Origin of the sequence: Blautia schinkii (assembly GCF_013304825.1) — a bacterium.
GTDB classification, from domain to species: Bacteria; Bacillota; Clostridia; order Lachnospirales; family Lachnospiraceae; genus Blautia_A; species Blautia_A schinkii_B.
Genome location: NZ_JAAWUO010000002.1, coordinates 1 through 57,671, shown reverse-complemented (window position 1 = coordinate 57,671; position 57,671 = coordinate 1). Strand labels below are relative to the sequence as shown.

Below are 57,671 nucleotides of genomic sequence, written 5' to 3'. Positions count from 1 at the left end.
AACTTCTTCGATGGATTCCGTACATCCCACGAGATCCAGAAGATCGAGACATGGGACTATGAAGATCTGAAAGATATGGCAGATATGGACGCTATCGCAGAGTTCCGTAACCGTGCTCTGAACCCGAACCATCCATGTCAGAGAGGTTCCGCTCAGAACCCAGATATCTTCTTCCAGGCAAGAGAGGCATGTAACCCATATTATGACGCTCTTCCGGCAGTTGTTCAGGAATACATGGACAAAGTTAACGAGAAGATCGGAACAGACTATAAACTGTTCAACTACTACGGAGCTGAGGACGCTGAGCACATCATCGTAGCTATGGGTTCCGTAAACGACACAATCGAGGAGACAATCGATTATCTTATGGCAGCCGGCAAGAAGGTTGGTGTTGTTAAAGTTCGTCTTTACAGACCATTCTGCGCTCAGGCTCTTATCGATGCAATCCCGGATACAGTTAAGCAGATTTCTGTTCTTGACAGAACAAAAGAGCCGGGAGCACTTGGCGAGCCTCTGTATCTTGATGTTGTTGCAGCTCTTCGCGACAGCAAGTTCAGTGATGTTAAGATCTTTACAGGACGTTACGGACTTGGTTCCAAAGATACAACACCTGCACAGATCGTAGCAGTATATGAGAACACTGAGAAAGAGAAATTCACCATCGGTATCGTTGATGATGTTACAAACCTTTCTCTTGAGACAGGCGCACCACTTGTTACAACACCAGAGGGAACAACAAACTGCAAGTTCTGGGGACTTGGAGCTGATGGTACTGTAGGTGCTAACAAGAACTCCATCAAGATCATCGGTGATAACACAGACATGTACGCTCAGGCTTACTTCGATTATGACTCCAAGAAGTCCGGCGGTGTTACAATGTCTCACCTTCGTTTCGGTAAGAAACCGATCAAATCCACATACCTGATCCACAAGGCAAACTTCGTTGCATGTCATAATCCGTCCTATGTTAATAAATATAACATGGTACAGGAGCTTGTTGACGGAGGTACATTCCTTCTGAACTGTGCCTGGGATATGGAAGGACTTGAGAAACATCTTCCAGGACAGGTTAAAGCTTTCATCGCTAACCACAATATCAAATTCTACACCATCGATGGTGTTAAGATTGGTATTGAGACTGGCATGGGACCAACACGTATCAACACAATCCTTCAGTCCGCATTCTTCAAACTTACAGGAATCATTCCTGAGGAGCAGGCTATCGAGCTTATGAAAGCTGCTGCTAAAGCTACTTACGGACGTAAAGGTGATGACGTTGTTAAGAAGAACTGGGCAGCTATCGATGCTGGTGCTAAACAGATCGTAGAGGTTCAGGTTCCGGAGAGCTGGAAGAACGCTGAGGACGAGGGACTCTTCATGTCTCACGCATCCCACGGTGCTCAGGAAGCTCAGGACTTCGTAAACAACATCCAGTGCAAGATCAATGCTCAGGAAGGTAACAGCCTCCCAGTATCTGCATTCAAGGATTATGTAGATGGTACAACACCATCCGGAACAGCTGCATATGAGAAACGTGGTATCGCAGTTAACGTTCCTGTATGGGTTCCGGACAACTGTATCCAGTGTAACCGCTGTGCATACGTCTGCCCACATGCTGCAATCCGTCCGGTTGCTATGACAGCAGATGAGACAGCTAACGCTCCAGAGGGAATCAAGACACTTCCACTTACAGGAATGAAAGACTATACATTCACAATGACTGTATCAGCTCTTGACTGTACAGGATGCGGTTCCTGTGCTAATGTCTGCCCAGGAAAGAAAGGCAACAAAGCTCTTGAGATGGCTCCGCTTGAAGCTAACACAGAAGAGCAGAAATTCTTTGATTACGGTGTAACACTTCCTCAGAAGGAAGACGTTATCGCTAAATATAAAGAGACAACTGTAAAAGGCAGCCAGTTCAAACAGCCGCTCCTCGAGTTCTCAGGTGCTTGTGCAGGTTGTGGTGAGACACCATACGCTAAGCTGATCACACAGCTCTTTGGTGACAGAATGTACATTGCAAATGCTACAGGATGTTCCTCTATCTGGGGTAACTCTTCACCATCTACACCATACACAACAAACGCTAAGGGACAGGGTCCTGCATGGTCCAACTCTCTGTTCGAGGATAACGCAGAGTTTGGTTATGGTATGCTTCTTGCACAGCGTGCGATCCGTGGCGGTCTGAAAGAGAAGATCGAAGACCTTGTAGCTAACGGAACAAACGAGGATGTTAAGGCAGCTGGTCAGGAATGGCTGGATACTTACGCTGTAGGCGCAACAAACGGTGCAGCTACAGAGAAACTCGTTGCAGCTCTTGAGGCTTGCGGATGTGACAAGGCTAATGAGATCCTTGCACAGAAAGACTTCCTCTCCAAGAAATCCCAGTGGATCTTCGGTGGTGACGGATGGGCTTACGATATCGGATTCGGTGGTGTTGACCATGTTCTCGCAAGCGGACGCGACATCAACGTTATGGTATTCGATACAGAGGTTTACTCCAACACAGGCGGACAGTCTTCCAAGTCTACACCGACAGGTGCGATCGCTCAGTTCGCAGCAGGCGGAAAAGAGACTAAGAAGAAAGATATGGCATCTATCGCAATGAGCTATGGCTATGTATACGTAGCACAGATCTCCATGGGTGCTGACTTCAACCAGACTGTAAAAGCAATTGCAGAGGCAGAGGCATATCCGGGACCATCCCTGATCATCGCTTATGCTCCATGTATCAACCATGGTATCAAGAAAGGTATGAGCAAAGCTCAGACAGAGGAAGAGCTGGCAGTTAAGTGCGGATACTGGCACAACTTCAGATTCAACCCGGCTGCTGACAATAAGTTCAGCCTCGATTCCAAGACACCGGATATGGAGAACTATATGGACTTCCTGAACGGTGAGGTTCGTTACAATTCTCTGCAGCGTCAGAATCCTGAGAAAGCTGCAAGACTGTTCGCTAAGAACGAGTCTGAGGCTCAGGCTAGATATGAGTATCTGCAGAAACTTATCACTCTTTACGGAGCAGATAAGAAAGAAGACTAATTACTGATCAATAGTTACTGTTTACACAGTGTGCTTGCTGATTAAGCATTAGGTGAAAGGCCTGCGGTGTTTAGCGCACCGCGGGTCTTTTTTCATATACGGGAGAAGACATACATGAAAAAAAGAAAAGCAGATTTTTACATTCTGTATACCATTGTCTTTGCAGCGATCTCGCTGTTTATTTACTGCTGTTTTTACTTAAATGGAAAATCACTGATCTGGAGTCACGATGGCGTTCCGCAGCATATCAATGCACTCGCCTACTATGGCAAATATCTGCGAAATGTGCTGAAGACCCTGGTGATCGATCATAAATTGTCCTTCCCTATGTGGGATGTGCATATCGGATATGGTTCCGATATCCTTACTACACTTCACTATTATGTGATTGGTGATCCTCTGACTTTACTCTCTGTTTTTGTACCGGAAAAAAATACAGAAGTTTTATACGAGTGCCTGATTTTTCTCAGGATTTATCTTGCGGGGATCACGTTCAGTATTTACTGTTTTTATCGCAAAAATCCGAAACAGGCGACTTTTATTGGAAGTCTTGTATACATTTTTGCGGGATGGACTATCTATGCGTCCATGAAACATCCTTATTTTTCCAATCCGATGATCTATCTGCCGCTGGTACTCATGGGCATTGAGAAAGTTTACAAAAAAGAAAAACCGTACCTTTTTATATGGTCTGTGGCAATAGCGGCAATGTCAAATTTTTATTTCTTTTATATGATCAGTGTCTTTATGGTACTGTATGCAGCTTTCCGGTATTTTGGAATATTCCGGAAACGTTCTGTGAAAGATGTATTTCGATGGTTCCTGAAATTTACTGGTTTCTATCTGGTATCCCTGATGATCGCGGCGTTGATCTTTTTCCCGGTGGTTATGACTTTGTTTGGAACCGAACGTTTTCAGGCGCAGAACTATGTGCCATTGCTGTATGATCATATTTACTATGAAAAATATCTCGGCTGTCTGATCGGCGAGAATATGATCCAGTGGGGTGTTGCTGGATATTCTGCAGTTGCCATGGCAGGCGTGTTTGTAATATTTTCCAAAAAGAAAAAATATACAGGTCTGAAACTGGGATTCCTGCTTCTGAATCTGTTTCTTCTGATCCCGTTTGCAGGACATGTGCTGAATGGATTTTCCTATGTGTCAAACAGATGGATCTGGGCTTATGGAATGTTGATCGCCTATATCCTGGTGCAGGCATATCCTGAGCTTTTTACTTTGCAGATCAGGGAAAAAAGAAAGATCTTTATTATGCTGCTTGTGTACTGTGTGCTCGCATTATTTTCAGATGCTGCCCGGACAGAACGAAATATCATGGCTATAATGATGCTGGTTCTGGCTGTGTTTACAGTAGTTTCCTATGGGAATATTTTTGTCCAGGGGAAATATCTCTGCGAAATGATCGTTACAGTACTGATAGTCAGTATCCTTCTCAACGTGTTCTATCAGTATTCATATGAGAAAGATTATCTTTCTGAATTTGAGAACAGGAACCAGGCACTGGAAGCACTGGAATCAGGACCGGATAAAGAAATAAAGGATCTGGAGGATTCTTCCAGCAGCAGATATGATCAGTACAAAACAGGCTCATATGTGAATTCAGCCATGTATATGGGAACCAACAGCACATCCTATTATTTCAGTGTTGCCAATGGGAGCATCAGCCGCTTTTTTGATGAGATGTATCTGAATACTCCATGGGATTACCATTACAGTAGTCTTGATGGAAGGACCATTCTGGACCGCCTTGCATCTGTGAAGTACTTTGCCATCAGGAAAAACGGTTATGGATATATTCCCTATGGTTACGATACTGAAACTGTTTTTTCCGGAAAATACAGGATCTATGAGAATGAGAATGCTCTTCCTCTGGGTTATACTTATAATTCCTGGATCTCCAGGGAAAAATATGAAAAGCTTTCTGTGACACAGAAACAGCAGGCACTTCTGCAGGGGGCAGTCGTGGAAGAAAGCAGTCTCCCGGAAACAGAGCTTTCATTTGATGATAAGAAAGCGGATTTTACACTGGAGGCAGGGAAAGGCTGTAAGATCAAAGATGGAAAAATCATTGTTACAAAGAAAAATGCAACAGTTTCCATCGGATATCAGGGTGAACCTGCATCTGAGGTCTATCTTGTAGCAGAAAATCTGGATTTTGATGCTTATTCTCCAAGGGAGCAGGTTAGTGATAAAAAATGGAATTCCCTTACAGAATATGAAAAGAACACTATTCTCTATGAGGATGACAACTGGCGTTACTGGAAAGAGAGCAAAGAAGCAGCTGTAGAAGTTTCACTGGGTTCTGTTGATAAAACGATTCGGATCTTTACGGATAAATACAATGGCTACAGCGGCCGTCACAATTTCCTTCTTAATATGGGATATAAAAATTACAGTGCAGGAACGATGAAGCTTACTTTTTCCACACCTGGAGAGTATACTTTTGATAATCTGTATCTGGTGTGTCAGCCCATGGATTCTGTGGAACAGGAGACAGAGAAGCTTGGAAATGAAAGCCTTCAGAATGTGAAAGTCGGAACAAACAGGATAACAGGAGAGATAGAAGTATCCTCAGATAAATTTCTGGTATTTTCTATTCCGTACAGTGCCGGTTTTACGGCTTATGTAGATGGTAAGGAAACGGAACTGGTTCAGGCCAACAGCATGTACATGGGAGTTGAGCTGAAAAAAGGAAAACACAGCATCGTACTTACTTACTGCACACCATATCTTGTTCCAGGAATCATACTGACTGTGGCAGGGCTGGCAGCTTTTCTTCTGATCGTGATATATAACAGATATCCCGGAAAGAAGAAAGAAAGGGGTAAACAGAAGAAATGAGCAGATTATCAGTAGTTCTGCCGGCATATAATGAAGAACTGATGATTGTAAAAGCCTGCCGGACGCTGAAAAAGTTCCTGGATCAGGAGAGGATTCCGTATGAACTTGTCCTGGTGGATGATGGATCGACAGATGAAACCTGGAATCAGATAGAGGAGATATCCACGCAGGATCCTAATGTGACAGGAGTGCATTTTTCCAGGAATTTCGGAAAAGAAGCTGCAATTGTAGCAGGACTTGCACAGGCAGGTGGTGATGCAGTGGCTGTGATGGACTGCGACCTGCAGCATCCGCCGGAAAAACTGATAGAGATGTTCCGTCTCTGGGAACAGGGATATGAAGTGATCGAAGGTGTGAAGACCAGCAGGGGAAAAGAAAACATGCTTCACAGAAAAAGTGCCGGATTTTTTTACAGGATCATGTCCAGGACAACCGGATTCGATATGCAGAATGCATCGGATTTCAAGCTCCTTGACAGAAAAGCTGTACAGAGTGTCCTTTCTATGCCGGAGAGGAGCATGTTTTTCCGTGCCACTTCATCCTGGGTAGGATATAGAAGTACCTCTGTGTTCTTCGAAGTGAAAGAGAGGGAGGCAGGAGAATCCAAGTGGTCAACAAGAGCACTGATCAGCTATGCATTTCGGAACATTGTAGCATTTACCACACTTCCGCTGCAGTTTGTGACAGCCGGGGCAGTCGGGTGCTTTATCTGTTCGCTGATCCTTCTTGTGTATTCGCTGGTGAGATATTTTACCGGGCATGCAGTGGAAGGATATACCACACTTCTGATCGTTTTGCTGTTTATCGGAAGTGCAGTGATGATGAGCCTGGGTATTATCGGCTATTACATTGCACGGATCTATGAGGAGGTTAAGAGACGTCCGAGATATATTGTGTCAAAGATCATACACGGAGGAGAGAAAGATTGAAAAAACTGATTTTGAAAATTTACGGGAATGATGTGATCCGATATGTTTTCTGGGGTGGTTGTACAACCCTTGTAAATCTCGTAAGCTTTTATATTATGAGACTGGCAAAAATTCCGCTTATGACTGCAAATGTGATTTCCATTATCCTGGCGATTCTGTTTGCATATATTGTGAATTCCAGATTTGTATTTCACGATAACTGTGAAACTCTGAAAGACCATATCCGGCCTTTTGTGAAATTTATAAGTGCCCGCCTTGCAACCATGGTGATCGAGGTTGGTGGTGTGTGGCTTCTGGCTGTTGCCATGGGGCTTAACGACATGATCGCGAAATTCTGTACCCAGTTCATTGTGCTGGTGCTGAATTATATATTTAGTAAATTTTTAATTTTTACTACAGGTAAAAAACGGGAGGTAGCAAATGATGACATTAAATGAGGCAGTGAAGAAGATTCGTCCGCTGGATGAGAAAGCAATCGAAGGAGCTAAAAAGAGATGGGACAGTATTGCGAAGCCGTTACATTCTCTTGGAGAGCTTGAAAATATGCTGATACAGATCGCAGGCATCACAGGAACACCGGATGTCCGTGTAGAAAAAAAAGCAGTTGTTGCCATGTGTGCAGATAATGGTGTTGTGGAAGAGGGTGTAACACAGACAGGGCAGGAGGTAACTGCCATTGTTGCTGAGAATTTTCTGAATGGAGCTACTACATGCTGCGTAATGTGCCGCCAGTGCGGTGCAGAGCTTTTCCCTGTTGATGTGGGAATGGTCGTTGATACAAAAGTCCGCACAGATCTGAAAGTTGCCTATGGAACAAAGAATATGACAAAAGAGCCGGCTATGACAAGAGAGCAGGCGATCAAAGGCATAGAGGCAGGTATTGCCATGGCTCAGGAGCTGAAAGAAAAAGGTTATCAGGTTCTTGCTACCGGTGAGATGGGAATCGGAAACACGACAACCAGCAGTGCAGTGGCCTCTGTACTTCTCGGAAAGCCGGTTGAGGATATGACAGGACGCGGAGCAGGTCTTTCCGGTGAGGGACTTGTGAGAAAGATTAACGCTATCAAAAAAGCCATTGCCCTAAACAATCCGGATCGTTCTGATGCCATTGATGTTCTGGCCAAAGTCGGAGGATATGATATTGCAGGAATGGCTGGTGTATATATCGGTGGCGCTGCTCTTGGAATGCCGGTTGTCATGGATGGCTTTATTTCCTGTGTGGCTGCGCTGGTAGCTGTAAAGATCTGCCCGCAGATCAGCGATTATATCATCGCATCTCACGTGTCCAAAGAGCCGGCTGCACATATGATCCTGAAAGAGCTGGATAAAGAAGCGGTCATTCATGCAGGAATGTGCCTTGGTGAAGGAACCGGAGCAGTAACACTGTTTCCGCTGATCGATCTTTCCTGTGCTGTATATAATTCAATGAGCACTTTTGGGGATATCAATGTAGAACAGTATGAGGAGTTGAAATAAATGCTGGTTGTAGTAACAGGGGGCAGCGGAAGCGGTAAATCAGCTTTTGCTGAAGAAACAGTTTTATCCTTCGGGGAAGCCCGGCGGACTTATATTGCTACCATGCAGGCATTTGACGAAGAGAGCCACAGGCGTATCCGCAGGCACAGGCGGATGCGCGCCGGAAAAGGCTTCGAGACAGTGGAACGTTATACAGCCCTGGATGAGCTGGTTCTTCCCAAAGGCAGCGTGGTTCTTCTGGAATGTATGTCCAATCTGGTAGCGAACGAAATGTTCCGGGAAGACGGTTTCCATCCGGAGGTTTCGGAGGAAATCACAGGTGGTGTGAAACACCTTCTTTCTCAGGCAGAACATGTGGTAATTGTAACCAATGAGATTTTTTCAGATGGTATTCTTTATGAAGGAGAATCAGAAAAATATAAAGAACAGCTTGGTCAGATCAACTGTAATCTGGCTGAGATGGCAGACGATGTTGTGGAAGTTGTTTATGGAATTCCTGTCTGGCACAAAGGAGGAGGTGTGAAAGCATGAAAAGTGTGTGGAACAGCTGCAAGGCTGCATTTGCCATGTTTTCCAAGATCCCTGCTCCGATGGTAGACTGGAATAAAGAGAACATGAAATATATGATGTGCTTCTTTCCTTTTGTGGGAGCTGTGATCGGTGTACTGACCTGGCTGACTGGCTGTGTACTTGGAAATTATGTAAAGCTGGAGCCGTTTTTTCTCACAGTGATCCTTACGGTGATTCCGGTGGTGGTTACAGGTGGAATCCATGTTGACGGTCTTTTGGATACTTCTGACGCCTTAAGTTCCTGGCAGGAGCGTACAAGACGGCTGGAGATTCTGAAAGATTCCCATGCAGGAGCATTCGCTGTGATCACAGCCTGTGTTTATTTTATCCTGTGGCTTGGGGTCTGGAGCCAGCTTCAGAATAACCCGAAGGGAATCTGCATTATGAGCATGGGATATATGATGTCCAGATGTCTTTCCGGAATCGGCGTGATTACGTTTCCGAAGGCAAAATCAGATGGAACAGTAGCGGAGTTTTCCAGAAATGCATCTGAGATTACAGCCCGCAATATTCTGATGGTAATGTTTGTGATACTGGTGGCACTGATGCTCTGGATAAGCCCGGTTATGGGAGTACTCGCAGTGTTAAGTGCACTTCTTGTATTCTGGTGGTACCATCACATGGCAATGAAATATTTCGGCGGAACAACAGGGGATCTGTCGGGATTTTTTCTCTGCATCTGTGAGGTTGTAATGGCACTTGTGCTGGCTCTTGCCGGTGCAGTGATCCTGTAGTAAGAGATTCGAATGAGGTAAATAATATGGAAATGATAATCGGTGGTGCATACCAGGGAAAAGAAAACTATGCCAGAAGGAATTTTCCTGATATCACATGGAAAAAAGGTTCAGAGCTTACAGATGAAGAACTTTATCAGGCAGATGGTGTTCTGGGATTTCACGAATACATAAGAAAATCCCTGAAAGAAGGAAGAGATCTCACAGATCTGGCAAGGGAGCTTTTGGAAAAAAATCCAGATGTGATCCTGGTCAGTGAGGAGGTTGGCTACGGAATCGTTCCTGCAGATGCCTTTGAACGGCAGTACAGAGAAGCTGTGGGACGTATTTGCACTGCACTGGCAGCAGGGAGCAGCAAGGTGACAAGAGTTGTGTGCGGAATCGGGACGGTGTTAAAAGATGCTTAAAATATATCTGATCCGTCATGGCCAGACTCCCGGAAATAAGCTTAAGCGTTACGTTGGGACAACTGATGAACATTTAACCCAGGAAGGCTGTGAATTTTTAAAGGAGTTAAGTTACCCAATACCGGAAACACTTTATGCAAGCCCGCTTCTCAGATGTGTGGAGACAGCCGGGATCCTTTTTCCGGAAAAAGAACTCCACATTATAGATGAACTTTCAGAATGTGATTTCGGGGAATTTGAGAATAAGAATTACAAGGAGCTTTCCGGAAATGAGAATTATCAGAAGTGGATCGACAGCAACGGAATGCTTCCTTTTCCCGGAGGAGAGAGCAGGGAAGAATTTAAGCACAGAAGCCTGATGGGATTTCAGAAGGCAGTTACAGGGTGTATCCGGGAGAATGTGCACAGAGCGGCACTGGTGATCCATGGCGGAACCATTATGAACATTATGGAAGAGTATGCAGACAGACAGCGGCCATTTTATGAATGGCATGTAAAAAACGGTGGCGGGTATCTGATAGAGCTGGATCCTGTGTCATGGCAAAAGGGTAAATATGAATTCCGGATCTGCGAAGCATATATGGAGGGATGAAAATGAACGGACAAAAAATCAGCTGGACACGCAGTGACCTGAAGTGGCGGGCAAAAGAAGCTTTCCGAAAGAATTATTGGGCAGCAGTTCTGGTAAGCTTTATCCTGGCGATCGTAGTTGCTTCCGGCGGAAAAGGAGCAGCACAGAGCGGTGCGGGAAATGCTGTACATTCTGAGTATAATTATTCTGTCAGTACTTTTGATACAGATGGCGTGAGTTCATATGTGGGACATATGTTCAGCGGAGCACGCTCCCCGTGGATGCTGATCTTTGCCCTTGTGGGAGCCGGTGCAGTTGTGACAGTTGCACTGATCGGCATAATTCTGCATCTTCTGGTGGGAAATGTGCTGGAAGTAGGTGCACGCAGCTTTTATATTGATAACCTGTTCTCAGTACCAGGACCCGGAAAGATATTAAGTGCATTCCGTTCCGGAAATTATGGAAATGTGGTGAAAGTTATGTTCTGTCGTGATCTCTTTACGTTTTTATGGTCACTGCTTTTTGTGATTCCGGGAATTGTGAAATCTTATGAATATAAGATGGTTCCGTATCTTCTGGCAGAATATCCGGGAATGGACAGAAATGAAGCTTTTGCCAGAAGCCGTGAGATGATGTACGGACAGAAATGGAATACTTTTGTTCTGGATCTTTCATTTATTCCGTGGAATATTCTTTCTTCCATCACATTCGGACTTGTGGGACTGTTCTATGTATTTCCGTATCAGGATGCAACTTATGCAGAGCTTTATGATACTTTGGCAGCAGGAATGCCAGGAAATGGACAGCAGGTATATGAGAATGGAACTTACTAAGAATAAAATGATTCTGGTGCGGGGCGGCGGTGATCTGGCAACGGGAGTGATTCATAAACTTCATCAATGCGGATACCATGTTTTGATTCTGGAATGCGACCGCCCAAGCGCCATTCGCCGCCACGTGGCTTTCTGCGAGGCTGTATATGATGGAACTTCTGCAGTGGAAGGTGTTGTGTGCAAGCACATTACAGAAAACAATATTCTTGCACAGTGCGAAAGATGCTGGGAAGAGGGAGAAATTCCTCTTCTCACAGATACTGAAGGGAAACATATCCACGAGCTCGCACCGGCGGCAGTTGTGGATGCGATTCTTGCGAAAAAAAATCTGGGAACGGATCGCACGATGGCTCCTCTTACAGTAGGACTAGGACCTGGATTTACTGCAGGGGAAGATGTGGATTATGTGATCGAGACCATGCGTGGACACAATCTGGGACGTATTATCCGGGAGGGCAGTGCACTTCCCAATACGGGAGTACCAGGCGTGATCGCAGGAATTGGAAAAGAACGGGTGATCCATTCTCCTGCAGCTGGTGTTATGAAAAATATCAGCCACATTGCAGATATTGTGAAGAAAGATCAGGTGATTGCCATGATTGGGGAAACTCCTGTGAAGGCAGCGATTTCCGGTGTGATCCGCGGACTGATCCGGGATGGATATCCTGTTTTTCAGGGAATGAAGATTGCAGATATTGACCCAAGGGCAGAGCAGAAAAAGAACTGTTTTACTATTTCTGATAAGGCAAGATGTATTGCCGGTGGTGTTCTGGAAGTGCTTCTTTCACAGGGAATCAGACCATGATCGCGGCATTTACAGGTGGTGGCGGAAAGACCACCCTGATCTATTATCTGGCAGAGAAATTCGCCGGAGAAGGAAAAAAGGTAATCGTCACTACTACAACACATATGGCCTGGGAACCGGGGCGTCCTTTTGCTGATGCAGGGGATGCTGCCGGAGTCAGGCAGCTTCTTGCTCAATATGGTTATGTAACAGCGGCTTATCATAAGGCCGGACAGCCGAAGATTTCCGGTCCTGACAGGGAAATCCTTGAAAAGCTGTCCGGCCTTTGTGATGCTCTTCTTGTGGAAGCTGACGGCTCGAAGCGGCTTCCCCTGAAAGTTCCTGCACAGTGGGAGCCAGTGATACCGGAAATCGCAGATATTGTAGTTGGTGTGATCGGCCTGGACTGTCTTGGAAAAAAAATCGCAGACACTGCCCACAGACCGGAAGATGTGGCCGGATTCCTCGGGGAAAATGTGGAGGATATTGTGACCTGGGAAAATGTGGCTAAGATCGCTGTAGCAAAGACAGGATTGCAAAAAGGTGTCGGTAAGAGGAGATTTCTGGTTTATCTGAATAAGGCAGATGTTCTGGAATCGCTGGATCCTGCGGAGAAGATTGTGGAAAGATGCAGGATAAAAGGAGTTGAAGCTGTTTGCGGGAGCCTGCGTAAGGATTGATCACTTTGTAAAGTAGTGGAAAAGATATGGTGAGGTAAAAGAAAATGAAACTGGGGCTGGTTATGCTTGCTGCCGGAAACAGCAGAAGATTTGGAAGTAATAAATTGTTGTATACAGTGGATGGAGTACCGATGTACAGGCATATTCTTTCAGAACTTGAGAAAGTACGAAAAGAACTGGAATTACAAGGTACACAGTGTTCTATCACTGTTGTCACCCAGTATGATGAGATTGCAGAAGATGTCAGAAAAAGAGGAATCTCCGTGTTCTATAATTTACATCCTGATGAAGGAATTTCTTCTTCGTTGAGAATTGGTCTGAGAGGCAGCTGGGATACAGATGCCTGTTTATTCACCGTATCAGATCAGCCCTGGCTTCGATGTGAGACGCTTCTGGAATTGATAGAAAAATTCCGGAAAGAAAAAAAAGGAATTGCCTGCGTGCAGCACAATGGAAAAACAGGAAATCCCTGTATTTTTTCCGGAAAGTATTTTGATGAACTGATGGAGCTTGAAGGAGATGTCGGAGGAAAAAGAGTGATCAGGAAGCACCGGGAGGATACAGCGGTGTTGGATGTGCCGGATGAGAGAGAGTTGCTGGATGTGGATAGTAGAGAGGTGCTCTGACCAACAGCAGGGAATCTTCACGGGTTTCAGGATGACGAAGCCCGGGAAGATTCCCTGTTTATGTTTGTTACAATTATCAAATATTTTACATAAAATGATTCCTGGCAGCCTCTTCCTCCGCCAGGCGAACAGTCTCCTCGGAAGGATTAGAAATTACTGCAGAAGCCACGATCTCACAAGGAGGATTTCCCTTGACACTCTCAACAGCAGCAGTTACGGCAGACACATCACCAGTCAGGAAAACAGTAGCATGGCCACCACATTTTGTCTGCCATGTAAGAAAAGAAACATCAGAGGTCTTCAGCATCTGATCGATCACAAGGATCGCATTGCTGCTTCCAACAACCTCAACTAAACCAAAAGCACCATAATTCATAATCAAACCCTCGCTTCCTACTTGTTGATCGTCATCTTCAGTGCGATCTCTGTATCCTCAGAAGGAGAAGCGATCACAGTATGAGAAACGACTTTGCCAAGAGGTTTAGCTGCTTCAAGCGCAACCTCCATTGCTGCATTGACATCAGAAACAGAACCGCGCATCTTCACACAGGCACCGCTCTTAAGACGGTTACGCTCAACGCTTTGAATCTTCACATTTGCTGCCTTGGAAGCAGCATCAAGAGCAACAAAACAGGCTACCAGGTTGTCCAGCTCAAAGACACCTACAGCCATGCCGCTGTAATTGTTATCCATAAACTATACCTCCATCCGGGGCTGATTCCCTGCGATGTGGTTTTTTGACCGGTTGCACGTGGAATCATTACCGTTCTTATGGGTTTATTATAAACGATTACAGCGAAAAACACAAGAAATAAATAAAAAGTAACATATCCTTTTTCTTATCTGGATATGATCTTTGCTGCAGAGGAAATCCCTGATTTTCTTAACATTTTTTTACAGGAGGCATATCTGGTTTTGGGTACATAGATTTTTGCATTCTTTTTTATTCCGGAAAATGCATTTTTTTCAATCTTTGTAAGAAGACTGGTCTGAATCGTTATTTTACCGAGATTTTTACATCTGCTGAAAGCCTGACTGCCGACAGTTTTGATATTTTTGCTGATAACAGCTTCTTTCAGGCGAGTATTTCCGCAGAAAGCCTTCGCGCTGATTGCGGTTACTTTGTAAGTATAACCGCTGATGGTGACACTAGATGGAATATTTGCCTTCTGTAAAGTTTTTGATGTGGATTTCAGGAGTGTAACTGTTCTGGTAGTCTTACTGGAGGCTGTGATTTTGTACTGATACTGTCCTGAAGTGCAGATTTTTCCTTTTTTCGGAAGTGCAGGTTTTATTTTTGGAACAGTTTTTCCCTGTTCTGCCATGTAGCCACAGGTGCTGCATATTTTGTCACCGGTGTAGCCTGTCTGCTTTACTGTAGCTTTTCTGGCATTCTTTGTGACAAGCTGGTGATTTTTTTTACTGATCACGGAACCACAGGCACATTTTTTCCAATGCTGTTTTTTGTCGTATTTCCAGCTGCTGTATTTATGTGGGGAACTGATACCGGCAGCACTGCATTCACAGGTTTTCCAGTGATTTTTTTCATCCCACTTCCAGTTTACATAACTGTGCCTGTGAACAGGTTCCCATTTTGCATACAGGTGCATATCATAGCTGTAATAACTGAACGGAGCTCCCAGTGCTTTGTCACTGCTGTCAAATACACCATCGCCGTTCATATCATATGTTCTGTCGTCATTTATTCCATAATATGGACGTGTATATTTATCATCCATATACCAGCCTTTAAAAACATATCCATTCTTTGTGATACGTAGACCGGATAAATCCGGTTCTATATACCTGCCGTCTTTATAGTCAACTTCATAGATCCAGGAATCCAGACCATTGATCATTCCGCCTGCGCCATGAAATGTAACAGTTTCTCCGGAAGTGTAAGTTGCTTTAAGAGAAGTATCACGATATGCACAGGTAGACGCATCCCATTCCATTGCCAGATGATCCTGTCCGCTTTTTTTCAGGTTTTCATCAGGATACAGACAGGAACCGTTTCCCCACAGAGTATTGCCTTCCCATCTGTAGAAATGCTGTCCTTCTTTTACGGGACATGCAATATGCAGTGTAAATGGTTCATTGGACAGCTGATATCTGTCAGGCAGTTGTTCGTTCTGCAGGTTTCCACCCTGAAGATCATAGTTTATAAGATATTCCGGTTCATAGGCATAAACAGTAATTCCTCTCTGACGGTATGTATGGCCACGGTTTGGAATAGAAGCTCCGGGGTTGGAGTAAACATTATAAGCTGCCAGAGGTCCTTCACTCCAAGAAATGATCTTCAGTGCCTTGCCTGTATTGTTGTTAAAAGCAACTGCACCGTTGACTGCTTTTACATCTGTCAGATCTGTTTCTTCTTTTCCGGAATCCATAAAATAAGCATCATTTCGAAAAGCTTTCATTTCCAGATTGTCGATGCTGATATCGCCACTTTTCAGTTTATCTGTATTATATGCGTCAATACTGAAGGCAGACTTGGATAAGATATAATTCACCCATGTACCATATAATAACTCAGAATAGCTGGAGCTTTCGCCTTTAAATTCCACACGGTCACCTGGCATCACATAACGGTCAGTGATTGAATAGCCATGTTCGGAATATTCGGAATCTTTCTGCAATAGCCATGTTTTCTGTTCACCGGTTCCGGTATTTTCATTTTTTTCTGCAGCAAATACAGATTTCAATCCTGCACAGCCAGCTGCTGTTCCACCTGCAGGCATTGCCGTTACACTTGTCGATGCTGCCAGAAAAACAGCCAGCAATTTCTGGATCTTTCTTTTTTTCATAGTCCCACTCCTTCTTTTTTTATTTTATTATACAGGATAAAAGTAACAGAAAGTCGTAATTTCCGAACTGTCAATGACAATTCGGAAATTATCTCCCTTTATCAGCTGGGTACTGTATGTTAAAATAAACCAGTATACATCTGGTAAAAATCAGCAGAGACTTATGACATTGGTTACAGGGGGGATTAGTGTGGATTTTAAAGATATATTGAATAGTTATATTGATCTGATCGGCTGCACAGCCAGAGAACTCAGTGAAGCATCAGGTGTTTCTACGGCTACGATCAGCCGATATCGGTCCGGGGAACGAATTCCTGCTCCTGACTCCGGCCATTTTGACAAACTGGTTTCAGGAATTATCCAGCTGGCTGCGTCACAGCCGGAACTTACTTTTACGGAAGAAACTGTCCGGGAGCTCTTTAGGGAATCTGTTTCTGATGTTTTTACTGATATGGATAAACTATGTCATAATTTCAACACTTTGCTTATGATATTTTCCGTTAGTATCTCTGAGCTATCCAGAACTTTGAATTATGATCCTTCTTATCTTTCCAGGATACGTTCCGGAAAACGTCAGCCTGCAGATCCAGGAGATTTCAGCAGAAAAATTTCAGGTTATTTTGTGCACCGGTTTTCAACAGATAATGATATACATCTTATTTCTGAACTTACCGGCGTAAATATATCTGCCCTTTCAACAGAAGCAGATAGAAATGCAATATTGATCCGCTGGCTTCTGAACGGAAATTCACAGATAACTGATCCGCTTACGGATTTTCTGAAAAGACTGAATGAATTTAATCTGAATGAATATATAAAAACAATCCGTTTTGATGAACTGAAAGTACCTTCCATACCGTTTCAGTTACCTGGTTCCAGAACTTATCATGGCCTTCAGGAGATAATGGACAGCGAACTGGATTTTCTGAAAGCTACAGTCCTTTCTAAATCTGAGGAATCTGTTATCATGTACAGTGACATGCCTATGGAAGAAATGGCGAAAGATCCGGAATTTCCCAGAAAATGGATGTTTGGAATGGCACTGATGCTGAAGAAAGGGCTGCATCTATATCAGATACATAATCTGAACAGAACTTTTCCGGAAATGATGCTCGGGCTGGAAGGCTGGATTCCGATGTATATGACAGGACAGATTTCTCCGTATTATTTAAAAGATAATCAGAACCGTTTTTTTTCCCATCTTCTGAAAGTGTCCGGTGCTGCTGCTCTTTCCGGTGAAGCAATCGTGGGGCATCACGAAAACGGAATATATTATCTTACCAAAAATAAAAAGGAACTGGCTATCTACCGAAAACAGGCAGAGGATCTTCTTTCAAGGGCAACTCCGCTTATGGAGATTTTTCTCAAGGATTCCAAACAGGCGTATGAGGCTTTCCTTCTTTCCGATTCAAAAACATCAGGAAAACGCCGTGCAATTCTTTCAGTCCTGCCATTATATACGATTTCCGATGAACTGCTTGAAAATATTCTTGAATATAATAATATTCCTGAGAATGAGCAGAATACCATTATCGACTATGTACGTAAACAGAAAAAAAGAATTTCTGATATTTTGTCCCATGATGAAATATCTGATGAAATATCCGCTTTTTCTGAAAGAGAATTTCGGAAATTTACACCGGCATTGTCATTATCCGGCCTGTTTTTCGAGAAGGATATATTTTACTCGTGGGATACTTATCAGGAGCATCTGATCCTGACAAAACAATTTGCAGAAAAAAACAATAATTATAATGCCTCAATCCTCCAGATATCTGCTTACCGTAATATTCAGATTCTGCTCCACGAGGGCAAATGGGTTATTGTTTCAAAAAACAGGACACCGGTAATCCATTTTCTTATACGTCATCCTCAGATGCAGAGAGCCTTCGAAAATATGACTATTCCGATCATTGAGGAATAAACAGATTTACATTGATTTTCATCTATAGTATTATTTAATACAAAGAAAACTTTCTGCATGCTCAGCAGAAGGAAGGTGTAATGGAAATGAGAACACATCAGACAAATTTTTCCACAGGAAATGTCTATCGGAATATTATGGAGGTTGCTGTGCCTATGATCATCGCACAGATTCTGAACCTCCTTTACAATATCGTGGACCGGATCTACATCGGAAGGATCCCGGAGATCGGAGCTACCGCACTGACGGGTGTGGGATTATGTTTTCCCATTATTACATTGATCACTGCTTTTACCTATCTGTTTGGAAACGGCGGAGCACCGCTTTGTTCCATGGAACGTGGAAGGGGAAACGAAAAAGAAGCAGAAATGCTTATGGGAAACACATTTGTGATGCTGATCGGAACAGGAGTGATCCTGACAGTAACAGGACTTTTGTTTTATCGGCCGATTCTCTATGCATTTGGAGCCAGTGACGTGACTTTTCCCTATGCGTCCGGTTACATAAAGATCTATCTTCTGGGAACACTGTCTGTAATGGTCACACTGGGAATGAATCCCTTTATCAACAGCCAGGGATTTGGAAATATGGGAATGCTCACCATTCTTATCGGAGCAGTGCTGAACATTGTACTTGATCCGCTGTTTATATTTGTATTTCATATGGGAGTACGAGGTGCGGCAGCAGCAACCATTATTTCCCAGTTCTGTTCTGCAGTGTGGGTGTTACGCTTCCTTTGTGGAAAAAAAGCGGTTCTGACGTTAAAAAAGAGCGCAATGATCATCTCAGGGAAAAGAGTGAAAGATATCATAAGTCTTGGTATGTCAGGATTTTTTATGGCATTTACCAACAGCCTGGTTCAGATTGTATGCAATGCCACGCTTCAGACATGGGGTGGAGATATCTATGTGGGAGTTATGACAGTCCTTAATTCTGTAAGAGATATTTTTACCATGCCGGTACAGGGTCTGACTAATGGAGCTTCCCCTGTGATGAGTTTTAATTATGGTGAAAAAGCGTATGACAGGATTAAAAAAGCAATCAAATTTATTACCATTGTTTGCGTAGTTTATACATTTACGGGATGGGGAATCCTGAAACTGGCACCTGAATTTTTTATCCGTATTTTCAATAATGATCCGGAGCTTCTCCGAAAAGGAGTTCCGGCTCTCCATATTTACTTTTTCGGATTCTGTTTTATGGCATTGCAGTTTACAGGACAGAGCGTGTTTGTAGCACTTGGAAAAGCAAAAAGAGCTACATTTTTTTCTCTGCTTCGAAAGGCGTTTATTGTAGTTCCGCTGACTATTTTACTGCCATATGTAAACGGACTGGGAACTGACGGTGTGTTCTGGGCTGAACCGATATCCAATCTGGCAGGTGGCTGTGCCTGCTTTTTTACCATGCTGGCTACAGTGCTGCCGGAGCTGAATGGAAAAACAAAGCCGGAGAAAAAATGATCATGACACCTGATTTTCAGAAGTATTAAAATACAGGATATCATCTACAAATACAGAAAGGGAGACATCAGTTATGTGTACAGCAGCAACCTATAAAACAAAAGATTTCTATTTTGGAAGAACATTGGATTATGAATTTTCCTATGGTGATGAGATTACCATTACACCTCGTAACTATGTATTTAACTTTCGACATATGGGAACCCTTTCCGGTCATTATGCCATTATCGGTATGGCACATGTGGCAGGGGATTACCCGCTTTATTATGATGGGATCAATGAAAAAGGTCTTGGAATGGCAGGTCTGAATTTCGTGGGAAATGCAGTATATAATGAAGTGGAAGAAGGAAAAGAAAACATAGCTCAGTTTGAATTTATCCCCTGGATCCTTGGGAAATGTGCAACAGTAAAAGAGACCAGAGCACTTCTTGCCAACATCAATCTGGTAAAAACTCCGTTCAGTGAAATGCTGCCCTGTGCACAGCTCCACTGGATCATTGCAGATAAAAATGAAGCCATCACAGTAGAAGCCATGGCAGACGGACTTCATATCTGGGACAATCCGGCAGGGGTTCTTACAAATAATCCGCCTTTTAACCAGCAGATGTTTATGCTGAACAATTACATGCATCTTTCAGCGAAGCAGCCGGAAAATCATTTTTCAGACCAGCTTGAACTGAAAGCATACAGCCGAGGAATGGGTGCTTTGGGATTGCCGGGAGATCTTTCTTCTGCATCCAGATTTGCCAGAGTGGCATTTGTTCGGGATCATTCTGTTTCCGGGGATACAGAAGCAGAGAGTGTCAGCCAGTTTTTCCACATTCTGGGATCTGTGGACCAGCAGAGAGGCTGCTGTGAGGTAGAGCCCGAGAAATATGAGATCACCCTTTATACTTCCTGCTGCAACGGAGATAAGGGAATCTATTATTATACGACATATGAGAACCACCAGATATCAGCAGTAGATATGAACCATGAAGATCTGGACGAAAATACACTTGTAAGATACCCGGTACTTCAAGGTGAGAAGATTCACATGCAAAACTAAGCTTGCGAAGCAAGCGATACTTCTTGCGCTGCGCACAAGAAGGCAGAAGTAGAAATTTGCATAAAGTGGATTTGCGAAGCAGACGATACTTTCTGTGTGCAGTGCAAAAAGTCAACAATGGAAATCAATACAGAAACCGATATGCGAAGTTTCCACATTGCAGTGGAAATATCTATGTGCTAAAATAGTCAGGATGGCTCTGGCGGACAGGAAACGCAGAGCAGTGACAGAACACGAAGGGATGAGAAGATTTCCAGGAGTGAAAATACAAGCAGAAAATGAGAGGAGAAACATCATGGCTTTATTTCAGGCATTTCGGGCAGTGAGACCTGCGCCGGAGAGGGCAGCACAGGTGGCGGCACTTCCCTACGATGTAGTGAGCAGGGAGGAGGCCAGAGAGATCGGAGAGAAAAATCCCGAATCTTTTCTCCACGTGGACAGAGCAGAGATGGATCTTGATCCGGCTGCAGACCTTTATGATCCGAAGGTTTATGAGAAGGCAAAAGAGAACCTGGACAGATTTCAGGATGAGGGAATTTTAATCCAGGATAAGAAGCCGAACTATTATTTATATGAGCTGATCCGTAAGGGGAAATCCCAGACAGGTATCGTGGGAGTCAGTTCCATTGATGATTATATAAGCGGCGTGATCAAGAAACATGAGCTTACAAGAGAGGAAAAAGAGCAGGACAGAATCCACCATGTGGATGTATGCGATGCAAACACAGGCCCTATTTTTCTTGCATGCAGATATCCGGAGGAGCTTCTTGCACTGATGGAAAACTGGAAAACAGAACATGCACCTGTATATGATTTTACATCTGAGGATGAGATCACACACAGGGTATGGGTGGTAGATGAGGAAGCAAAACTTCAGAAGATCCGGGAATTATTTGGAGAAATCCCATCCATTTATATCGCAGACGGCCACCACAGAGCAGCATCTGCCGTAAAAGTAGGCCTGAAAAGACGTGCAGAGCATCCGGATTACACGGGAAAAGAAGAATTCAACTTTTTCCTCTCTGTAGTATTTCCCTTTGACCAGCTGACGATCCTTCCGTATCACAGAATCGTGAAGGATCTGAAAGGAATGACACCGAAAGCTTTTATTGGAAGCATGAAGTTCAACTTTGAATTAATGGCCATGCCTGGCTTTCCGTGCAAACCTGTTGAGAAACATTGCTTTGGCCTGTATGTAGACGGAGAGTGGTTTCATCTTAAAGCATATCCGGATATTTATGCTGAAAAAGATAACGTAGGCCAGCTGGATGTATCCATTCTTCAGGACAAGGTTCTTGGACCGGTTCTTGGAATCCGGGATCCACGTACAGATGAACGCATCCGCTTTATGGGAGGCAACCATCGGCTGAAAGATCTGGCAGCAGCTGCAGATGAGACAGGTGGAGCTGCTTTTGCCATGTATCCTACTTCCATGGAGGAGCTGATGTCTATTGCTGATGAGGGAAAGCTGATGCCGCCGAAGAGCACCTGGTTTGAGCCGAAGCTGCGAAGCGGACTTTTTATTCATAAGCTTTCCTAATAGGATTTATAAAAATTTCATAAATCAGTCAGGAAAATCTTAGAAATTTACTACAGAATGCTCACATTTGTTTTGTAAAATAAAGACCATGGTGAGCAAATGAGAAAGAGGGGTTTTCATGACAAACGAACAATATTATGATTGTATCCAGCCATACCAGAACGCCTGTCAGATCATGCGGGCCAAGCTTGAAGTACTGAACGGAAGCCTGTATCAGAAGTCTTCTGTATCTCCGATCCACAATATCCAGGAGAGGATCAAGGCTAAGAAGAGTATTGAGAAGAAACTGGAGAAGCTGGGACATTCGGACAGTGTACAGAACGCCAAGGACTATCTCCGGGATATCGCCGGGATTCGTGTGATCTGTTATTTCATAGATGATATTTATAACCTTGTAAATGCACTGAAAAGACAGAGTGAGCTGATCTTTATCCGGGAGAAGGATTACATAAAGAATCCCAAGCCCAACGGGTACCGGAGCTTTCATGTGATCATTGCTGTTCCGGTATATTATCTGGACACGATGGAATATTTTCCGGTGGAGATCCAGCTTCGTACCATGACCATGGATCTGTGGGCGAGTATGGAGCACAGAGTTTGTTATAAGAAGCTTCCGGAACACAGGGAAGAGCTGGCAGAGGCTTTTTGTCAGTATGCAGATATTCTTGGCAGGATCGAGAAGCAGTTTGAGGCCTATAACGAAACAGGAATGCTGGAGGAAATCACACCTTCTGAGGTAGCAGAGGCTCCGGCGGAGGAACGGAAATGGAAATAGAAGAGGAATTTATCTCCGGTTTTTGCCGTACCATGAATAACGGTGAGACCGTATGCTGCGAATATACAATTCAGGATGATGGGAACAGAGAGCTTACATTTATGGACTGTGCACATGAGCGGTGTGTAAACACAGGAGCGTGTGAGATATTCAGGCAGGCACATGCCCTGGAGAAATAATAAACATAAATCGCAGGACAGTTAAGCTGCGTAATAACAGAAGAACAGAATATACAAAATATTCAGGATAAAGGAGAAAGCCATGAAACATACAGTAGATGCAATGGGAAAACAGTGTCCGATTCCAGTAGTTATGACAAAGAAAGTACTGGATCATGCAGAACAGGATGATGAGATCCAGATCCTTGTAGATAATGAGACAGCAGTGAACAACTTAAGCAGACTTGCAGGAAGCACAGGATGCAGTTTTGTATCAAAGAAAACAGCGGATGGCTATGAAATCCGCATGGTAGTAAAATCTGACAAACAGGGAAGAAGTGAAGCAGAGCCGGAGATCGTCTGCGCACCGGCAGTACCGCAGGGAGATTATACTGTAAGTATTACCTCTGATAAGATGGGAGACGGAGATCCGGAGCTTGGCGGTATTCTGATCAAAGGCTTTGTCTATGCACTGACACAGCTTGAAACACCGCCGGCAGTGATGCTGTTCTACAATGGCGGAGCCAGGCTTACAGCGAAGGATTCTCCATGTATTGAAGACCTTCGTACACTGCAGGAGCAGGGAACAGAAATCCTTACCTGCGGAACCTGTGTGAACTTCTATGGTCTGGGAGAACCGGCAGTAGGAACTGTTACCAACATGTATACTATTGCTGAGAAGCTTACTAAGGCATCCAGGGTAATATGTCCGTAAATAAAGTGCATTCCCACAGGGAGTTCTGTAAATGTATAAAGAAAGCCTGTGAAGTCATCTGACCAAAGTAATAAATCCCCGCTCAGCTGTTATTATTGCCAAAAGCAATAAGCAGTAGGCGGGGACTTATATTATGCTCTGATTTTACAGATCAATATCAATATTCTGCTCTTTAATATGATGACGTTTGGCATAGCCTGTAAGCATCAGAGTCAGCGCACCGTCACCTGTAACATTGCATGCAGTTCCGAAGCTGTCCTGCAGAGCAAAGATAGTAAGCATCAGAGCTGTACCGGAACTGTCAAATTTCAGCACACCTGTGATAATACCAAGGGAAGCCATAACTGTTCCGCCCGGAACACCAGGAGCACCGATCGCAAAAACTCCAAGAAGCAGGCAGAAGATAACCATAGTTCCCATGGCAGGAACAGAACCGTACAGGATCTTTGAAACAGCCATACAGAAGAAAACTTCTGTCAGCACGGAACCGCAGAGATGGATATTTGCAAAAAGCGGAATTCCGAAATTTACCAGATCTTTTCTGAGCGGTTTTGCCCTGGAAGCACACTGGAGAGCTACAGGCAGAGTAGCTGCGGAGGACATGGTTCCAACAGCCGTAAGATAAGCCGGTGCATAATGCCTGAGAACTTCCAGAGGATTTTCACGGGAATAAACTCCTGCAAGAATGTACAGAAATGCCATCCAGATAAAATGCCCTGCCAGAACCAGAAAAATGATCTTTAGGAAAACAGGAAGCTGTCTGGTAATGGTTCCTTCGTAAGCCAGTCCACAGAATGTTGAGCCGATAAACAGAGGAAGCACAGGAATGATGATCCTTGATACCAGGGACAGGACGATCTTCTGAAATTCATCTAGGATACCGGTGATCAGTCTGGCCTTTGTCCAGGCGGCTGCAAGTCCGATCATTACAGAAAAAACAAGTGCACTCATAACAGACATGATCTGCGGAATCTCCAGCTCAAAGATCACTTCCGGCAGCTGCTTCAGGCCAGCTGTGTAGGAGTGGATAGAAAGATGGGGAATGAGCAAAAATCCTGATGCAGTGGAAAAAAGTGCTGCTCCGACGGAAGAACCATAAGCCAGGACAACAGCAACTCCAAGCATGACAGAAGCATTTTTCCCAAGCTTGGTGATGGACGGGGCGATAAAACCAAGGATGATCAGAGGTACGCAAAAGGTGATGATCTGTCCCAGGATATATTTGACAGTGACGACAATATTGAGAACTGCCATGGAAATTCCGTTTGTGCTGTACTGATTCAGGATCAGACCGGCGATAATACCAAGGAATACAGCAACCAGTAGTTTAAATGGCAGGCTTTTGAAAAAAGATGATTTTTTCATTGGAAAACCTCCTCTGATGGTATAAAATAACAGTAATTGTTCAATATTTTTGTGAATAATTACACAAAACATTATATGATTTTTTTACAAAAAGCACAAGGAGATTTGAGATGATTTATCTGGATAATGCATCCACAAGCTTTCATAAACCAGACTGTGTGTTTACAGCTGTAATGGAGGCCATGCACCAGGCAGGAAACAGCGGAAGAGGAAGCAGCGGAGAAGCGATGGAAGCATCGCACCTTATTTTTGATACAAGATGCAGGATAGCAGAAATGTTTGAGGCAGACGGGCCGGAATGTGTGGCTTTTACCAGTAATGCCACAGAAGCGTTGAACACAGCATTGTTCGGAGTTCTGCATCCAGGGGATGGTCCGGTCCATGCTATTGCAACAGAGATGGATCATAACAGTGTACTTCGCCCTCTTTATGCCCTGGAAAAAAAAGGTCTGGAGCTGACAGTTCTTCCGGCTGACAGAAAGGGCAGGATATCCCTTACAGATATGGAAGCTGCAATCCGGCCGGAGACAAAGGTGATCGTATGTACACATGCATCCAATCTTACAGGAAACAGAAATGATATTCATGCAATCGGTGAGATCGCGAAGAAACATGATATTCTATTTATTGCAGATGCTGCACAGACAGCAGGAGTTTTTCCGATTTCCATGAAAAAAGACCAGATTGATATCTTATGTTTTTCGGGACATAAAGGGTTGATGGGACCGCAGGGAACAGGAGTAATCTGTGTACGTCCTGGAGTGAAGGTAGAACCTCTGAAAGTCGGCGGAAGCGGGATACTTACCTTTCAGAAGGAACATCCGTCAGATATGCCGGAAGCACTGGAGGCAGGAACTTTGAACAGCCATGGTATTGCAGGACTTCGTGCAGCACTTGGATGGATACAGGAAACCGGAATTGACAGGATCAGACAGCGGGAACAGGATCTGATGATGAGATTCTATGAACAGGTAAAAACAATTTCAGGGGTGACTGTGTACGGGGATTTTTCCCAGAAGGACCGTTCGCCGGTCGTAACACTGAATATTATGGGTATGGGATCTTCCGAGCTTAGTATGATCCTTGGTGAAGATTACGGTATCAGTACAAGATCCGGCGGTCACTGTGCACCATTGATGCACCAGGCTCTTGGAACAGAGAAAACAGGAGCTGTGCGATTCAGCTTTTCCTGTTTTAATACAGAGGAAGAGGTAGACGAGGCGGCGAGAGCTGTGAAAGAGATCGCAGAGGAAGAATAGGCATCAGTGCTGTAAGAGCGGTATTGCTGAAAAGAGAGGATGGAAAAGATGTATCAGAAGATATATGATATTGTAGAAAAAAAAGGACGGGTAAAAACAGGAATATTTTTAAATGGAGAGAACGCAGGCCTTAAATATCTGGCAGAGGAAGATTATTTCGAAGGTTCCGGCACCGCAGAAAATGCATTGCTGCAAAAAGGAAAAGAAGTGCTGAAAAATGCGGTATTTCAGGCAGCAGGAACAGGAGTTGTGAAAGCCAAAGATCAGGAAATCTTTGTGGAAACCTACGAAAAAAATCCCCGTCTGATCATCCTTGGCGGTGGTCATGTATCCCAGCCTGTTGCAGAGATCGGACGGCTTCTCGGATTTCATGTAACTGTGATGGATGACAGAGAGGATTTTGTGACAAAAGAGCGTTTTCCCCAGGCAGATGAGCGGATCACAGGCGATTTTGAAACGCTTTCCGAAAAAATCCCACCATATGAAAATGCCTATTATGTAGTCGTAACAAGAGGACATCTGGGAGACTCCACCTGTGCAAGACAGATTCTGAAACGGCCTTTTGCCTATTTCGGAATGATCGGAAGCAGGACAAAGGTGAGGATCACCAGGGAAAAGCTTCTCAAGGAGGGTTTTACCGAAACAGAACTGGACCAGATCCATGCGCCTATCGGACTTCCCATCGGGGGGCAGATGCCGGCAGAGATCGCGGTCAGCATCATGGCAGAGATCGTTCAGGAGAAAAACAGATATTTCCGTACCTACTGTGATGAAGCTGTGGAGGCAGCTGTACGCTGCGGCGTTTCGGGAACCATGATTACAATTATTGAGAAAAAAGGATCTTCTCCAAGAGGAACCGGAAGTAAAATGTTCGTGTTTTCAGACGGAAGGAGTGCAGGTAGCATCGGCGGCGGAAAAGTGGAGTTTGAAGCTGCAAAGCATGCGGTAAATGTACGAAATGTGGAGACACGTACCTATGAGCTGGGCCAGGGAGTTGGAGATCTGGGAATGATCTGCGGCGGTACAGTAAGAGTACTTTTCGAACGGATCGCTTTATAGAGTACAGGCAGGATTGGCAGAAACCAGAGGCATTTTTTGTCGTGGTTTCTGTTTTTTTCCTGTGATATAATGAACTGGAAATAAAGGAAAAGCAGTTTCTGGAATCGGCACTATTTCAGGACTGTAAAGGAAAGAAGGAGAAAAAGAATGAGAAAATGGAAAAAAGTGATGGCAGCAGCATTGGCCGTTTCTATGATGGCTCCGTCCTGCCTGCCGCAGACATTATGGGCAGCAGAATTTTCCAGTGAAAGTGCAGAGGAAGCTTCCGAGGGTTTTGCAGAGAAAATTGCAGACAATATGGAAGAAAATGAGAACACTGCGGACGATGCTGTGACAGAACCGGATGAGATCGTAAAGGACGAGACCGAGGACTCAGGACCCGCAGAAGATCAGGATTTTGGATCTGATGATGAGGAGCTGACGAATGACAGTGATGCTGCTGACAGCGCAGACGCAGAAGAAGTGACAGAAGAGAATAACGAACTTGATCTGTCTGATGTACCAGAGATGGTCATGGAGGGAGAAGCTGTACAGGATTATCTTATTCAGCTGTACAGCAGCGGAAAACTGGTGAAATCCTACACAGTTTCCAATTCAGCATCTGCAGCGGCGAAAGCTCCTGCAGCACTGAAAAAAAGCGGCTACACATTCAAAGAATGGAACACAAAAGCAGATGGAAAAGGAACTGCATACAAACCGGGAGCATCCATCAGCAAGCTTCTGCAGGAAAGCAGTACGGCAGTGCAGCCCCAGAACGTGGAATCAGCGGACAGCAGTGTGAACTTGGCAGATTCAGCAGATGAGGCAGAAGCCGAACTGGAATCTGTACAGGATGTTCAGGCACCGGAAGTGCAGAGTGAGGTCCAAGATATAGCCGAAGCTCAGGATACAGCACAGGAACTGCTGGCTGAAGAAGATTCAGCGCAGCCCGTTGAACTGGAGCAGCAGAGCGATGCAGGTCTGGAAGTGAATCCGGCAGCAGAAGCATCAGCAGAGGATGACAAGATCACAGTCAGATTATATGCGATCTGGACAAAAAATGCTTCCTATAAAATTACTTATAAGCTGAATGGCGGAAAAAATCATGCCTCCAATCCGAAAACATACACCATCGAAAGTCAGATAAAGCTGAAAAATCCAACCCGTTCAGGCTATCATTTTGTTGGATGGTACAAAGACAGTAAATATAAAACAAAGATCAGCACCATAAAAAAAGGTTCTAAGGGTTCCCTGACCTTATACGCAAGATGGACCCCACAGGTAAGTCCATCTTCGAAGGCAGCAGCATTAACCTCGGTAAAAGGTCTCAGAGCAAAAACAATCGTAGCGACTGCTACAGTTCCTAAATATGTAAGAAGTTACGACAGCTATTACTATCTTGTATATGTAAATTCCAATACCGGAAAAGTAAAAAGAGCAGCAGCCAAAATAACAAAACCGCAGACTTCAAACCGTAAGATCACTCTGAAGGTAAATATTTCCAAAAATCCCGAATATGCACAGGGTAAATTCGCCATTGCAGTCAAAAAGACAAAAACGGCCTGGGCACTGATCAGCGGCAAGAGCTATGTCAGCAGTCCGGAAAAACTGGCCTCCAACCAGAAAGCATATTTTGTACCAAAGACAAAGAAAGGTATTCAGTCCACCAATATGCATGAGGTGACAGATACCAAGTCAAAAACAGTATTTATCAATATTTATGCTTCAGATATCATTGACGCAGGTTATCAGCCCTATACCTATAATGGAAAGAAATACTATTTTGGAGGACTGTATTCAATCCGTGAATTCATACATCAATGCAATGCAAAAGGCATACAGGTAACTGCTCAGATCAATCTGAACAAGAGCTATAATACGCAGAGTGTGATCACAGGAAACAGCCCATATACTGAAACAGCTTTTTATGGCTGGAATACATCAAAGAGCAGTTCCAGACAGACCATGGAAGCGATGTTTGCTTATCTGGGAACCATACTCGGTGATAATTACAGTTATGTAAGTAACTGGATCCTGGGCAATGAGATCAACAGTGCAAGCGGATATTATTATCTGGGAAATGTAAGTTTTTCCAAATATATATCCATGTACAGCGAAGCGTTCCGCTGTCTGTACAATGCAGTGCGCAGCAGCCGCGCAAGTTCCAAGGTATTTATCTGCCTGGATAACTGCTGGAGACAGAAAAACGTTTTTAAGGTAGCTTATACATCCAAAGCTACTCTGGATACTTTTGCATCCACAGTATCCAAGCTGCAGAAAGGCGTCAACTGGAACCTGGCTTACCACGCATACAGCCAGCCACTGACAGAATCACAGTTCTGGTCCAGCGTCAATGCGCCGCTTTTCACAAACGATGCAAACACTGCAACATTTATCACCATGCACAATATCCAGGCACTGACGAACTATGTAAAGAGCAGATATGGTTCCAAAACCCGTGTTATTCTGTCTGAGCAGGGCTATTCATCTTCCTTCGGCGGACAGGCAAACCAGGCAGCATCCATGGCACTTGCCTATTATAAAGCAGCCTGCAACCCGATGATCGATGCTTTCATTATCCGAAGCTATCAGGATGAAGCTCACGAAGTAGCACAGGGTCTGGCGCTTGGATTAAAAGACGCAAAAGGTAAGAAGAAAACAGTCTTCAATGTATTTAGAAACATGGACAGTACATCCTCTCTGAAATACACAGGAAATGTGCTGAACAGCAAAGTAGGAAACTGGAAAGCAAAAGTACCGGGCTACAGCGCAAAACGCGTTGCAAGTATGTACCGTGTCCAGTAAATCAAGATAAAAAAAGGAGTTCTGCACGACGGAAAGGTTGTGCGGAACTCCTTTTTTTATAGGATGATGTCGTTAATTATCTTCATAAGTCACAGGCTTAAAAAGACACTTTTTACAGCCTCAAGTAATGATACCATTGACTTTTTTCTTTGTCAAGGCGTGTAAACCTTGTTGAATGTACAAATAATGTCACTTTATGTACATGTTATGTCAAATATCAACTTGCAAAAATCTAAAAAAAGCACATAAATCCTCAAAAATCTCATTAGTGGTCATGAATAATGGTCACTTGTCTTTTATGCAAATACTTTTAAATTCAATGTTTTTTCTTATTTTAAATTCCTTTTAGGTGTCAATAAGTGGTCAGGCCTCATGATATGTCAGAAATAGAAACTGCATATTATGAGGCTTTTTTGCAATATTGTCGCTTATGAAGATATTAAGCGACAAAGACAGCAGAAAGTGGTGCCATGAAAACAGGATACAGTATCAGAACATGGCGGATGCGTCTCTTCTGTTCTGAAAAGCAAATGATCGAAGCAACAGAGGATTTATACCGGGAGGCAGTGAATTTCTACTATGAACTGCTCAAAGACCGGGAAGACCTCTGGGAAGAAAACCTGCTCGCCATCCAGGGACAGCTGGAAAAACTGACTGTGCCCGGAAAAGACGGAAGAGTACCCAGATATATCCCGCCAGGTGGAAAACTTCCCGTATATTTTCGGAGATCTGCCATGAACAAAGCTGCAATGGCAGTAAAAACAGCAGCAGGAGCAGAAAGTTTTCCGGAAAAGATCGATGCAAATATTACTTTTTTCAAAGGAATGTACAGAGACCTTACGGACACATCCGTAGTTTTAAAGCTCTGGAATGGAAAGAAATGGATCTGGACAGAATGCAGCCTGACAGGGCGGCCGTTCCCGAAAGAAGCAGCGATCCTTTCTCCAACACTGGTTCATGAAGAAAAATGGCTGATGCTCCACGTGCCTGTGAAGCAGGAAAATTCCGATGCAAGAACAGCAAAGGAACGGATGAAAGAAGGCACCAGGATATGCAGTGTGCGGTTCACCAATACGGACAGTTTTGCAGTATGCACAGTCCTGGATGAACAGTCCATCCCCCTTGCAATGAAAAACTGCAGCGGAGGAAAGTCCTACCGCCATCACTGCCGGGAACTGCTGAAAAAAATAGAGACATCAAAAACCTATACAGACAAAGACAATGTCACTCAGCCAAACAGAAAATATTACATGCATCTCAAGCACCTGAACGAGCACTACGCCCACCAGGCCAGTAAAGAGATCATAGAATTTTGCAAAAAGAACCAGGCAGGAATCATCGTACTACCGGAATATGAAGAGAATTTTTCCAGGATATCCATGTACAGAAGCGGAAATTATTCGCCGCTCCACTTAAGTATCCGTATCCGGAATTACCTGAAATACAAAGCTTGGGCCGAAGGAATCCTGGTACTGGAGCTGCGCGCCGACGGAACCGAAAAATACTGTTCCATCTGCGGATCTCCCGGAAAAAAGCAAGGCAGCTTATTTATCTGCCGGAACGGCCACCAGGTCAACCGTTTCCTGAACGCCGCCCGGAATCTGGGGACGAAATGCCAGGAAAGCTTCCGGAGAAATCAGAAAACATCCGAAAAAAATTCCGATAATACAGCAGTTGATTAACGGAATCCGTTACTGAGTTATCCGATTCAGAATCTAACAATTAACGGAAATGTTACCAGGCTTGAAATAAATAAAGTCAGTAAGCGGCAGAAATGCCTCTTATATAAATACTGAGAAATCAGTAAGAGAGGGCGCGCCAGCGACGCACCCTTTCCGGTTGAATACCGCCAGGCGGCCCTACGCAGGCGTCGCCAAAGAACCATGTTGCATCGGAGATGGAGTGTGGGGTGTATTCGAAGTTATAAAAATAAAATGATATAGAGAATGAAATAACATATACCAATAAATGTCTACTCAACAAACCGCATTGACGTAGCATAGTCGAAAAGAACCTGTTTTGTACACTATATAGGGTACTGAAATTGGTTGTATTTCACAACTATATGAACTATAAATGCGAGATATTTATACAAAACGCTAAACTTTTGACCCCTGTGGCACAAAATTGGCACATCTTTTTCAGAAGAATCATAGAAATGGCGGAAAACAGGAGAAAACAACAAAAATCCATGAGTTTATCATTAACGTCTGAAACTGCTGTTGAGTACACTATATGACCCGCTAATGACACCTACATCATAACGGTTTGTTGAGTTATGAAAAATAGAGAAAAACAGATGATTTCTACTTCAAAAAACAGCTGTTGAGTAGAGCATGAATGGTGATGATAATTACATGTTTTGAGTGGTTGAAGTGAATGATTTGTTCATGGTGAACAATGAATGGCGAGAATTGGATTGAATGATATGTACAATTTTAATAAAACTCATGCACCGACAGGGTTCGATTCAACAATCCAACACTTAGAAAAAACGTCATTGCAGGGTATACGGGGCTCGACTGTATAAATCATCACTTCGGTTATAGAGGAATAGAGACGAGTGTACTCAACGGATGTTTTATGGAGTAGAAAACAAGGGAAATATGATTGCTGGGGTAGTTGGATACGACAGTATAAGAAAACACTTAGCCGCGTGGTTATCACACAGTGGAAATTAGAGAAAAACACTATCTGTGAAGAGCAGATATGTACATAGATTAGGAAGTTAACAAAAATGGAGGAATACATATGAGCACAGTTACTTTAGATAATAAAACGATTTTAGTCACAGGTGCAGCCGGTTTCATAGGCTCCAACCTTGTGAAACGAATTTATCAGGAGGCTCCTTCTGCTACGGTCATCGGCATCGACAACATGAATGCTTACTACGACGTGGCACTCAAAAAGTTCCGCCTGAACGAGCTGGCCAAGTATCCCACATTTACCTTTGTCAAAGGCAACATCGCCGACAAGGAGCTGATCACAGAGCTGTTCGAGAAGTACAAGCCGTCTGCGGTCGTCAACCTTGCAGCACAGGCTGGTGTGCGTTACTCCATCACCAACCCGGATGCCTATGTGGAATCTAACTTGGTCGGCTTTTTCAATATCCTCGAAGCCTGCCGTCATAACCCTGTAGAGCATCTGGTGTATGCTTCTTCTTCCTCCGTCTATGGTTCCAACAAGAAGGTTCCGTACAGCACGGATGATAAGGTTGACAATCCTGTTTCCCTTTATGCAGCTACCAAGAAATCCAATGAGCTGATGGCACATGCCTACTCCAAGCTCTACAACATTCCTTCCACTGGTCTGCGATTCTTTACGGTCTATGGTCCGGCAGGCCGTCCTGACATGGCTTACTTCGGATTCACCAACAAGCTGGTGAAGGGTGAAACTATCAAAATCTTCAACTATGGCAACTGCAAGCGTGATTTTACTTATGTGGATGACATCGTTGAGGGTGTTGTCCGTGTGATGAAGAAAGCACCGGACAAGAAGAACGGTGAGGACGGTCTGCCGATTCCGCCGTATGCAGTTTACAACATTGGCAATCAGAACCCGGAAAATCTTCTGGACTTCGTGCAGATTCTGAGTGAGGAGTTAGTAAGAGCGAAAGTTCTGCCGGAAGATTATGACTTCGAGGCACACAAGGAACTGGTTCCGATGCAGCCGGGTGATGTGCCTGTGACCTATGCAGATACTAGCGCACTGGAGCGTGACTTCGGATACAAGCCTAGTACTGATTTGAGAACTGGTCTGCGGAAGTTCGCTGAGTGGTATGCAGAGTTTTATAAATAATTAGAGGATAGAAAAATGAGAGAATTTAAAGATTTGAAAATTGCTGTGGCCGGTACCGGCTATGTTGGCCTTTCCATTGCTACGCTGCTGAGCCAGCACCATCATGTTACGGCTGTGGATATTATCCCGGAAAAGGTTGAGCTGATTAACAACCGGAAGTCTCCTATTCAGGATGACTATATCGAAAAATATCTGGCAGAAAAAGAACTGGATCTGACCGCAACTTTGGATGCAAAGGAAGCATACTCCGATGCGGATTTTGTAGTCATTGCTGCACCTACAAATTACGATAGTAAGAAGAATTTCTTTGACACAAGCGCAGTCGAAGCGGTCATCAAACTGGTGATTGAGAATAACCCGGAAGCCATTATGGTTATCAAGTCCACAATTCCTGTTGGCTATACTGCTTCTGTTCGTGAAAAGTTCCACTGCGATAATATCATCTTCAGCCCGGAATTCCTGCGTGAGAGTAAGGCTCTGTACGACAACCTGTATCCGAGCCGTATCATTGTCGGAACCGATATAGAGAATGCCCGACTGGTGAAAGCAGCACACACTTTTGCAGATCTCCTGCAGGAAGGTGCAATCAAGGAGAATATTGACACGCTGTTCATGGGATTTACCGAAGCAGAAGCTGTCAAACTTTTTGCGAATACCTATCTGGCACTGCGCGTGTCCTATTTCAACGAGCTGGATACTTATGCAGAGATGAAGGGGCTGAACACACAGCAGATCATCAACGGTGTCTGCCTCGATCCTCGTATCGGTACTCATTATAATAATCCTTCCTTTGGATATGGCGGATATTGCCTGCCGAAAGACACTAAGCAGCTGTTAGCAAACTATGCTGATGTGCCGGAGAACCTGATTGAAGCTATCGTGGAGAGCAATAGAACCCGTAAAGATTTCATTGCAGATCGTGTCCTGGAAATTGCTGGTGCGTATGAGGCAAATGATAGCTGGGATGAGAGCAAGGAAAAAGAGGTCGTGGTTGGTGTTTATCGCCTGACCATGAAGAGCAACAGCGATAATTTCCGCCAGAGTTCTATTCAGGGCGTTATGAAGCGCATCAAGGCAAAAGGGGCAACTGTCATCATTTACGAGCCGACTTTGAAGGATGGCGAGAAGTTCTTTGGTTCCGTTGTCGTAAATGATCTGGACGAGTTTAAGAAGCAGAGTCAGGCCATCATCGCAAACCGATATGACAAGTGCTTGGATGATGTGAAAGAAAAAGTTTATACGCGCGACATTTTCCAGAGAGATTAAGAGATAGCGAAGGGGAGAAAGTAGATATGAAGGGTATTATTTTGGCAGGAGGATCAGGCACTCGCCTGTATCCGCTCACAAAGGTTACGAGTAAGCAGCTCTTACCGATTTTTGATAAACCGATGATTTATTATCCGATGTCTGTTCTGATGAATGCTGGCATTCGTGATATTTTGATTATTTCCACACCGCAGGATACACCTCGCTTTGAGAATCTTCTCGGCGATGGTCACCAGTTTGGTGTGAACCTGACCTATGCTGTTCAGCCTTCCCCGGATGGACTGGCACAGGCATTTATTATTGGTGCTGATTTTATTGGCAACGACTCTGTGGCTATGGTGCTGGGTGACAACATTTTTGCCGGCCATGGACTGAAAAAGCGTTTGCAGGCAGCAGTTCAGAACGCTGAAAACGACAAGGGAGCAACTGTGTTTGGCTACTATGTCGATGATCCGGAGCGTTTTGGCATTGTGGAGTTTGACAAGAATGGAAAGGCTATTTCTATCGAGGAAAAGCCGGAATATCCGAAGAGCAATTACTGCGTCACAGGTTTGTATTTCTACGACAATCGTGTAGTCGAGTTTGCAAAGAATCTGAAGCCATCTGCGCGTGGTGAACTGGAAATCACGGATCTGAACCGCATTTATCTGGAAGATGGTTCTCTGAATGTGGAACTGCTGGGACAGGGCTTTACTTGGCTGGATACTGGTACACATGAGAGCTTGGTGGATGCGACCAATTTTGTCAAGACCGTGGAGCAGCATCAGCATCGTAAGATTGCTTGCCTGGAGGAGATTGCATACCTGAACGGCTGGATCAGTAAAGATGAGTTGATGGAAGTATACGAAGTCATGAAGAAGAATCAGTACGGTCAGTATCTGAAAGATGTTATGGACGGAAAGTATCAGGAACATCTGTACTAAGAGATAGAGGAAACATTAGAACACACAAGTAGAGGAGATCAATCATGAATATTATTGTAACTGGCGGTGCTGGATTTATTGGTAGTAACTTTATTTTTCATATGCTGAAGAAGTATCCGGATTACCGGATCATCTGCCTGGATAAGCTGACCTACGTGGGTAACCTGTCTACGCTGGCACCTGTTATGGATAATCCGAACTTCCGCTTCGTAAAGGCTGATATCTGTGATCGCGAAGCTGTGAATAAACTGTTTGAAGAAGAACATCCGGACATCGTGGTGAACTTTGCGGCAGAATCTCATGTTGACCGTTCTATCGAAGATCCTGGCATCTTCCTCCAGACTAACATCATCGGTACCAGTGTACTGATGGATGCTTGCCGTAAGTATGGCATCCAGCGTTACCATCAGGTTTCTACGGATGAGGTTTACGGTGACCTGCCGTTGGATCGTCCTGACCTGTTCTTCACCGAGGAGACCCCGATTCATACCAGCTCTCCGTACAGCAGCTCCAAGGCTGCAGCAGACCTGCTGGTTCTGGCTTACCACCGGACCTACGGTCTCCCTGTGACCATTTCCCGTTGCTCTAATAACTATGGTCCGTATCACTTCCCGGAGAAGCTGATTCCGCTGATGATCGCTAATGCTCTGGCTGACAAGCCGCTGCCTGTTTACGGCGAAGGTCTGAATGTCCGTGACTGGCTGTACGTGGAAGACCACTGCAAGGCCATTGATTTGATTATTCACAAGGGTCGTGTGGGCGAAGTTTACAATGTCGGCGGTCACAACGAGAAGCAGAACATCGAGATTGTGAAAATCATCTGTAAGGAACTGGGCAAGCCGGAGAGCCTGATCACTCACGTTGGCGATCGTAAGGGCCATGATATGCGTTATGCTATTGATCCGACCAAGATTCACAATGAGCTGGGCTGGTTGCCGGAGACCAAGTTTGAGGACGGCATTAAAAAGACCATCCAGTGGTATCTCGATAATCGTGAGTGGTGGGAGACCATCATCAGCGGTGAGTATCAGAACTACTACGAGAAAATGTACAGCAACCGCTAAAAGCCAGAGGAGGAAAGAACATGAAGTTTTTTGTAACAGGCGTTGGCGGTCAGTTGGGCCATGATGTGATGAATGAGCTGCTGAAGCGCGGTCATGAAGGTGTTGGTTCTGATATTCAGGAAAACTACAGTGGTGTTGCTGATGATTCTGCGGTGACGAAGGCTCCATATATAGCACTGGATATTACTGATAAGGACGCTGTTGAAAAAGTAATTACAGAAGTAAATCCGGATGCCGTGATCCATTGTGCAGCATGGACTGCTGTGGACATGGCAGAGGATGATGATAAAGTAGCGAAGGTTCGTGCTATCAATGCAGGCGGCACGCAGAATATTGCAAATGTATGCAAGAAACTGGATTGTAAGATGACCTATATCAGCACGGACTATGTGTTTGATGGTCAGGGCACAGAGCCCTGGCAGCCAGATTGCAAGGATTATAAGCCTTTGAATGTATACGGTCAGACAAAGCTGGAAGGTGAGTTGGCAGTCAGCCAGACACTGGAGAAGTATTTCATCGTCCGCATTGCTTGGGTGTTTGGGCTGAACGGCAAGAACTTTATTAAAACGATGCTGAATGTTGGTAAGACTCACGATATCGTGCGTGTGGTCAACGACCAGATCGGCACACCGACCTATACATATGATTTGGCTCGGCTGTTGGTCGATATGAACGAAACCGAAAAATACGGCTATTATCATGCAACCAACGAGGGCGGCTATATTAGCTGGTATGATTTCACGAAAGAAATCTATCGTCAGGCTGGATATAAGACAGAAGCGGTTCCCGTCACTACGGCAGAGTACGGTCTGAGTAAGGCAGCTCGTCCGTTCAACAGCCGTTTGGACAAAAGCAAGCTGCTGGAAGCTGGATTTACTCCGCTTCCGACTTGGCAGGATGCACTGAGCCGCTATCTGAAAGAAATTGAGGAGTAAAGAAAATGGGACAGATTAAAGTTGAGAAAAATGTAGGCGGTATTGAAGGGCTTTGCGTAATTGAGCCTGCGATTCACGGCGATGCGCGTGGCTATTTTATGGAAACCTATAACGAAATAGATATGAAGGAAGCAGGCATTGACGTTCACTTTGTTCAGGATAATCAGTCTATGTCCACAAAGGGCGTTCTGCGCGGTCTGCATTTCCAGAAACAGTATCCGCAGTGCAAGCTGGTTCGTGCGGTGCGTGGCACTGTGTTCGATGTTGCTGTTGACCTGAGAAGCAACTCGGAAACCTATGGCAAGTGGTATGGCGTGACGCTGTCTGCTAAAAACAAGAAGCAGTTCCTTATCCCGGAGGGCTTTGCACATGGATTCCTGGTGCTGAGCGATGAGGCAGAATTCTGCTATAAGGTCAACGACTTCTGGCATCCGAATGATGAAGGCGGAATGGCTTGGAATGACCCTGAGATCGGCATTGAGTGGCCGGAAGTACAGGGCGAATACAATGGCAGTGCAAGCGCAGAAGGTTACACACTGGAAGATGGTACAGTATTGAATTTGAGCGATAAGGATCAGAAATGGCTGGGGCTGAAAGATACTTTTAAATTTTGAGGAAAAATCAATGAAACATAATAGAAAACCAAGACTGTGCTTTGTATCATCTTCGGGCGGACATTGGGAACAACTTCAGAAATTGGAACCGCTTGCTAAAAAGTATGAAGGTTTTTTCGTTACAGAGAAAACTCAATTTGATGCGCCACTCGGTAAGTATTTTATGAAGCAAACAGATTTAAAGGATAAATTTATGGTTCCTAAGATGCTGTGGAATTCGATTTATACTCTTTACATCTGGGCAAAAGAAAGACCGGACTTTGTTATCACAACTGGAACAATGGTGGCGTATCCATTTTACCTTTTAGCCGTGTTGTTCCACAAAAAATTTGTGTTTATTGAAACATTCGGTCGAGCAAATATGCCAACTGTGGCGGGCAAAAAGATGGAAAAGCACGCGGATTTATTTATTGTTCAGTGGGAAACACAGAAAAAATTCTATAAAAAAGCAATTTATGGAGGTTGTTTATACTAATGATCTTTGTGACAGTCGGGTCAAGAAATTATCCTTTTGACCGTTTATTTAAAAAATTAGATGAGCTATATGAAAAGGGTGTGTTGACGGACGCGATGTTTGCACAGATTGGCACATCTACATACAAGCCAAAACATTATGAGTATAAAGACTTTATTTCACAAGAGGAATTCTTGGAAAAGGTAAAAGAGGCGGATATTGTGGTTTCACATGGTGCATCCGGCTCGATTATGAAAGCCTTAAATGCGGGCAAAAAAGTCATTGCTGTAACTCGTCTTGCGAAATACGGAGAACATATCAATGATCACCAGATTCAAAACAACGAGGCATTCAACCTTAATCGTTATGTTCTAATGGCAGATCTGGAACTTAATAATCTGGGGGAATGCTTTCAGAAAATTTATGAGGGAACAGATGAGTTGGTTCCATGGGTGAATAAAGACCCAATGGCAATTGTAAATATGATTGATAAATTTATTCAGGAGAATTGGTGATTATGAGTAGCAATAAATTGGCCAAGAAAATAAGATATGCATTACGATTTATGCCGGATGCAATGTATATCCAGTTGAATTATTTTGCGCATTTTAAGAAGTTTGCAAATCTTAAGAAACCTGGGACATATAACGAAAAATTGAACTGGCTGAAGATACACGACCGCAATCCATTATACACTACCCTTGTGGATAAATACGAAGTGAAAAAGTATGTAGACGAAATTCTGGGGGGGGGTACACAATACCGACTCTTGGTGTGTGGGACAGGTTTGATGATATAGATTTTGATCGGCTTCCAAATCAGTTTGTATTGAAGTGTACACATGATTCAGAAGGACTTGTAATCGTAAAAGATAAAAGTACGCTCGACATTCAAAAGGCAAAAGAAAAAATTGAAGCAGCGCTTAAACAGAACTTTTATTATATTGGTCGAGAGTGGCCATATAAAAATGTTGAGCCGCGAATCATTGCAGAACCATATCTTGAAGACCATGTGGATGGTGAATTGCGTGATTATAAGTTTTTTTGCTTTAATGGTCAGCCGAAACTTATGTTTGTTGCATCTGATAGAATCAAAAATGCAACGAAATTTGATTATTATGATTTAGAGTTTAATCATTTGAATATTGTGCAAAAATATCCAAATGCCGAGGCTCCACTAAGAAAGCCTGTAACATTCGAGAAAATGATAGAGTTTTCCAAGGTGCTATCTAAAGATTTTCCGCATGTTAGAGTCGACTTTTATGAAGTTGATGGACACCTTTATTTTGGGGAACTTACTTTTTACCATTTTAGTGGGTTTATGCCGTTCAAACCTTCAAAATGGGATGAAATAATGGGCAGTTGGCTAACATTGCCGCAGAAAAAATAAATCATATACAACGAGGGGGAGCATAAGTGAAGAAAATTAAGATACTTACATTATCAACTTCCGGTCTAGGAAAAAAGGAAGGTATATCCACAGTTATCTTGGATAATTATGCTCTGTTTGATAAGAAAAAATTTCAGTTAGATATGATTGCTTCTGGAGATTATAGTTATCAATTAATCTCTGAGTTTCAAAATATTGGCGTAAATATTAAGTGCCTCCCTTCGAGAAAAATTAGTGTTGTCCAGTATATAACTGCATTAGTAAAACTTATGAAAGAAGAAAAGTATGATGCGGTTTATCTCCATGGAAGTAGTGCGATTTTAAGCATAGAACTTATCATAGCGAGAATGTGCGGATGTAAAATCCGTGTAGTACACTCGCATAATACCACATGCGACCATAAGATGGCAGATAAATTGTTGCGGCCAATATTTTATAGAAATTATACTGTTGCATTGGCATGTGGATACGAAGCAGGCCAATGGCTTTATGGAAATCGACCTTTTGACATTATAAAAAATGGAAGAAATACAAAAGTATATGCTTTTTGTTCTGAAAAAAGAGATTATATGAGAGAAAAATTGGGCCTTTCAGCCCAAACGCTAGTTCTTGGCCATGTGGGAAACTTTAATGCGCAGAAAAATCAGGTCTTTTTGTTGGACGTTTTGGATCGGCTATTAAAAGTAGAACGCAATTTAAAACTATACCTGATGGGCGATGGAACGACTCGTAAAAGTATTATGCAAATGGCTAATGATAGAGGATTGAGTCAGTACATAGTATTTACAGGATCGATTCAAAATGTTCCAGATATGTTACAGGCTATGGACTTAATGCTTCTTCCGTCTTTGCATGAAGGACTTCCATTGGTTGCTGTTGAATGGCAAATGATGGGATTGCCTTGTATCTTGTCAGATAAAATCACCAAAGAATGTGTGTTTACGGATACAGTGAGATTTTTGCCAATTGATAGTGCTGAGAACTGGAAAAATGCCATTTTGGAAAGTAGAACCATATCGAATAATCGAGTAGATGCTTCTGAAAAAGCAATTTCAGCAGCGAAAGAAATAGGGTATGATTTGCAAGAAAATGCTCAGAAGTTGCAGCAGTATTTTGAAAGAGGTGACAAATAGTAATGCCATCAATCGAAGGGGTAAGACTTAAATTTAGAAACAAAATATATATCCCACTTACCTGCAAAAAGAGAAGCACATACTTAAAAACAAAGGATTTCACAATAATATCCAATAACTGCTGGGGTGGGACTGTATATGAAGCATATGATTTGCCGAAAGGCTCACCGACAGTTGGTATGTTTTTTATCGCAAAAGATTACATTGAATTTTTGTCTGATTTAAAAGGCTATATTGGTGGTAAGCTTGTCTTTATTAAACCAGAAGAATCTCGGTGGAAAGAAATGACGGAAGTATCCGGTGATAAAAGATTTGGACATTATCCAGTTGGTGTGCTATCTAATGGAAAGAATACAATAGAAATTTTCTTTCTGCATTATCACAGTGAACAAGAAGCTAGAGATAAATGGGAACGCCGTATTAACAGAATTAATTGGAATAAGATACTTGTCAAATTTAATGATCAAAATGGCTGTACAGAAACTGAAGTAGAAAAGTTTATGTCGTTTCCATTCAAAAATAAATTATTTTTCACATGTAAACATTGGCCGAATGAAGATGGAAGATATACAATCATTCATCAGTTCCCAAAGAATAATGTGATAATGGCATCATATGAGCCTTTTGGAAAAAGTAAATATATAGATATAACCGAAATTCTGAACACACTGTAAAATGAATTTTGGTTTTACGGAGGTCTTATGAGAATTGCGGTTTTAATGTCAACATATAATGGACACCTTTTTTTGGATAAGCAGTTGGAAAGTCTAGCAAATCAGACAGTTGCTGACGAAATGACAGTTTACATCAGAGATGATGGTAGTACAGATAATACTTTTGATATCATTGAAAATTGGAAGAAGAAAATAAAGATAGTTTTATATAAAGAAAAAAATGCAGGTCCGGCAATGAGTTTCTGGATGTTATTGATGAATCCTGAAATTCAAGCCGACTATTATGCTTTTTGCGATCAGGATGACATTTGGGATGCTAATAAAATCGAAAAGGGAATTGAGCACCTTAAGGGTAATACGTATTTGTATGCTTGTAACTGCCGCATCATAGATGAGAACGGCACAGTTATTAAAGAATGTCGAACTAACAGAACACCTAATATGACTATTCGGAAATTGTTTGTCTCGGGTTGTACTCAAGGATGTTCTATGATTTTTTCTGATACATTGTGCCAACGTATTAGGACTGCAAACATAAGTTGCATTCCTATGCATGATTTGATTGTTATGTTGTATGCAAACTGCGAAGGCTCAATTTACTGGGATATGGAGCCTCATTTTGGATATCGAGTTCATTCTAATAATGTTGTGGCAAAGAACAATAAAACCGGCGTTCAAAAACTAAAAACTGTATTATGGAATTGGAAAAATAGCAGTAAGCACTCTATGTCAATTGTAGCGGAAGAGTTAATTGCCAGTGAAAAGCAGATTCAGAGAGACGACATGGATTATTTAATGTATATGAGTAACTACAAAAAAAGCATTATCGGTAAATGGAAAATTATGGAGATCGGTGAGATGAAAGGCATGGACAAGAATGCTGTGCGTTCATATAGAATCCGCGTACTTCTGAATTTACTATAAGGGGGAAAAATGGACAGTAAAGTTTGTGTGCTTATGGCGACATACAATGGTGAAAAGTATGTCTTAGAGATGTTGGAGTCAATAAAGAATCAAACCTATAGTGAGTTTGTTTGCTATATACACGACGATGGCTCAACGGATTCGACTTGCAAAATCATAGATGAATTCTGCAAAGTCAACGATAATTTCATAAGACTTAAATCAGGAACGTGTGGTGGTGCCAAAAGTAATTTTCTTTATATGTTGAAGAAAATTGGAGTCCAATTTAAGTATTGTATGTTTTGTGATCAGGATGATGTTTGGTTACCGAACAAGATTGAAAAATCGGTGGAAGCAATAAAAAAACTGGAAAGTGATAATCCAGCCGTGTCAGCGCTCGTATATTGTGATATGAAGGTCGTTGACGAAAATCTAAAAGAGATTGCTTCGTCTTTTATAAAGTATAATGCTCTATCAGTTGATGAAATCACAATAGATCGTGCTGTTATGAAAGGGTATGCAGCGGGATGTACAATGATTATCAATAACACGTTAGCGAAGGCATCAGTGGTTGAGGATACAAATAATATAATTATGCATGATTGGTGGGTAATGTTAATAGCAAGTGTTATCGGAAAAATCGAATATCTAGATGAGCCGTTAGCATTATACCGTCAGCATGGGACCAATACGCTTGGAGCAAAGCATATAACTCGTTCTTCAAGAATTCGAGAAATCTGTAGTAGAGTTATTTCGGGAAGACAGATGGAAATTACCCGAAGTGGATTATATCAACGAATAAGACAATTAGCATGTTGTAGTTGTATTGATGCGATTGGAACTGATTATCAGGAACTAATAGATGGTGCTGTTTCTTTTGAAAAAAAACGTAAGATTGATCGTTTTATATATGTCTTAAAATTTCGACTGTATCAAAATAAATGGAGTGCTTTATGGACGTGTATTTGTTCATAATGAAGAAAAAAGAAAAGGAAGAAAAGCTGAATGACAAAAGGTGTTAAACAAGGAATAGTTTTCTTTTCCAATTCGGATTATACGCGTGAAACAGGTGGAACAGAAAAATTTCTATCTGAAATTGTGGGAAGGCTGCTATTAAAAGGATATTTTGTAGTACAAGTTTATCCACTTAGAAGGTTGAATCGCATTGCAAAAAGAATCGTTAAAAGTAAGAATATAGAATTTGTTTCTATTAATTTAAACGAATGTTACTATGGAACATTCGAATTATGCAAACTTGAAAAAGTGCTCAATAGTATATCCTATAAATATTCCGTTGCTTTCCAAGGCGTTATAATCAATCAGATGAACTATTTTGAAAAACAAACACTTGGGACTCAATTAAATAGATTAAATCTTCCGATTCGATATATTGTACATGATTTTACATCGGTTTGTCCTTATGTTTTTTGGAGCAGCAAGTCTGGAACTGCCTGCGATAAGAAAATTGTAATTCCATGTGAGACAAATTGTGGAAATTGCAATTATCTTGATAAGGCAATTAAAAATTATAAAAGCTCTGCTGATTTTTTTTGCGATATAAGATCAAATTTGGATATGTTTATTTGTCCATCAATGAATACGCTAGAAAACTTAAAAAGAGTTTTTGACATTCATGTAAGGTGCACTGTTCGCTCTCACCTTATATATGGATGGAAGCATTGCGAGATTAAAAACAAAGCGAAAAAACTTCGGATTGCATATATGGGTCAGCCGGCCAATCACAAAGGTTTTGCAGAATGGAATAGACTAGTCAATGCAGCATCAAAGGAACAATATGAATTTTATTATCTGGGAAATTCTAATATATATCACAAGGATGATGATGTAAAGACAATTCGTGTTGATTATCGAGAAAAGACCTCGAAGACAATGCAGGAACAGCTTGCAGATTTAAACATCGATATTGTTTTTCAATGGTCAAAATGTCAAGAAACATATAGCTATACATATTTTGAGGCAACATCTGCAGGCTGTTTTGTAATAACTAATCCTAATAGCGGGAATATTGCAGCAATGACTTTATTCAATAAGAATGGGATTGTTTTTGAAGATATAGATAAATGTATTGAGTGGATCAAAAGTGGTCAATCCCGAAAAGATGTTGACGAGTATCAGCGAACAGGAAAAAAAATTATTGATATGCGGATGAATCCGGATATATCTGATTTTATTTTTGATGAAAGAAACTTATTAAAAGAAAACAAAAATAATGTATTTAAAAACCCTGTTCTATATATTGTGGGAAAATTCATATATTTTCAGCACTAAGCGATGAATAAGTAGAGGGGTAGAAGATGCGATTTAGATTAAAAATAGGAAAACAAGATTTATTAGAAAAAGTACTCTATTTGATGTTGATTGTCCAAGTTATGGGCATAAGATGGCTGAACCTTACAAGGAGATATTCGTATATTTTTTTGCTTTTACTTCTATTTCAATTTATTTCACGAATTAGGGGATATCGAAAGATTGCAAAGGGATTTTTTTGGTTTCTAATAACATTAGTGTATTTTTGGTATAGTGCCTATAATAACACTTCTGTTGGTATGCAGAATTTCAAATTGTTTTTTCCATCACTTTGTGTGTTTGTATTTGTCGGCTATTTGATTGGCAATCGAAAAGAAACATTGTCACGGTTCTTTTATAAATGTGCATGGCTCTTTAATGTATATTATTTTGTTAATATTCCAGCTCTTATGATAGAACTCGGAGGAAATCTAGCTTTGGCAGGAAAGCATCCAGACGGTGTTGTCAATCCTATGAAGGAAGACCTAATTTGTGGACTTCTTGGTTATAATGGAACGCCATTACTAGGACTGTATACCGCGTTTATGACGGTTTTAAATATTGATATATATGGGAAAATTAAAAACAAAAATTATCGGGTTGCATTTGGCGTATATAATATAATTGTGCTTGCTTTCATGCTTTGGATATCTACAAAAAATGACAACAAGACTTGCTTTCTACTAATCGCTTTGTTTGTTGCAATCTATAAACTGTATGATGTTTATAGGGGAGTGAGCCAGACAACTGTTGATAAAATAAAAGGAATTGCAAAATATATAATATTTGCAATTGCTAGTATTTGTGTTGTCTACAATGTTTTAATTAGAATTGAAGCTACCAATAAAATTCTAACGTCTATTATGACGAGAATTACAGAAGGACTTGACTTGGGAGCAAAAGCAACTGGAAGTGCAGAAAGAATAGGAGCTGTCGTCTACATATTAGGAGATCCAATCCATCACATGTTAGGCTATGGATTAGGTAATTATACATGGCGTCAAAATGGTGCTTTTGGATTTTACCATTTTGGACAAAATGACTTGAGCGTTTTCTTGATGCTTGGTGGTATAGTGTTTGTTGCATTGATATTGCTTATGATTTATTTTATTACAATGGATAATATAAAGTCAAATCTTCTTGCAACAGTTATGGTAGTTTTATTTTTAATACTAATGACATATACGCAACTAGTAACAGAATTTTCTAGTACATGTATTTTGGCATTCTTTTATACATTGTGTTGTTTGAAGTGTAAAGAAGGTGATTGTTGAATGAAAGTAGCAATTTTAACATTTACTTATGGAGATAATTATGGACAGCGATTACAAAATCTTGCAGTGCAAGAAATCTTGCATAGTTATTTTGAAGATGTTTATACTATAAAACAGACTCCATTAGAGTATCCAATAGGATTTAATATTAAGAAAAATGTGAAACAATTATTAAGTGGAAACTATTGCTGTTTATTAAAGCGTCATCAAAACTTTTTGCGGTTTGATGAAAAATACATACGCTACTATGATATACCTATTGCAGAAAAAACTGCGTCATCTTTTCCTGAAAAGGACTTTGATTATTATATTGCAGGGAGTGATCAAATATGGTCACCGTACTCTGAAGATGTAAATAGTACATTGTTCTTACAATTTGCGTCACCAGATAAGCGAATTGCACTCTCGCCTAGTATTGCTGCGGAAGAGGTGCCGACTAACAAGGTCGAATTGTACAAGAAATATTTAACGGGGTTTCGTTATTTATCATCGAGAGAGTATACAGGCTCTCAGTTGATTTCAATGCTGTCCGGGAAAAAAGTGGAGACGTTAATAGATCCAACGCTCATGTTTGATGCGGATTTTTGGGATAAATATGAAAAAAAACCTGACATTGAGTTGCAGGATGATTATGCATTGATTTATATGTTGGGAAGTAATCAGGAAAATGAAAAAATCAAATCATTTTGTAGTACGCATAAATTAAAAATGGTTAATTTAATGAAGGAAAAAAAATATCTAACGCTGGGACCTGATGCTTTTATATATTTAATCCATAATGCAAAAATCGTTTTTACCGATTCATATCACGGTATAATATTTTCTATTTTACATCGTAAGCCGTTCGTTGTTAGCAACCGCGGAGGCACTTCTCTTAATATGAATAGTAGGTTCCAAACACTGTACTGCAAGTTGGGGATTCGTTCAAGAAGTTTTAGCCAATTGGATACTTCGGCGCCTTTTGAAATTAATTTTGAAGGAATATTTGAAAAATTGCGTGATGAGAGAGCAATCTTTAGAGAATATTTAGAAAGATGTTTAGTTGAGGAAAAAGGATATGACAATTAATCAGCGTAAGGCGGGAGTGATTTTATCTTATGCCGGGGAAATAATTAAGATACTGGTAAATCTCGTATACACTCCAATTATGCTTCACCTTTTGGGACAAAGTGAATATGGACTGTACCAACTTGTATATTCAGTTGTTTCTTATTTGAGCTTATTAAGCCTAGGATTTGGTAGTTCCTATTTACGTTTCTATTCAAGATATAAAGCACAAAAGGACGAAGATGGAGTTGCAAAGCTGAACGGTATGTTCATGATCATTTTCTGTTCGATTTCTGTGATTTGCATTCTTTGTGGAATTGTGATGATTGGAAATATCCGTGGCATTTTTGGCACAGGACTTACAGATAGCGAATATGAAACAGCAAGAATATTAATGGGACTCCTTATTATTAATCTTGCAATGACATTCCCGAACAGTGTATTTAACTGTTCGATTACTGCTCATGAAAAATTTCTATTTCAAAAGTTGCTGATTCTTCTTCAGAATTTGTTCAGCCCATTTTTGACGCTACCGTTGCTTATTATGGGGTACGGCTCGATTGGTATGGTTTCCGTTACAACATTTCTGACCTTTGCAGTATTGCTATCCAATATGTTCTACTGCTTTAAGAAATTACATATATGCTTTGAGTTCCGCGGGCTTCAAATTGGATTGTTGAAAGAAATGTGGGTATTTACTTTCTTCATTTTTTTAAATCAGATTATCGATCAGATCAACTGGAGTGTTGATAAATTCTTGTTAGGAAGATTAGCAGGAACAACGGCGGTTGCTGTATACGGTGTTGGAGGACAAATCAACACATTGTATCTTCAGTTTTCGTCGTCTATTTCAAATGTTTTTGTTCCCAAGGTTAACCGCATAGTAGCTGAATCAAATGATGATGCACAACTGACAAGACTTTTTACTAAGGTTGGACGTATTCAGTTTATGGTTTTAGGGCTGATTCTATCGGGATTTGTATTTTTTGGCGTTCCGTTTGTGAAAATATGGGCTGGACCTGAATATGGGGCCTCATATATAGTTGCGCTTTTGTTAATTGTCCCAGTTACAGTTCCTCTGATACAAAACCTTGGAATTGAGATTCAAAGAGCCAAGAATATGCATAAGGCAAGGGCAGTTGTCTATTTGGCAATTGCGATTGCCAACGTATTTATCAGCATTCCACTGATTAAACTTATGGGACCAGCTGGTGCTGCGCTTGGGACAGCTATTTCTCTTATTGCGGGCAATGCCATCTTCATGAACTGGTATTATCATGCCCGAATTGGAATGAACATGATTTATTTTTGGAAAGAGATTGCAAAGTTTATCCCGGCATTGATTGCACCTTGTGTAGTCGGATTTTTCATTATGAAATTTGCCAATATTACGGGACTTGTTAAACTGGGAGTATTTGCAATTGTCTATACAGTTGTGTACGGACTCTCAATGTATTTCTTAGGAATGAATGAAGAAGAAAAGCAGCTTGTTATGGGTCCAATTAGAAAAATCTTAAGGAAATAAAGAGATGAAAGAAAAGAAAGAATATTGGCAAAGCATCCGGGGAATCTGTATATTGGCGGTTGTATTGATTCATTCCTTAGGTGGATTTAATTATTCTACTGGATATGGTGCAGAGTTCGTTGTTCTTCGCCAGATCATCAATTTTGCAGTTGCTACATTTGTTTTTATGGCCGGTTATTTTGTGAATGTCGATGCCTTGTCTGATAAAGAATTCAGTTATAAACACTGGATAATTTATCGGGGGGGGGCGACTGTGTATCCCATTTATGATTTGGTCGCTACTGTATAGTGGACTTGAGCTATTAAAAATCGTACACAGTGGCAATGAGATTCATTGGTTTGGATTTGTTTACCGATTTATTGTTGGAAAGTCAGCAACTCCATTTTACTATATTGTCGTTTTGATGCAGCTTACGATGATGACGCCTTGGCTAGTCAAAACTGTAAAACAAAATGGAGTTATCAGTAGAATTCTATGGTTAGTAACGTCGCTTTACTTAATGTATTTGTACGCTTGGAATTATATAGTTGGTATCTCACCACGTCTATATGAAACATTATTCCCAGCATGGTTTGTCTTTTATTATTTAGGAATTCATGTGCGCTGTGGATGGAAATTGAAATGCAATGGATATGCGGCGGCAGGTGCGCTCGCATTAAGTTGCGTTGAAGCGGTTGGATTGAGAGCAGTAGGATTCGATATTGGATTCTATACGAGTCAGATAACAGTTGGTTCATTTCTTTATTCTGTTACCATAATTGGCTGGCTTCTAAAGAAAAATGAAAATAATCGTAGTGGCTGTCACTTGCTATCAAAGATAGGAGATTGCTCATATGGAATTTTCTATATTCACATGGCAGTGCTGATGATTGTTGGTAGAATTATAGAATGTGAAAACTGGTATGCTTATTGGGCATTGCGATTTGTACTGACATCATTCATTAGTTACATCGTAGTGCATCTTGCTCAGATGACATTGAAGAACCATAAAAAATTGTTGCGGTATATTGGATTTGTATAAAAGGTACTGGAAGAGGAGGATATACTAGTGAAGCCAGAAAAAGTATATGCTTGTTATAGTAAAGATAAAGATGTGAGATTGAGCAGTTCTTCTGGAGCGGTATTTTCTTCTCTGGCAGAGTATGTGCTTAATAAGAATGGCATTATTTATGGTGTCGCGATGTCTGAGGATTGCTATTCGGCAGAATTTATTGCAGTTACGGATCGAAGTGAACTAATAAAACTCCGTGGATCAAAATACCTGCAAGCAAAAGTTGGGGATACATTTAAGAAAGTTAAGGTAGAATTGCAAGCAGGAAAAATTGTGTTATTTACAGGAACAGGTTGCCAAGTAAACGGGCTAAGAAGATTTCTTGGAAAAGATTATGATAATTTGATTTGCATGGATGTGATTTGTCACGGAGCACCATCACCTACATTGTGGAGAGAATACGCACAATATCAAGAAAAAAAGTCTGGTGGAAAACTGAAAGGGATTAACTTTCGTTGCAAGGATGAAAGTTGGACTGATTTTGGCATGAAGGAAGTTTTGGAAAATATTCCAGAAGATTCTGTAAAAAAGTTTTATATATCTAAAGATAAAGACCCCTATATGCAGATGTTTTTAAGAGATTATTGTCTGCGCCCATCATGCTATGAGTGTGTGGCTAAAAGAGAGAAACTGTCTGATTTGACGGTTGCTGACTTCTGGGGGATTAATGATGTCGCTCCAGAGATGAATGATGGGTTAGGAACTTCTCTCGTATTGATTCGAACCCAAAAAGGAAAAGAAATATTTAACTATATCAGTTGCAAAATGAAATTAAAAGAGGTGACATATGAAGCTGGTGTAAAAGGAAATCCTGCTGAATACAAGTCATGTGCAAGGCCGTCACAAAGAGATACTTTTTTTGATGATATGCACACAATGAGTTTCGAAGAGCTGGAAGGAAAGTATGGTGCTCCGATAAAATATTCCTTGAAAACAAGAGCAAAAAGGAAAGTAAAGAAAATAATTAAAAATATGCTTCGAGTAATCGGGGGGGGCAGAGAGTAATACAGAATATGGATTACTCTTTGTGTTTCGTGTTTGATTGTACTAGGGAGGAACTGAATTGAAAGAAATACCAGTACTATATAAAAGAAAAGAAGAATGCTGTGGGTGTACAGCTTGTTATGCCATCTGTCCGAAAGAAGCTATTTCTATGGTAGAGGACGAAGAAGGCTTTGAATATCCGCAAATAGATGACAGTAAATGTGTTCGCTGTTATCAATGTTTAAAGGTTTGCCCTTTTAAGATTGAAGAAGCATAAGAGAGGTAATAAAGAATGGGTAAGTATTTTGGAACTGACGGCTTCCGTGGTGAAGCCGGAATTACATTAACTTCTGATCATGCCTATAAGGTGGGTCGTTTCTTAGGTTGGTACTATAACACATTGCGTGAGCGCAATTGTGACGGCAATCCTGCCCGTATTGTTATCGGCAAGGATACTCGCCGCAGCTCCTATATGTTTGAGTACAGCCTTGTCGCTGGTCTGACTGCTTCGGGAGCGGATGCCTATCTGCTCCATGTTACTACAACCCCGTCTGTGGCTTACATTGCTCGTGTGGATGACTTTGACTGTGGCATCATGATTTCTGCCAGCCACAACCCATATTACGATAATGGTATCAAGCTGATTGACGGTTACGGTGAGAAGATGCCGGAAGAAACGTTGTTGCTGATCGAGGCTTATATTGACGGTAAGCTCCATGTGTTTGATATGGATTGGCCGGAACTACCATTTGCAAGTCGTGATCATGTTGGCTGTACGGTAGATTATGTGGCAGGCCGTAATCGTTACATGGGTTATCTGATTTCTCTGGGTATCTATTCTTTCAGAGGTGTTAAAGTTGGTTTGGATTGTGCCAACGGTAGCTCTTGGAACATTGCAAAGTCTGTGTTCGATGCCCTTGGCGCAGACACCTATGTCATAAACAACAAGCCGAACGGTCTGAACATCAACAATAATGCCGGCTCTACGCATATTGAGGGTCTGCAGAAGTTTGTTGTGGAGAAGGGGCTGGACGTTGGGTTTGCCTACGATGGTGATGCCGATCGGTGCCTGTGTGTAGATGAGAAAGGAAACGTCATCACGGGTGACCATATCCTGTACATCTACGGCTGCTATATGAAAGAACGCGGAAAGTTGCTGAATAATACAGTTGTTACTACGGTCATGTCAAACTTTGGTCTGTATAAAGCATTTGATGAGCAGGGTATTGGGTATGTTAAAACTGCTGTGGGCGACAAGTATGTCTATGAGTACATGGCCAAAAACGGCTGCCGCATCGGCGGCGAGCAGAGTGGCCATATCATTTTCAGCAAGTACGCAAGCACTGGTGATGGTATCCTGACCAGTCTGAAGATGCTGGAAGTGATGCTGGCCAAGAAGAAGCCGATGAGCGAATTGGCGGCACCGTTGAAAATCTATCCACAGGTGTTGGAGAATGTCCGTGTGACCGATAAGAAAGCCGCGCAGAATGATCCTGCTGTGCAGGAAGTAGTAAATAAGGTTGCTGAGGCTCTGGGTGATACTGGTCGCATTCTGGTTCGTGAGTCCGGCACGGAGCCGGTCGTGCGTGTTATGGTGGAAGCACCTGACCACGATAGCTGCCAGAAATATGTTGACGAAGTGGTCAAGGTGATCTGCGAAAAGGGATATAAAGTATAAGGTCAATGACGACTCTGGCAACTACCCGGAGTCGTTTTTTATAAAAAGGAAAATATAATAGGCGAGAGAAATAAATAATGGGAGGGATAAACCTATGTGTGGAATCGTTGGTTTTACTGGAAACCGACAGGCAGCACCGATCCTGCTAGATGGACTGTCTAAACTGGAATATAGAGGATATGACTCAGCTGGACTGGCTATCCGTGATGGAGAGAATCTGGCAGAGGTTGTGAAAGCAAAAGGTCGTTTGTCTAATTTGATGGAGAAAACGGATAACGGCAATGCGTTGAAGGGAACTTGTGGTATCGGTCATACTCGCTGGGCAACACACGGGGAGCCGAGCCAGACAAATGCACATCCTCACGTTTCTGGTAACTGTACTCGCTCTGGCTCTGGGGAAGTTGAGTCTGAGGTCGTTGGTGTACATAACGGTATCATTGAGAATTACACGGAGCTAAAAGAAAAGCTCCTGAAGCATGGATATACATTCTACAGCCAGACAGATACAGAAGTCGTTATCAAATTGGTTGATTACTACTATAAAAAATACAACCTCGGTCCTATAGATGCTATTGCGAAAACAATGGTGCGTGTCCGTGGTTCCTATGCTCTTGAGCTGATGTTCCGTGACTACCCGGGTGAGATTTGGGTGGCACGTAAGGACAGTCCGATGATCATCGGCATTGCGGATGGTGAAACCTATGTGGCTTCGGATGTCCCGGCAATTCTGAAATATACTCGTAATGTATATTACATCGGCAATCTTGAGTTTGCAAAATTGACTCCGGGTGAGGCTCATTTTTATAATCTTGATGGTGATGAAATCGAAAAGCAGACCACCGAGATTAAGTGGGATGCAGAAGCGGCTGAAAAGGGCGGCTTTGAGCATTTCATGATGAAAGAGATTCACGAACAGCCAAAAGCTGTTCAAGATACCCTTAATTCCGTAATCAAGAATGGCACTATCGACCTGTCCAGCGTGGAGATAACTGAGGATGAAATCAAGAATTTCGAGCAGATCTATATTGTAGCTTGCGGTTCTGCATGGCATGTTGGCATGGCCGCTCAGTATGTGCTGGAAGATATGGCAGACATTCCGGTGCGTGTGGAACTTGCATCGGAGTTCCGTTATCGAAAGATGCCGGTCAATCAGAAAGCTCTGGTGATCGTTGTCAGCCAGTCTGGTGAGACAGCGGATACACTGGCAGCATTGCGTATGGCGAAGGAAAAAGGCGTTACCACAATGGCAATTGTCAATGTGGTTGGCAGCAGCATCGCCCGTGAAGCAGATAAGGTGTTCTACACGCTTGCAGGCCCTGAAATCTCTGTTGCAACGACTAAAGCATACAGCGCACAGCTTGCAGCTATGTACTGTCTGTCAGTTCAGTTCGCAAAGGTCAGAGGTAAAATCGCGGATGAGCAGTACAGCTACTATATTTCTGAACTGCAGACTATCCCAGAGAAGATGCAGAAGATTTTGGAAGACAAGGAACGCATCCAGTGGTTTGCAGCGAAGTATGCCAATGTGCATGATGTGTTCTTCGTAGGTCGTGGTATTGATTACGCTGTCTGCTTGGAAGGCAGCTTGAAACTGAAAGAAATCAGCTACATCCATTCCGAAGCATACGCTGCTGGCGAACTGAAGCACGGAACCATTAGCCTGATTGAGCAGGGAACATTGGTCATCGGTGTGCTGACCCAGAGCGAGCTGTACGAAAAGACCGTAAGCAATATGCTGGAGTGCAAGAGCCGTGGAGCTTTTCTGATGGGGCTGACTACTTATGGCAAGTACGAGATTGAAGATCAAGTGAACTTCACGGTGTATGTGCCGAAAGTGGATGAGCACTTTGTTGGCAGTTTGGCAGTGATTCCGCTTCAGTTACTGGGATACTATGTATCCGTTGCCAAGGGTCTGGATGTCGACAAGCCAAGAAACCTTGCAAAAAGCGTGACGGTGGAATAAAAACAGAATCTACAAGGCTGATTTATTTACATACTTGTAATATAATGGGAGCGGTAGCTCCCTACGCTGCTCGTAATAATATCACACACCTCTCCGTGGTGAGCAGCAGGCAACGATCTATTATGATCGGCGAAGATGTGATGAAGAATAAATAGGTGAAGGAGGAAATATTGCAATGCAGATTGATGCTAAGACTGCTAAAGAAATTTGTGGCTATCGCGTAATTGGAAATTATGAAAGTTATTGTTTAGTAGAATTATCAGGAAGAACTGTTAAAATAGATTGCTGTGGCTGTGCATCAGAACATGATTTGTGTTTTATCGATGATAATGGGTTACCACATTCCGCAGGTTATTTGAATTTACATGAACGTTGTGAACTTGACAAGTTAGATAATGCATTGATGTCCGACCTTTTACCACATGAGCGTCGTATAGTTCAAGATTGGATTAGAGATACATTCAATCCAATTAAATCATATAACCCGAAACATTCTACATATTCATTAAAACATCTACTGGAAACTAAAACAGGAATTTATTTAACAAATAACCAGATGAAGGATGCTCTGCTTAATATGGGTTATACCTGCCAAAATGAACATAAAATCAACTGGCTTGTTAATGTTAGCGAAATGGGAATCAAATATGTAAAGTGAACTTAGATAGATAAAAGGGGCACGAAAAAATGAAAGAAATCGTAAAATTCTTAAAAGAAGCTGAAACATATTACTTGGCAACGGTCGAAGGCGATTAGCCGAGAGTGCGTCCGTTTGGCACGGCACATATTTTTGAAGGCAAGCTGTACATCCAGATTGGTAAGAAGAAGGATGTTTCCAAGCAGCTGCATGCCAATTCGAAAGCAGAGTTGTGTGCATTCAAAGGTGGCGAGTGGATTTGTGTTTCCGGTGAGCTGGTAGAGGATGACCGTGTGGAAGCAAGACAGTCTATGCTGGATGCTTATCCGGGACTGAAGAAGATGTATGCCGCAGATGATGGAAACACTGAGGTGTTCTACTTCAAGAATGGTGTGGCTACCATTAGTTCTTTCACCCATGAGCCGAAAGTGATCAAGTTTTGATGATATGCCGTGTGAACTCCTGGAGTTCACACGGTAGTTTTTGAAGGTTGATGTATAGTTTGCAACGGAAATAAAAGAAATGGAGCGTAAGAAAAATGAATTTATCAAAAATACACCACATTGCAATCATCGTATCTGACTACGAAGTTGTCAAGAATTTCTATGTGAACAAGCTGGGATTCTCTGTTATCAGAGAGAATTATCGCCCGGAGCGTAAGGACTGGAAACTGGATCTGCGTGTCAATGAATACACAGAGTTGGAGATTTTCGCTGAGGAAAACCCGCCGAAGCGTGTGAACCGCCCGGAGGCCTGTGGCCTGCGTCACCTTGCGTTCTGCGTTGATAGCGTGGAACAGACAGTGAAAGAACTGGCAGCGGTCGGAATTGAATGTGAGCCAATCCGTGTGGATGACTATACCGGAAGGAAGATGACTTTCTTCCATGACCCGGACGGACTACCGCTGGAGCTGCACGAATAATCATGGGAGAAAAAAGAGCGTATAAATCTCGGAAGCCAGGTGGCGGTCGAAAGAAGCTAAAGCCGGAGTATGATGCTGGGAAAATCTGAAAGAGCAGATGGAAAGTGCTGTGATGCTTTATGAGGAGGAATGCTCCCTCCGATCCATCGCCGATGCTCTAGCTCTAAACCCTATCAAGGTGAGAAAGCTGCTCATCACGGCTGGTGTGTATGAATCGGAAGTGGCCGAGAAGGTACAGGATACCTTTGAGGAGTACCGAGAAACACAGGACTATAAAGAAGCCATTCCCCTGTAATGCTGTTATATTCTGACATAGAATGAAAATTCTGACATATACATTATTGTTGCGATATAATACTGTCAATGTTAAAATGGAAAGAAGGAATTCTATGCTGAATATTTTATGGAGCAGGGAGAAGTATATGATAAAAAAGGCGAAAACAATAGAAGAGGTTTATGCAGCATTTGAACCTTATCCATTGAATGAGAAGAAGCAGATAAATGATTTTTTTGTAGATACATATGAGGCCAGAGGAACAAATGCTGTTAAGCTGATGTCACTTGCACTGGAATATAGTAATAATCCTTATATGAAAATTTTGTTTATGGGACATAGAGGATCAGGGAAATTTACAGAATTATCCTTATCTAATGCGTCGTAAAACCCCTTGCTTCAGCTATGGGGATATAAGACGCGTCCATCGAATTTATGCAAGTAATTGAA

At 42.3% G+C, this 57,671-nt stretch carries 57 protein-coding genes (1 of these 57 running past the window's edge); 53 read left to right on the top strand and 4 right to left on the bottom strand.

Annotation, left to right across the window (positions count from 1 at the left end; all coding sequences use genetic code 11):
- The 13 genes from nifJ to HFM85_RS01690 all read left to right on the top strand — a co-directional run.
- A protein-coding gene (nifJ, locus tag HFM85_RS01750; RefSeq protein WP_173737250.1) for a pyruvate:ferredoxin (flavodoxin) oxidoreductase crosses the window boundary here: on the top strand, window positions 1–3,042 show its 3' portion. The gene continues 504 nt to the left of window position 1, outside the view; 3,042 of the gene's 3,546 nt are visible here — the last part of the coding sequence; its start codon lies off the left edge, out of view; the stop codon is at window positions 3,040–3,042.
- Between the two features lie 114 nt (window positions 3,043–3,156).
- Window positions 3,157–5,901, top strand: coding sequence for a YfhO family protein (locus HFM85_RS01745; protein ID WP_173737251.1), 2,745 nt, complete (start codon window positions 3,157–3,159; stop codon window positions 5,899–5,901).
- On the top strand, window positions 5,898–6,830 hold the full coding sequence (locus HFM85_RS01740; protein WP_173737252.1) for a glycosyltransferase family 2 protein: 933 nt from the start codon (window positions 5,898–5,900) through the stop codon (window positions 6,828–6,830). Before HFM85_RS01745 ends, HFM85_RS01740 begins: the two co-directional genes overlap by 4 nt.
- Window positions 6,827–7,267 carry a GtrA family protein gene (locus HFM85_RS01735; RefSeq protein WP_173737253.1) on the top strand — a complete coding sequence of 147 codons (441 nt, stop codon included), beginning with the start codon at window positions 6,827–6,829 and terminating at the stop codon, window positions 7,265–7,267. Before HFM85_RS01740 ends, HFM85_RS01735 begins: the two co-directional genes overlap by 4 nt.
- The gene (gene cobT / locus HFM85_RS01730) at window positions 7,254–8,306 is read left to right on the top strand and encodes a nicotinate-nucleotide--dimethylbenzimidazole phosphoribosyltransferase (RefSeq protein WP_173737303.1); all 1,053 of its coding nucleotides are present in this window, start codon (window positions 7,254–7,256) and stop codon (window positions 8,304–8,306) included. Before HFM85_RS01735 ends, cobT begins: the two co-directional genes overlap by 14 nt.
- Entirely contained in the window at window positions 8,307–8,837 is a 531-nt protein-coding gene (locus HFM85_RS01725; protein ID WP_173737254.1) for a bifunctional adenosylcobinamide kinase/adenosylcobinamide-phosphate guanylyltransferase, read from the top strand.
- A complete protein-coding gene (gene cobS / locus HFM85_RS01720; protein ID WP_173737255.1) occupies window positions 8,834–9,610 on the top strand; it encodes an adenosylcobinamide-GDP ribazoletransferase in 777 nt (258 codons plus the stop codon). The genes HFM85_RS01725 and cobS overlap by 4 nt, the downstream gene beginning before the upstream one ends.
- Window positions 9,611–9,636: 26 nt before the next feature.
- Window positions 9,637–10,017, top strand: coding sequence for a bifunctional adenosylcobinamide kinase/adenosylcobinamide-phosphate guanylyltransferase (locus tag HFM85_RS01715; protein ID WP_173737256.1), 381 nt, complete (start codon window positions 9,637–9,639; stop codon window positions 10,015–10,017).
- Window positions 10,010–10,609 (top strand): histidine phosphatase family protein, encoded by a 600-nt coding sequence (locus HFM85_RS01710; protein WP_173737257.1) that lies wholly within the window; start codon window positions 10,010–10,012, stop codon window positions 10,607–10,609. Before HFM85_RS01715 ends, HFM85_RS01710 begins: the two co-directional genes overlap by 8 nt.
- 2 nt (window positions 10,610–10,611) lie before the next feature.
- The gene (locus HFM85_RS01705; RefSeq protein WP_330594673.1) at window positions 10,612–11,421 is read left to right on the top strand and encodes a DUF975 family protein; all 810 of its coding nucleotides are present in this window, start codon (window positions 10,612–10,614) and stop codon (window positions 11,419–11,421) included.
- Window positions 11,402–12,226 carry a selenium-dependent molybdenum cofactor biosynthesis protein YqeB gene (yqeB, locus tag HFM85_RS01700; RefSeq protein ID WP_408609583.1) on the top strand — a complete coding sequence of 275 codons (825 nt, stop codon included), beginning with the start codon at window positions 11,402–11,404 and terminating at the stop codon, window positions 12,224–12,226. The genes HFM85_RS01705 and yqeB overlap by 20 nt, the downstream gene beginning before the upstream one ends.
- Window positions 12,223–12,885, top strand: coding sequence for a selenium cofactor biosynthesis protein YqeC (yqeC, locus tag HFM85_RS01695; protein WP_173737259.1), 663 nt, complete (start codon window positions 12,223–12,225; stop codon window positions 12,883–12,885). The genes yqeB and yqeC overlap by 4 nt, the downstream gene beginning before the upstream one ends.
- 44 nt (window positions 12,886–12,929) lie before the next feature.
- Window positions 12,930–13,511, top strand: coding sequence for a nucleotidyltransferase family protein (locus HFM85_RS01690; RefSeq protein ID WP_173737260.1), 582 nt, complete (start codon window positions 12,930–12,932; stop codon window positions 13,509–13,511).
- Window positions 13,512–13,596: 85 nt separating this feature from the next.
- Here HFM85_RS01690 and HFM85_RS01685 read toward each other — a convergent pair whose 3' ends face one another.
- The 3 genes from HFM85_RS01685 to HFM85_RS01675 form a co-directional block, all read right to left on the bottom strand.
- A complete protein-coding gene (locus HFM85_RS01685) occupies window positions 13,597–13,887 on the bottom strand; it encodes a BMC domain-containing protein (protein ID WP_119238897.1) in 291 nt (96 codons plus the stop codon).
- Window positions 13,888–13,904: 17 nt separating this feature from the next.
- On the bottom strand, window positions 13,905–14,204 hold the full coding sequence (locus HFM85_RS01680) for a BMC domain-containing protein (protein ID WP_119238896.1): 300 nt from the start codon (window positions 14,202–14,204) through the stop codon (window positions 13,905–13,907).
- Between the two features lie 146 nt (window positions 14,205–14,350).
- On the bottom strand, window positions 14,351–16,318 hold the full coding sequence (locus tag HFM85_RS01675; protein ID WP_173737261.1) for a leucine-rich repeat protein: 1,968 nt from the start codon (window positions 16,316–16,318) through the stop codon (window positions 14,351–14,353).
- 190 nt (window positions 16,319–16,508) lie between these two features.
- Between HFM85_RS01675 and HFM85_RS01670 the strand changes: the two genes are divergently transcribed.
- The 7 genes from HFM85_RS01670 (at window position 16,509) to yedF (ending at window position 23,938) form a co-directional block, all read left to right on the top strand.
- Entirely contained in the window at window positions 16,509–18,242 is a 1,734-nt protein-coding gene (locus tag HFM85_RS01670; RefSeq protein ID WP_173737262.1) for a helix-turn-helix domain-containing protein, read from the top strand.
- Window positions 18,243–18,328: 86 nt separating this feature from the next.
- Window positions 18,329–19,702: an MATE family efflux transporter gene (locus HFM85_RS01665; protein ID WP_334297442.1), complete on the top strand. Its 1,374-nt coding sequence runs from the start codon at window positions 18,329–18,331 to the stop codon at window positions 19,700–19,702.
- Window positions 19,703–19,775: 73 nt separating this feature from the next.
- The gene (gene bsh, locus HFM85_RS01660; RefSeq protein WP_173737264.1) at window positions 19,776–20,750 is read left to right on the top strand and encodes a choloylglycine hydrolase; all 975 of its coding nucleotides are present in this window, start codon (window positions 19,776–19,778) and stop codon (window positions 20,748–20,750) included.
- Window positions 20,751–21,045: 295 nt separating this feature from the next.
- A complete protein-coding gene (locus tag HFM85_RS01655; protein ID WP_173737265.1) occupies window positions 21,046–22,290 on the top strand; it encodes a DUF1015 domain-containing protein in 1,245 nt (414 codons plus the stop codon).
- Window positions 22,291–22,408: 118 nt separating this feature from the next.
- Complete coding sequence (locus HFM85_RS01650) at window positions 22,409–23,065, top strand: GTP pyrophosphokinase (RefSeq protein WP_173737266.1); 657 nt, start codon at window positions 22,409–22,411, stop codon at window positions 23,063–23,065.
- On the top strand, window positions 23,056–23,244 hold the full coding sequence (locus HFM85_RS01645; protein ID WP_173737267.1) for a hypothetical protein: 189 nt from the start codon (window positions 23,056–23,058) through the stop codon (window positions 23,242–23,244). The genes HFM85_RS01650 and HFM85_RS01645 overlap by 10 nt, the downstream gene beginning before the upstream one ends.
- Window positions 23,245–23,326: 82 nt before the next feature.
- Entirely contained in the window at window positions 23,327–23,938 is a 612-nt protein-coding gene (yedF, locus tag HFM85_RS01640) for a sulfurtransferase-like selenium metabolism protein YedF (RefSeq protein ID WP_173737268.1), read from the top strand.
- A 144-nt stretch (window positions 23,939–24,082) separates the two neighbouring features.
- On the opposite strand, the gene HFM85_RS01635 is transcribed toward yedF, so the two are convergent.
- Window positions 24,083–25,303 carry a dicarboxylate/amino acid:cation symporter gene (locus HFM85_RS01635; protein ID WP_173737269.1) on the bottom strand — a complete coding sequence of 407 codons (1,221 nt, stop codon included), beginning with the start codon at window positions 25,301–25,303 and terminating at the stop codon, window positions 24,083–24,085.
- Window positions 25,304–25,413: 110 nt separating this feature from the next.
- Here HFM85_RS01635 and HFM85_RS01630 point away from each other — a divergent pair, with 110 nt between their 5' ends.
- The 33 genes from HFM85_RS01630 (at window position 25,414) to HFM85_RS01470 (ending at window position 57,609) form a co-directional block, all read left to right on the top strand.
- Entirely contained in the window at window positions 25,414–26,562 is a 1,149-nt protein-coding gene (locus HFM85_RS01630; RefSeq protein WP_173737270.1) for an aminotransferase class V-fold PLP-dependent enzyme, read from the top strand.
- 48 nt (window positions 26,563–26,610) lie between these two features.
- Complete coding sequence (locus tag HFM85_RS01625) at window positions 26,611–27,621, top strand: XdhC family protein (RefSeq protein WP_173737271.1); 1,011 nt, start codon at window positions 26,611–26,613, stop codon at window positions 27,619–27,621.
- Window positions 27,622–27,768: 147 nt separating this feature from the next.
- Entirely contained in the window at window positions 27,769–30,405 is a 2,637-nt protein-coding gene (locus HFM85_RS01615) for a DUF5722 domain-containing protein (protein ID WP_243873780.1), read from the top strand.
- Between the two features lie 470 nt (window positions 30,406–30,875).
- Window positions 30,876–32,087, top strand: coding sequence for a zinc ribbon domain-containing protein (locus HFM85_RS01610; RefSeq protein WP_173737272.1), 1,212 nt, complete (start codon window positions 30,876–30,878; stop codon window positions 32,085–32,087).
- Between the two features lie 1,069 nt (window positions 32,088–33,156).
- Complete coding sequence (locus HFM85_RS01605; protein WP_173737273.1) at window positions 33,157–34,203, top strand: NAD-dependent epimerase/dehydratase family protein; 1,047 nt, start codon at window positions 33,157–33,159, stop codon at window positions 34,201–34,203.
- A 15-nt stretch (window positions 34,204–34,218) separates the two neighbouring features.
- Window positions 34,219–35,469, top strand: a complete 1,251-nt coding sequence (locus HFM85_RS01600) for a nucleotide sugar dehydrogenase (protein ID WP_274602623.1) — start codon at window positions 34,219–34,221, stop codon at window positions 35,467–35,469.
- A gap of 26 nt (window positions 35,470–35,495) precedes the next feature.
- Window positions 35,496–36,392, top strand: coding sequence for a glucose-1-phosphate thymidylyltransferase RfbA (gene rfbA, locus HFM85_RS01595; RefSeq protein ID WP_173737274.1), 897 nt, complete (start codon window positions 35,496–35,498; stop codon window positions 36,390–36,392).
- Between the two features lie 44 nt (window positions 36,393–36,436).
- Window positions 36,437–37,456 carry a dTDP-glucose 4,6-dehydratase gene (rfbB, locus tag HFM85_RS01590; RefSeq protein ID WP_173737275.1) on the top strand — a complete coding sequence of 340 codons (1,020 nt, stop codon included), beginning with the start codon at window positions 36,437–36,439 and terminating at the stop codon, window positions 37,454–37,456.
- 20 nt (window positions 37,457–37,476) lie between these two features.
- Entirely contained in the window at window positions 37,477–38,391 is a 915-nt protein-coding gene (gene rfbD, locus HFM85_RS01585; RefSeq protein WP_173737276.1) for a dTDP-4-dehydrorhamnose reductase, read from the top strand.
- A 5-nt stretch (window positions 38,392–38,396) separates the two neighbouring features.
- Window positions 38,397–39,005, top strand: a complete 609-nt coding sequence (rfbC, locus tag HFM85_RS01580; protein ID WP_173737277.1) for a dTDP-4-dehydrorhamnose 3,5-epimerase — start codon at window positions 38,397–38,399, stop codon at window positions 39,003–39,005.
- Between the two features lie 10 nt (window positions 39,006–39,015).
- Window positions 39,016–39,480, top strand: a complete 465-nt coding sequence (pssD, locus tag HFM85_RS01575) for a PssD/Cps14F family polysaccharide biosynthesis glycosyltransferase (protein WP_173737278.1) — start codon at window positions 39,016–39,018, stop codon at window positions 39,478–39,480.
- The gene (locus tag HFM85_RS01570) at window positions 39,480–39,974 is read left to right on the top strand and encodes a glycosyltransferase (RefSeq protein WP_173737279.1); all 495 of its coding nucleotides are present in this window, start codon (window positions 39,480–39,482) and stop codon (window positions 39,972–39,974) included. The genes pssD and HFM85_RS01570 overlap by 1 nt, the downstream gene beginning before the upstream one ends.
- 2 nt (window positions 39,975–39,976) lie before the next feature.
- On the top strand, window positions 39,977–40,258 hold the full coding sequence (locus tag HFM85_RS16115) for an ATP-grasp fold amidoligase family protein (RefSeq protein WP_244092591.1): 282 nt from the start codon (window positions 39,977–39,979) through the stop codon (window positions 40,256–40,258).
- Window positions 40,234–40,848: an ATP-grasp fold amidoligase family protein gene (locus HFM85_RS01565; protein WP_330594672.1), complete on the top strand. Its 615-nt coding sequence runs from the start codon at window positions 40,234–40,236 to the stop codon at window positions 40,846–40,848. The genes HFM85_RS16115 and HFM85_RS01565 overlap by 25 nt, the downstream gene beginning before the upstream one ends.
- 26 nt (window positions 40,849–40,874) lie before the next feature.
- On the top strand, window positions 40,875–41,981 hold the full coding sequence (locus tag HFM85_RS16460) for a glycosyltransferase family 1 protein (RefSeq protein ID WP_173737280.1): 1,107 nt from the start codon (window positions 40,875–40,877) through the stop codon (window positions 41,979–41,981).
- 2 nt (window positions 41,982–41,983) lie between these two features.
- Window positions 41,984–42,655: a DUF1919 domain-containing protein gene (locus HFM85_RS01555; RefSeq protein WP_173737281.1), complete on the top strand. Its 672-nt coding sequence runs from the start codon at window positions 41,984–41,986 to the stop codon at window positions 42,653–42,655.
- A gap of 27 nt (window positions 42,656–42,682) precedes the next feature.
- On the top strand, window positions 42,683–43,579 hold the full coding sequence (locus HFM85_RS01550; protein WP_173737282.1) for a glycosyltransferase: 897 nt from the start codon (window positions 42,683–42,685) through the stop codon (window positions 43,577–43,579).
- 9 nt (window positions 43,580–43,588) lie between these two features.
- Window positions 43,589–44,533: a glycosyltransferase family 2 protein gene (locus HFM85_RS01545; RefSeq protein WP_173737283.1), complete on the top strand. Its 945-nt coding sequence runs from the start codon at window positions 43,589–43,591 to the stop codon at window positions 44,531–44,533.
- 30 nt (window positions 44,534–44,563) lie between these two features.
- Window positions 44,564–45,847, top strand: coding sequence for a glycosyltransferase family protein (locus HFM85_RS01540; protein WP_173737284.1), 1,284 nt, complete (start codon window positions 44,564–44,566; stop codon window positions 45,845–45,847).
- 26 nt (window positions 45,848–45,873) lie between these two features.
- Complete coding sequence (locus HFM85_RS01535; protein WP_173737285.1) at window positions 45,874–47,139, top strand: PEX28-32 family peroxisomal membrane protein; 1,266 nt, start codon at window positions 45,874–45,876, stop codon at window positions 47,137–47,139.
- Window positions 47,140–48,207 carry a polysaccharide pyruvyl transferase family protein gene (locus HFM85_RS01530; protein ID WP_173737286.1) on the top strand — a complete coding sequence of 356 codons (1,068 nt, stop codon included), beginning with the start codon at window positions 47,140–47,142 and terminating at the stop codon, window positions 48,205–48,207.
- On the top strand, window positions 48,197–49,711 hold the full coding sequence (locus HFM85_RS01525; protein ID WP_173737287.1) for a lipopolysaccharide biosynthesis protein: 1,515 nt from the start codon (window positions 48,197–48,199) through the stop codon (window positions 49,709–49,711). Before HFM85_RS01530 ends, HFM85_RS01525 begins: the two co-directional genes overlap by 11 nt.
- Before the next feature lie 4 nt (window positions 49,712–49,715).
- On the top strand, window positions 49,716–50,000 hold the full coding sequence (locus HFM85_RS01520; RefSeq protein WP_173754596.1) for an acyltransferase family protein: 285 nt from the start codon (window positions 49,716–49,718) through the stop codon (window positions 49,998–50,000).
- Complete coding sequence (locus HFM85_RS01515; protein ID WP_173754594.1) at window positions 49,978–50,733, top strand: acyltransferase family protein; 756 nt, start codon at window positions 49,978–49,980, stop codon at window positions 50,731–50,733. Before HFM85_RS01520 ends, HFM85_RS01515 begins: the two co-directional genes overlap by 23 nt.
- Window positions 50,734–50,760: 27 nt before the next feature.
- Window positions 50,761–51,768 carry a Coenzyme F420 hydrogenase/dehydrogenase, beta subunit C-terminal domain gene (locus HFM85_RS01510; protein ID WP_330594671.1) on the top strand — a complete coding sequence of 336 codons (1,008 nt, stop codon included), beginning with the start codon at window positions 50,761–50,763 and terminating at the stop codon, window positions 51,766–51,768.
- A gap of 58 nt (window positions 51,769–51,826) precedes the next feature.
- Window positions 51,827–52,024: a 4Fe-4S dicluster domain-containing protein gene (locus HFM85_RS01505; protein ID WP_173737289.1), complete on the top strand. Its 198-nt coding sequence runs from the start codon at window positions 51,827–51,829 to the stop codon at window positions 52,022–52,024.
- Window positions 52,025–52,039: 15 nt separating this feature from the next.
- Complete coding sequence (gene glmM, locus HFM85_RS01500) at window positions 52,040–53,425, top strand: phosphoglucosamine mutase (protein WP_173737290.1); 1,386 nt, start codon at window positions 52,040–52,042, stop codon at window positions 53,423–53,425.
- 94 nt (window positions 53,426–53,519) lie between these two features.
- Complete coding sequence (gene glmS / locus HFM85_RS01495) at window positions 53,520–55,388, top strand: glutamine--fructose-6-phosphate transaminase (isomerizing) (RefSeq protein ID WP_173737291.1); 1,869 nt, start codon at window positions 53,520–53,522, stop codon at window positions 55,386–55,388.
- Window positions 55,389–55,563: 175 nt separating this feature from the next.
- Window positions 55,564–56,046: a hypothetical protein gene (locus tag HFM85_RS01490; RefSeq protein WP_173737292.1), complete on the top strand. Its 483-nt coding sequence runs from the start codon at window positions 55,564–55,566 to the stop codon at window positions 56,044–56,046.
- Between the two features lie 104 nt (window positions 56,047–56,150).
- A complete protein-coding gene (locus HFM85_RS01485) occupies window positions 56,151–56,468 on the top strand; it encodes a NimC/NimA family protein (RefSeq protein ID WP_330594670.1) in 318 nt (105 codons plus the stop codon).
- Window positions 56,469–56,563: 95 nt separating this feature from the next.
- Window positions 56,564–56,947, top strand: a complete 384-nt coding sequence (gene gloA2, locus HFM85_RS01480; protein ID WP_173737293.1) for an SMU1112c/YaeR family gloxylase I-like metalloprotein — start codon at window positions 56,564–56,566, stop codon at window positions 56,945–56,947.
- 97 nt (window positions 56,948–57,044) lie between these two features.
- Entirely contained in the window at window positions 57,045–57,242 is a 198-nt protein-coding gene (locus tag HFM85_RS01475; protein ID WP_173737294.1) for a hypothetical protein, read from the top strand.
- A 94-nt stretch (window positions 57,243–57,336) separates the two neighbouring features.
- The gene (locus HFM85_RS01470; protein WP_173737295.1) at window positions 57,337–57,609 is read left to right on the top strand and encodes a hypothetical protein; all 273 of its coding nucleotides are present in this window, start codon (window positions 57,337–57,339) and stop codon (window positions 57,607–57,609) included.
- The last annotated feature ends 62 nt before the right edge of the window (window positions 57,610–57,671 follow it).

What these genes read in the sequence shown, in the direction of transcription:
- HFM85_RS01745 (WP_173737251.1), top strand. Translation starts at nt 3,157, where the DNA reads ATGAAAAAAAGAAAAGCAGATTTTTACATTCTGTATACCATTGTCTTT.
- HFM85_RS01740 (WP_173737252.1), top strand. Translation starts at nt 5,898, where the DNA reads ATGAGCAGATTATCAGTAGTTCTGCCGGCATATAATGAAGAACTGATG.
- cobT (WP_173737303.1), top strand. Translation starts at nt 7,254, where the DNA reads ATGACATTAAATGAGGCAGTGAAGAAGATTCGTCCGCTGGATGAGAAA.
- HFM85_RS01725 (WP_173737254.1), top strand. Translation starts at nt 8,307, where the DNA reads ATGCTGGTTGTAGTAACAGGGGGCAGCGGAAGCGGTAAATCAGCTTTT.
- cobS (WP_173737255.1), top strand. Translation starts at nt 8,834, where the DNA reads ATGAAAAGTGTGTGGAACAGCTGCAAGGCTGCATTTGCCATGTTTTCC.
- HFM85_RS01715 (WP_173737256.1), top strand. Translation starts at nt 9,637, where the DNA reads ATGGAAATGATAATCGGTGGTGCATACCAGGGAAAAGAAAACTATGCC.
- HFM85_RS01710 (WP_173737257.1), top strand. Translation starts at nt 10,010, where the DNA reads ATGCTTAAAATATATCTGATCCGTCATGGCCAGACTCCCGGAAATAAG.
- HFM85_RS01705 (WP_330594673.1), top strand. Translation starts at nt 10,612, where the DNA reads ATGAACGGACAAAAAATCAGCTGGACACGCAGTGACCTGAAGTGGCGG.
- yqeB (WP_408609583.1), top strand. Translation starts at nt 11,402, where the DNA reads ATGAGAATGGAACTTACTAAGAATAAAATGATTCTGGTGCGGGGCGGC.
- yqeC (WP_173737259.1), top strand. Translation starts at nt 12,223, where the DNA reads ATGATCGCGGCATTTACAGGTGGTGGCGGAAAGACCACCCTGATCTAT.
- HFM85_RS01690 (WP_173737260.1), top strand. Translation starts at nt 12,930, where the DNA reads ATGAAACTGGGGCTGGTTATGCTTGCTGCCGGAAACAGCAGAAGATTT.
- HFM85_RS01685 (WP_119238897.1), bottom strand. Translation starts at nt 13,887, where the DNA reads ATGAATTATGGTGCTTTTGGTTTAGTTGAGGTTGTTGGAAGCAGCAAT.
- HFM85_RS01680 (WP_119238896.1), bottom strand. Translation starts at nt 14,204, where the DNA reads ATGGATAACAATTACAGCGGCATGGCTGTAGGTGTCTTTGAGCTGGAC.
- HFM85_RS01675 (WP_173737261.1), bottom strand. Translation starts at nt 16,318, where the DNA reads ATGAAAAAAAGAAAGATCCAGAAATTGCTGGCTGTTTTTCTGGCAGCA.
- HFM85_RS01665 (WP_334297442.1), top strand. Translation starts at nt 18,329, where the DNA reads ATGAGAACACATCAGACAAATTTTTCCACAGGAAATGTCTATCGGAAT.
- bsh (WP_173737264.1), top strand. Translation starts at nt 19,776, where the DNA reads ATGTGTACAGCAGCAACCTATAAAACAAAAGATTTCTATTTTGGAAGA.
- HFM85_RS01655 (WP_173737265.1), top strand. Translation starts at nt 21,046, where the DNA reads ATGGCTTTATTTCAGGCATTTCGGGCAGTGAGACCTGCGCCGGAGAGG.
- HFM85_RS01650 (WP_173737266.1), top strand. Translation starts at nt 22,409, where the DNA reads ATGACAAACGAACAATATTATGATTGTATCCAGCCATACCAGAACGCC.
- HFM85_RS01645 (WP_173737267.1), top strand. Translation starts at nt 23,056, where the DNA reads ATGGAAATAGAAGAGGAATTTATCTCCGGTTTTTGCCGTACCATGAAT.
- yedF (WP_173737268.1), top strand. Translation starts at nt 23,327, where the DNA reads ATGAAACATACAGTAGATGCAATGGGAAAACAGTGTCCGATTCCAGTA.
- HFM85_RS01635 (WP_173737269.1), bottom strand. Translation starts at nt 25,303, where the DNA reads ATGAAAAAATCATCTTTTTTCAAAAGCCTGCCATTTAAACTACTGGTT.
- HFM85_RS01630 (WP_173737270.1), top strand. Translation starts at nt 25,414, where the DNA reads ATGATTTATCTGGATAATGCATCCACAAGCTTTCATAAACCAGACTGT.
- HFM85_RS01625 (WP_173737271.1), top strand. Translation starts at nt 26,611, where the DNA reads ATGTATCAGAAGATATATGATATTGTAGAAAAAAAAGGACGGGTAAAA.
- HFM85_RS01615 (WP_243873780.1), top strand. Translation starts at nt 27,769, where the DNA reads ATGAGAAAATGGAAAAAAGTGATGGCAGCAGCATTGGCCGTTTCTATG.
- HFM85_RS01610 (WP_173737272.1), top strand. Translation starts at nt 30,876, where the DNA reads ATGAAAACAGGATACAGTATCAGAACATGGCGGATGCGTCTCTTCTGT.
- HFM85_RS01605 (WP_173737273.1), top strand. Translation starts at nt 33,157, where the DNA reads ATGAGCACAGTTACTTTAGATAATAAAACGATTTTAGTCACAGGTGCA.
- HFM85_RS01600 (WP_274602623.1), top strand. Translation starts at nt 34,219, where the DNA reads ATGAGAGAATTTAAAGATTTGAAAATTGCTGTGGCCGGTACCGGCTAT.
- rfbA (WP_173737274.1), top strand. Translation starts at nt 35,496, where the DNA reads ATGAAGGGTATTATTTTGGCAGGAGGATCAGGCACTCGCCTGTATCCG.
- rfbB (WP_173737275.1), top strand. Translation starts at nt 36,437, where the DNA reads ATGAATATTATTGTAACTGGCGGTGCTGGATTTATTGGTAGTAACTTT.
- rfbD (WP_173737276.1), top strand. Translation starts at nt 37,477, where the DNA reads ATGAAGTTTTTTGTAACAGGCGTTGGCGGTCAGTTGGGCCATGATGTG.
- rfbC (WP_173737277.1), top strand. Translation starts at nt 38,397, where the DNA reads ATGGGACAGATTAAAGTTGAGAAAAATGTAGGCGGTATTGAAGGGCTT.
- pssD (WP_173737278.1), top strand. Translation starts at nt 39,016, where the DNA reads ATGAAACATAATAGAAAACCAAGACTGTGCTTTGTATCATCTTCGGGC.
- HFM85_RS01570 (WP_173737279.1), top strand. Translation starts at nt 39,480, where the DNA reads ATGATCTTTGTGACAGTCGGGTCAAGAAATTATCCTTTTGACCGTTTA.
- HFM85_RS16115 (WP_244092591.1), top strand. Translation starts at nt 39,977, where the DNA reads ATGAGTAGCAATAAATTGGCCAAGAAAATAAGATATGCATTACGATTT.
- HFM85_RS01555 (WP_173737281.1), top strand. Translation starts at nt 41,984, where the DNA reads ATGCCATCAATCGAAGGGGTAAGACTTAAATTTAGAAACAAAATATAT.
- HFM85_RS01550 (WP_173737282.1), top strand. Translation starts at nt 42,683, where the DNA reads ATGAGAATTGCGGTTTTAATGTCAACATATAATGGACACCTTTTTTTG.
- HFM85_RS01545 (WP_173737283.1), top strand. Translation starts at nt 43,589, where the DNA reads ATGGACAGTAAAGTTTGTGTGCTTATGGCGACATACAATGGTGAAAAG.
- HFM85_RS01540 (WP_173737284.1), top strand. Translation starts at nt 44,564, where the DNA reads ATGACAAAAGGTGTTAAACAAGGAATAGTTTTCTTTTCCAATTCGGAT.
- HFM85_RS01535 (WP_173737285.1), top strand. Translation starts at nt 45,874, where the DNA reads ATGCGATTTAGATTAAAAATAGGAAAACAAGATTTATTAGAAAAAGTA.
- HFM85_RS01530 (WP_173737286.1), top strand. Translation starts at nt 47,140, where the DNA reads ATGAAAGTAGCAATTTTAACATTTACTTATGGAGATAATTATGGACAG.
- HFM85_RS01525 (WP_173737287.1), top strand. Translation starts at nt 48,197, where the DNA reads ATGACAATTAATCAGCGTAAGGCGGGAGTGATTTTATCTTATGCCGGG.
- HFM85_RS01520 (WP_173754596.1), top strand. Translation starts at nt 49,716, where the DNA reads ATGAAAGAAAAGAAAGAATATTGGCAAAGCATCCGGGGAATCTGTATA.
- HFM85_RS01515 (WP_173754594.1), top strand. Translation starts at nt 49,978, where the DNA reads ATGATTTGGTCGCTACTGTATAGTGGACTTGAGCTATTAAAAATCGTA.
- glmM (WP_173737290.1), top strand. Translation starts at nt 52,040, where the DNA reads ATGGGTAAGTATTTTGGAACTGACGGCTTCCGTGGTGAAGCCGGAATT.
- glmS (WP_173737291.1), top strand. Translation starts at nt 53,520, where the DNA reads ATGTGTGGAATCGTTGGTTTTACTGGAAACCGACAGGCAGCACCGATC.
- HFM85_RS01490 (WP_173737292.1), top strand. Translation starts at nt 55,564, where the DNA reads ATGCAGATTGATGCTAAGACTGCTAAAGAAATTTGTGGCTATCGCGTA.
- gloA2 (WP_173737293.1), top strand. Translation starts at nt 56,564, where the DNA reads ATGAATTTATCAAAAATACACCACATTGCAATCATCGTATCTGACTAC.
- HFM85_RS01475 (WP_173737294.1), top strand. Translation starts at nt 57,045, where the DNA reads ATGGAAAGTGCTGTGATGCTTTATGAGGAGGAATGCTCCCTCCGATCC.
- HFM85_RS01470 (WP_173737295.1), top strand. Translation starts at nt 57,337, where the DNA reads ATGCTGAATATTTTATGGAGCAGGGAGAAGTATATGATAAAAAAGGCG.